53 protein-coding genes, 1 tRNA gene and 1 pseudogene (2 of these 55 cut by a window edge) are annotated in these 55,984 nt (G+C 64.4%); 28 read left to right on the top strand and 27 right to left on the bottom strand.

Translation table 11 applies throughout. From position 1 onward, the window contains the following. Positions 1-555: the 5' portion of a histidinol-phosphatase gene (hisN, locus tag AB7G19_RS37545; RefSeq protein WP_014491808.1), read on the bottom strand. The gene continues 228 nt to the left of window position 1, outside the view; only the first 555 of its 783 coding nucleotides appear in the window; its start codon is at positions 553-555; the stop codon falls past the left edge of the window. A 547-nt stretch (positions 556-1,102) separates the two neighbouring features. Beyond that, positions 1,103-1,993: an N-formylglutamate amidohydrolase gene (locus AB7G19_RS37540; protein WP_014491809.1), complete on the bottom strand. Its 891-nt coding sequence runs from the start codon at positions 1,991-1,993 to the stop codon at positions 1,103-1,105. A 329-nt stretch (positions 1,994-2,322) separates the two neighbouring features. Between AB7G19_RS37540 and cpdR the strand changes: the two genes are divergently transcribed. Then, entirely contained in the window at positions 2,323-2,682 is a 360-nt protein-coding gene (gene cpdR, locus AB7G19_RS37535; protein ID WP_007597092.1) for a cell cycle two-component system response regulator CpdR, read from the top strand. A 73-nt stretch (positions 2,683-2,755) separates the two neighbouring features. Continuing rightward, a tRNA-Val gene (locus AB7G19_RS37530) sits at positions 2,756-2,830 on the top strand. Positions 2,831-3,048: 218 nt separating this feature from the next. Here the strand turns inward: AB7G19_RS37530 and AB7G19_RS37525 are convergent. Together AB7G19_RS37525 and AB7G19_RS37520 are read right to left on the bottom strand one after the other, a co-directional pair. Further along, the gene (locus AB7G19_RS37525; protein ID WP_085398768.1) at positions 3,049-3,573 is read right to left on the bottom strand and encodes a DUF4440 domain-containing protein; all 525 of its coding nucleotides are present in this window, start codon (positions 3,571-3,573) and stop codon (positions 3,049-3,051) included. A gap of 159 nt (positions 3,574-3,732) precedes the next feature. Then, positions 3,733-5,031, bottom strand: coding sequence for a heme-binding protein (locus AB7G19_RS37520; RefSeq protein ID WP_085398762.1), 1,299 nt, complete (start codon positions 5,029-5,031; stop codon positions 3,733-3,735). A 472-nt stretch (positions 5,032-5,503) separates the two neighbouring features. Between AB7G19_RS37520 and AB7G19_RS37515 the strand changes: the two genes are divergently transcribed. Both AB7G19_RS37515 and AB7G19_RS37510 read left to right on the top strand, forming a co-directional pair. Beyond that, a complete protein-coding gene (locus tag AB7G19_RS37515) occupies positions 5,504-5,977 on the top strand; it encodes an L-2-amino-thiazoline-4-carboxylic acid hydrolase (RefSeq protein ID WP_085398769.1) in 474 nt (157 codons plus the stop codon). An 11-nt stretch (positions 5,978-5,988) separates the two neighbouring features. Continuing rightward, entirely contained in the window at positions 5,989-6,234 is a 246-nt protein-coding gene (locus AB7G19_RS37510) for a hypothetical protein (RefSeq protein ID WP_085398770.1), read from the top strand. A gap of 126 nt (positions 6,235-6,360) precedes the next feature. On the opposite strand, the gene AB7G19_RS37505 is transcribed toward AB7G19_RS37510, so the two are convergent. Further along, entirely contained in the window at positions 6,361-6,840 is a 480-nt protein-coding gene (locus tag AB7G19_RS37505; protein WP_085398764.1) for a tautomerase family protein, read from the bottom strand. A gap of 344 nt (positions 6,841-7,184) precedes the next feature. Here AB7G19_RS37505 and AB7G19_RS37500 point away from each other — a divergent pair, with 344 nt between their 5' ends. Further along, positions 7,185-7,427 (top strand): hypothetical protein, encoded by a 243-nt coding sequence (locus AB7G19_RS37500; protein ID WP_085398765.1) that lies wholly within the window; start codon positions 7,185-7,187, stop codon positions 7,425-7,427. 11 nt (positions 7,428-7,438) lie between these two features. On the opposite strand, the gene AB7G19_RS37495 is transcribed toward AB7G19_RS37500, so the two are convergent. Next, complete coding sequence (locus tag AB7G19_RS37495) at positions 7,439-7,906, bottom strand: NUDIX hydrolase (protein WP_085398766.1); 468 nt, start codon at positions 7,904-7,906, stop codon at positions 7,439-7,441. 230 nt (positions 7,907-8,136) lie between these two features. Here AB7G19_RS37495 and AB7G19_RS37490 point away from each other — a divergent pair, with 230 nt between their 5' ends. After that, positions 8,137-8,559, top strand: a complete 423-nt coding sequence (locus AB7G19_RS37490) for a RidA family protein (protein ID WP_063985690.1) — start codon at positions 8,137-8,139, stop codon at positions 8,557-8,559. Between the two features lie 12 nt (positions 8,560-8,571). Here AB7G19_RS37490 and AB7G19_RS37485 read toward each other — a convergent pair whose 3' ends face one another. Continuing rightward, the gene (locus AB7G19_RS37485; protein WP_441268773.1) at positions 8,572-9,660 is read right to left on the bottom strand and encodes an enolase C-terminal domain-like protein; all 1,089 of its coding nucleotides are present in this window, start codon (positions 9,658-9,660) and stop codon (positions 8,572-8,574) included. 195 nt (positions 9,661-9,855) lie between these two features. Here AB7G19_RS37485 and AB7G19_RS37480 point away from each other — a divergent pair, with 195 nt between their 5' ends. After that, on the top strand, positions 9,856-11,418 hold the full coding sequence (locus AB7G19_RS37480; protein ID WP_085398767.1) for an adenylate/guanylate cyclase domain-containing protein: 1,563 nt from the start codon (positions 9,856-9,858) through the stop codon (positions 11,416-11,418). A 353-nt stretch (positions 11,419-11,771) separates the two neighbouring features. Here AB7G19_RS37480 and AB7G19_RS37475 read toward each other — a convergent pair whose 3' ends face one another. The 5 genes from AB7G19_RS37475 to AB7G19_RS37455 form a co-directional block, all read right to left on the bottom strand. Next, positions 11,772-12,995, bottom strand: coding sequence for an ABC transporter substrate-binding protein (locus AB7G19_RS37475; RefSeq protein WP_135214796.1), 1,224 nt, complete (start codon positions 12,993-12,995; stop codon positions 11,772-11,774). A 381-nt stretch (positions 12,996-13,376) separates the two neighbouring features. Beyond that, positions 13,377-14,309 (bottom strand): alpha/beta hydrolase, encoded by a 933-nt coding sequence (locus tag AB7G19_RS37470; protein ID WP_441268772.1) that lies wholly within the window; start codon positions 14,307-14,309, stop codon positions 13,377-13,379. Positions 14,310-14,452: 143 nt separating this feature from the next. Beyond that, on the bottom strand, positions 14,453-14,968 hold the full coding sequence (locus tag AB7G19_RS37465) for a hypothetical protein (protein ID WP_094184312.1): 516 nt from the start codon (positions 14,966-14,968) through the stop codon (positions 14,453-14,455). Positions 14,969-14,988: 20 nt separating this feature from the next. Further along, positions 14,989-16,611, bottom strand: coding sequence for a flavin monoamine oxidase family protein (locus AB7G19_RS37460; protein ID WP_135214797.1), 1,623 nt, complete (start codon positions 16,609-16,611; stop codon positions 14,989-14,991). Positions 16,612-16,939: 328 nt separating this feature from the next. After that, positions 16,940-17,509 (bottom strand): alpha-ketoglutarate-dependent dioxygenase AlkB, encoded by a 570-nt coding sequence (locus AB7G19_RS37455; RefSeq protein ID WP_085403428.1) that lies wholly within the window; start codon positions 17,507-17,509, stop codon positions 16,940-16,942. Positions 17,510-17,588: 79 nt separating this feature from the next. On the opposite strand from AB7G19_RS37455, the gene AB7G19_RS37450 reads away from it, so the two are divergent. After that, complete coding sequence (locus AB7G19_RS37450; protein ID WP_007597071.1) at positions 17,589-17,729, top strand: hypothetical protein; 141 nt, start codon at positions 17,589-17,591, stop codon at positions 17,727-17,729. Here the strand turns inward: AB7G19_RS37450 and AB7G19_RS37445 are convergent. From AB7G19_RS37445 to AB7G19_RS37435, 3 genes are read right to left on the bottom strand one after another with little or no spacing between them, the layout of a single operon-like run. Further along, positions 17,726-19,312: an ATP-binding protein gene (locus tag AB7G19_RS37445; protein WP_085403427.1), complete on the bottom strand. Its 1,587-nt coding sequence runs from the start codon at positions 19,310-19,312 to the stop codon at positions 17,726-17,728. The two genes, AB7G19_RS37450 and AB7G19_RS37445, sit on opposite strands and share 4 nt — an antisense overlap. Then, on the bottom strand, positions 19,309-20,013 hold the full coding sequence (locus tag AB7G19_RS37440; protein ID WP_085403426.1) for a response regulator: 705 nt from the start codon (positions 20,011-20,013) through the stop codon (positions 19,309-19,311). Before AB7G19_RS37440 ends, AB7G19_RS37445 begins: the two co-directional genes overlap by 4 nt. A gap of 16 nt (positions 20,014-20,029) precedes the next feature. Beyond that, positions 20,030-21,526, bottom strand: coding sequence for a DUF4153 domain-containing protein (locus AB7G19_RS37435; RefSeq protein ID WP_085403425.1), 1,497 nt, complete (start codon positions 21,524-21,526; stop codon positions 20,030-20,032). Between the two features lie 189 nt (positions 21,527-21,715). Between AB7G19_RS37435 and AB7G19_RS37430 the strand changes: the two genes are divergently transcribed. Beyond that, the gene (locus AB7G19_RS37430) at positions 21,716-23,080 is read left to right on the top strand and encodes a glycoside hydrolase family 3 N-terminal domain-containing protein (RefSeq protein WP_085403424.1); all 1,365 of its coding nucleotides are present in this window, start codon (positions 21,716-21,718) and stop codon (positions 23,078-23,080) included. Here the strand turns inward: AB7G19_RS37430 and AB7G19_RS37425 are convergent. Beyond that, the gene (locus tag AB7G19_RS37425; RefSeq protein WP_085403443.1) at positions 23,056-24,678 is read right to left on the bottom strand and encodes an ABC transporter substrate-binding protein; all 1,623 of its coding nucleotides are present in this window, start codon (positions 24,676-24,678) and stop codon (positions 23,056-23,058) included. The genes AB7G19_RS37430 and AB7G19_RS37425 overlap by 25 nt on opposite strands. A 108-nt stretch (positions 24,679-24,786) precedes the next feature. Further along, entirely contained in the window at positions 24,787-25,677 is an 891-nt protein-coding gene (locus AB7G19_RS37420; RefSeq protein WP_071909447.1) for a LysR family transcriptional regulator, read from the bottom strand. Between the two features lie 97 nt (positions 25,678-25,774). Between AB7G19_RS37420 and AB7G19_RS37415 the strand changes: the two genes are divergently transcribed. Continuing rightward, complete coding sequence (locus tag AB7G19_RS37415) at positions 25,775-26,452, top strand: peroxiredoxin-like family protein (protein WP_085403442.1); 678 nt, start codon at positions 25,775-25,777, stop codon at positions 26,450-26,452. 3 nt (positions 26,453-26,455) lie between these two features. Here the strand turns inward: AB7G19_RS37415 and hydA are convergent, their stop codons facing one another. Together hydA and AB7G19_RS37405 are read right to left on the bottom strand one after the other, a co-directional pair. Continuing rightward, entirely contained in the window at positions 26,456-27,910 is a 1,455-nt protein-coding gene (gene hydA / locus AB7G19_RS37410) for a dihydropyrimidinase (protein WP_085403423.1), read from the bottom strand. A gap of 114 nt (positions 27,911-28,024) precedes the next feature. Continuing rightward, positions 28,025-28,633 (bottom strand): TetR/AcrR family transcriptional regulator, encoded by a 609-nt coding sequence (locus tag AB7G19_RS37405; protein WP_085403422.1) that lies wholly within the window; start codon positions 28,631-28,633, stop codon positions 28,025-28,027. A gap of 103 nt (positions 28,634-28,736) precedes the next feature. Between AB7G19_RS37405 and AB7G19_RS37400 the strand changes: the two genes are divergently transcribed. The 6 genes from AB7G19_RS37400 (at position 28,737) to AB7G19_RS37375 (ending at position 32,970) form a co-directional block, all read left to right on the top strand. Further along, positions 28,737-29,432, top strand: a complete 696-nt coding sequence (locus AB7G19_RS37400; RefSeq protein ID WP_085403421.1) for a PspA/IM30 family protein — start codon at positions 28,737-28,739, stop codon at positions 29,430-29,432. Between the two features lie 40 nt (positions 29,433-29,472). Further along, on the top strand, positions 29,473-29,748 hold the full coding sequence (locus AB7G19_RS37395) for a YiaA/YiaB family inner membrane protein (RefSeq protein WP_014491840.1): 276 nt from the start codon (positions 29,473-29,475) through the stop codon (positions 29,746-29,748). A gap of 261 nt (positions 29,749-30,009) precedes the next feature. After that, on the top strand, positions 30,010-31,071 hold the full coding sequence (locus AB7G19_RS37390) for an amidohydrolase family protein (protein WP_085403420.1): 1,062 nt from the start codon (positions 30,010-30,012) through the stop codon (positions 31,069-31,071). Between the two features lie 71 nt (positions 31,072-31,142). Further along, on the top strand, positions 31,143-32,255 hold the full coding sequence (locus tag AB7G19_RS37385) for an amidohydrolase family protein (RefSeq protein WP_167768044.1): 1,113 nt from the start codon (positions 31,143-31,145) through the stop codon (positions 32,253-32,255). A 21-nt stretch (positions 32,256-32,276) separates the two neighbouring features. Continuing rightward, the gene (locus AB7G19_RS37380; RefSeq protein ID WP_014491843.1) at positions 32,277-32,690 is read left to right on the top strand and encodes a Rieske (2Fe-2S) protein; all 414 of its coding nucleotides are present in this window, start codon (positions 32,277-32,279) and stop codon (positions 32,688-32,690) included. 73 nt (positions 32,691-32,763) lie between these two features. Continuing rightward, a complete protein-coding gene (locus AB7G19_RS37375) occupies positions 32,764-32,970 on the top strand; it encodes a hypothetical protein (protein WP_014491844.1) in 207 nt (68 codons plus the stop codon). A gap of 159 nt (positions 32,971-33,129) precedes the next feature. On the opposite strand, the gene AB7G19_RS37370 is transcribed toward AB7G19_RS37375, so the two are convergent. Further along, positions 33,130-33,975 carry an SDR family NAD(P)-dependent oxidoreductase gene (locus tag AB7G19_RS37370; protein ID WP_085403419.1) on the bottom strand — a complete coding sequence of 282 codons (846 nt, stop codon included), beginning with the start codon at positions 33,973-33,975 and terminating at the stop codon, positions 33,130-33,132. A gap of 183 nt (positions 33,976-34,158) precedes the next feature. Between AB7G19_RS37370 and AB7G19_RS37365 the strand changes: the two genes are divergently transcribed. The 4 genes from AB7G19_RS37365 (at position 34,159) to AB7G19_RS37350 (ending at position 38,744) form a co-directional block, all read left to right on the top strand. After that, positions 34,159-35,655, top strand: a complete 1,497-nt coding sequence (locus AB7G19_RS37365; protein WP_135214800.1) for an aldehyde dehydrogenase family protein — start codon at positions 34,159-34,161, stop codon at positions 35,653-35,655. A 207-nt stretch (positions 35,656-35,862) separates the two neighbouring features. Next, positions 35,863-36,726, top strand: coding sequence for an outer membrane protein (locus AB7G19_RS37360; protein WP_085403417.1), 864 nt, complete (start codon positions 35,863-35,865; stop codon positions 36,724-36,726). Between the two features lie 157 nt (positions 36,727-36,883). Further along, complete coding sequence (locus AB7G19_RS37355; protein WP_085403416.1) at positions 36,884-38,011, top strand: alkene reductase; 1,128 nt, start codon at positions 36,884-36,886, stop codon at positions 38,009-38,011. Between the two features lie 226 nt (positions 38,012-38,237). Then, a complete protein-coding gene (locus AB7G19_RS37350; protein WP_441268771.1) occupies positions 38,238-38,744 on the top strand; it encodes a GFA family protein in 507 nt (168 codons plus the stop codon). On the opposite strand, the gene AB7G19_RS37345 is transcribed toward AB7G19_RS37350, so the two are convergent. After that, positions 38,698-39,129 (bottom strand): TfoX/Sxy family protein, encoded by a 432-nt coding sequence (locus AB7G19_RS37345; protein WP_085403415.1) that lies wholly within the window; start codon positions 39,127-39,129, stop codon positions 38,698-38,700. The two genes, AB7G19_RS37350 and AB7G19_RS37345, sit on opposite strands and share 47 nt — an antisense overlap. A 151-nt stretch (positions 39,130-39,280) precedes the next feature. Here AB7G19_RS37345 and AB7G19_RS37340 point away from each other — a divergent pair, with 151 nt between their 5' ends. Continuing rightward, positions 39,281-40,942 (top strand): thiamine pyrophosphate-binding protein, encoded by a 1,662-nt coding sequence (locus AB7G19_RS37340; protein ID WP_085403414.1) that lies wholly within the window; start codon positions 39,281-39,283, stop codon positions 40,940-40,942. Between the two features lie 229 nt (positions 40,943-41,171). On the opposite strand, the gene AB7G19_RS37335 is transcribed toward AB7G19_RS37340, so the two are convergent. After that, on the bottom strand, positions 41,172-42,551 hold the full coding sequence (locus tag AB7G19_RS37335) for an LLM class flavin-dependent oxidoreductase (RefSeq protein ID WP_085403413.1): 1,380 nt from the start codon (positions 42,549-42,551) through the stop codon (positions 41,172-41,174). A gap of 284 nt (positions 42,552-42,835) precedes the next feature. On the opposite strand from AB7G19_RS37335, the gene AB7G19_RS37330 reads away from it, so the two are divergent. The 6 genes from AB7G19_RS37330 to AB7G19_RS37305 all read left to right on the top strand — a co-directional run bounded on the left by AB7G19_RS37330 (position 42,836) and on the right by AB7G19_RS37305 (position 48,569). Further along, a complete protein-coding gene (locus tag AB7G19_RS37330) occupies positions 42,836-44,221 on the top strand; it encodes a M20 family metallopeptidase (RefSeq protein ID WP_085403412.1) in 1,386 nt (461 codons plus the stop codon). Between the two features lie 100 nt (positions 44,222-44,321). Further along, a complete protein-coding gene (locus AB7G19_RS37325; protein ID WP_063985668.1) occupies positions 44,322-45,233 on the top strand; it encodes an amino acid ABC transporter substrate-binding protein in 912 nt (303 codons plus the stop codon). Positions 45,234-45,349: 116 nt separating this feature from the next. Next, positions 45,350-46,081, top strand: coding sequence for an amino acid ABC transporter permease (locus AB7G19_RS37320; RefSeq protein WP_085403411.1), 732 nt, complete (start codon positions 45,350-45,352; stop codon positions 46,079-46,081). A gap of 4 nt (positions 46,082-46,085) precedes the next feature. Next, the gene (locus AB7G19_RS37315; protein ID WP_063985666.1) at positions 46,086-46,778 is read left to right on the top strand and encodes an amino acid ABC transporter permease; all 693 of its coding nucleotides are present in this window, start codon (positions 46,086-46,088) and stop codon (positions 46,776-46,778) included. 12 nt (positions 46,779-46,790) lie between these two features. After that, entirely contained in the window at positions 46,791-47,522 is a 732-nt protein-coding gene (locus tag AB7G19_RS37310) for an amino acid ABC transporter ATP-binding protein (protein WP_014491857.1), read from the top strand. 186 nt (positions 47,523-47,708) lie between these two features. Beyond that, positions 47,709-48,569 carry a D-amino-acid transaminase gene (locus AB7G19_RS37305; protein ID WP_063985665.1) on the top strand — a complete coding sequence of 287 codons (861 nt, stop codon included), beginning with the start codon at positions 47,709-47,711 and terminating at the stop codon, positions 48,567-48,569. 143 nt (positions 48,570-48,712) lie between these two features. Here AB7G19_RS37305 and AB7G19_RS37300 read toward each other — a convergent pair whose 3' ends face one another. From AB7G19_RS37300 to AB7G19_RS37290, 3 genes are all read right to left on the bottom strand, one after another. Beyond that, positions 48,713-49,174 (bottom strand): carboxymuconolactone decarboxylase family protein, encoded by a 462-nt coding sequence (locus tag AB7G19_RS37300; protein WP_007615070.1) that lies wholly within the window; start codon positions 49,172-49,174, stop codon positions 48,713-48,715. Between the two features lie 40 nt (positions 49,175-49,214). Continuing rightward, positions 49,215-50,831: an MDR family MFS transporter gene (locus AB7G19_RS37295; RefSeq protein WP_085403410.1), complete on the bottom strand. Its 1,617-nt coding sequence runs from the start codon at positions 50,829-50,831 to the stop codon at positions 49,215-49,217. Between the two features lie 115 nt (positions 50,832-50,946). Continuing rightward, a complete protein-coding gene (locus AB7G19_RS37290) occupies positions 50,947-52,098 on the bottom strand; it encodes an HlyD family secretion protein (RefSeq protein ID WP_085403409.1) in 1,152 nt (383 codons plus the stop codon). A 141-nt stretch (positions 52,099-52,239) separates the two neighbouring features. On the opposite strand from AB7G19_RS37290, the gene AB7G19_RS37285 reads away from it, so the two are divergent. Further along, the gene (locus AB7G19_RS37285; RefSeq protein ID WP_085403408.1) at positions 52,240-53,148 is read left to right on the top strand and encodes a LysR family transcriptional regulator; all 909 of its coding nucleotides are present in this window, start codon (positions 52,240-52,242) and stop codon (positions 53,146-53,148) included. 250 nt (positions 53,149-53,398) lie between these two features. Here the strand turns inward: AB7G19_RS37285 and iaaH are convergent. Beyond that, positions 53,399-54,816 (bottom strand): annotated as a pseudogene (gene iaaH, locus AB7G19_RS37280) (indoleacetamide hydrolase). 76 nt (positions 54,817-54,892) lie between these two features. Then, on the bottom strand, positions 54,893-55,984 hold the 3' end of the coding sequence (locus tag AB7G19_RS37275; RefSeq protein WP_441268770.1) for an indolepyruvate ferredoxin oxidoreductase family protein. The gene runs 2,358 nt beyond the window's last position; 1,092 of the gene's 3,450 nt are visible here — the last part of the coding sequence; its start codon lies off the right edge, out of view — the gene reads right to left on this strand; it ends in the stop codon at positions 54,893-54,895.

Genomic DNA, 55,984 nt, shown 5'->3' with positions numbered 1-55,984 from the left:
GCGCGACAGCCGCGCGCCCTGTTCGATGCGGCTGAAGATGGCGCGGTCGCGTTCGTTCATCAGCAGCGGGCTGGTGGTGTAGCTCGTTGCTTCCGACAGCGAGGCGCAGCGACGGACCTGGAGCCGGCGCTCGCCGGACGGGCCTTTATAGGTGGCCGAGCCGTTGTCGCCGGAGAAGCGCTCGCCGATGAAGGGCTGGTGCATCATGCCGTACACCGGCGCGCCCTTGTGCAGCAGCGCGATCAGCGTGCCCCAGATCGGAAAGCCGCCGATGAAGGATTTCGTGCCGTCGATGGGGTCGAGCACCCAGACATAATCGGCGTCCTCGCGCTCGTTGCCGAATTCCTCGCCGACGATGCCGTGCTGGGGGAAGCTCGCCTTGATCAGCCGGCGCATCACCGCCTCCGCGGCGCGGTCGGCCTCCGTAACGGGGTCGAAATCCTTGGTCTTGCTCTTGTCGTCGATCGACAGCGAGGTGCGGAAGAACGGCAGGATGGTTTCGCCGGAGGCGGTGGCGAGCCGTCCGATGAAGGCTGAGAAGTCGATCACCGTCACGGCGCATCCTCAAAACGAAAGTCGGGTGAAGCTCGCTCCTGCCTAGCTCAATTCGCTTCTCGCGTGCAGCGCTGAGTTGGTTTGCTCCCTGGTATTTTGGATGCCGCAACCGGCTGCCCCATCCCAGTCATATGCTGGCCAAATATCGATCATAGAGTTGAAAACTTAGTTCCGAGTATGCCTTGTTCGTATGCAAACGGTTATCAACCCATTGAATTTCCTTATCAAAGAAACTGAATCTGGGTTTCGCTATAAGCAATTGAGCCATGTGCATATTGCATGGGAAACGGCTCAAAAGCCCTTGCACTTTGTGCGTCGCGGCCGCATATTGTTGCGGTGCGGTAGCGCTCTGCGTTACCGCTGCCCTCCTTGGGCGTTTCCTCCCTAGACTTGGGCCGCTTCTTCATCAGAAGCGGCCCTTTTTTCTTTGAGCCTCGATCTTCACTTCGAGCGCGCGAAAACGCGAAGCGAAGATTCGGCGCACGATACGCTGGCAGCTTGATCTGATGTTTGATCGGCGGCGCGATCGCGCGGCGACGGCTCGCTATTATTCCGCCGCGGCCTGGAACGGGCCGAGATCGCCGAACGGGATCGTCGTCGCCAGCACGTCGGCGAGCACGCCGAAGTCGCTTGCCACTTGCGCAAAGCGCGGACTGCGCTCGCGCCGCCGCTCGTCCATGTAGATCGCGCGGTTGAGCTCGAGCTGCACCGCGTGCAGCCCGCTCGCGGGGTTGCCGTAATGCTCGGTAATGAATCCGCCGGCATAGGGCTTGTTGCGGCCGATCGAATAGCCGAGCCCGCCCATGGTCTCCTCGACCCTGTCCGGAAGCAGCGGCGTGCAGCTCGTGCCGTAGCGGTCGCCGATCACGATGTCGGGCCGCCGCGGCTCGTCCCTGCTGACGCCGACCGAGGGCATCGAGTGGCAGTCGACCAGCACCACGGTGCCGAACATCTGGTGCACCTTGTTGATCAGCCGGCGCAGCGCGCGATGATAGGGCTTGTAGAGCGTCTCGATCCGCGCCAGCGCATCGTCGACCAGGATGCGTTCGCGATAGATCTCCTGGCCGTCGCCGACCACGCGCGGGATGGTGCCTAACCCGCCGGCGACCCGCATCGAGCGGGTATTGGCAAAGCTCGGCAGCCGTCCGGTGAACATGCGGGGATCGAGCTCATAAGGCTCGCGATTGACGTCGACATAGGAGCGGGGAAAGTTGACCCGCACGGTCGGAAAGCCGCGCTCGCTCAAATGGCCGATCAGCTCGTCCATGAAGGAATCTTCGGACCGCCGCAGCGTCGTCAGGTCGATCCTGGAGGCGCTGAGGAATTCGTCCGGATAGGTCGAGCCGGAATGGGGCGAGTTGAAGATGACAGGCGCGCGCCATTGCGCGGGCTCCACGATCTCGAAGGCGGGCGACACGTCGCCGTCAAACCGGGTCATCTTCTCAGGCTTCGTCCCTTCGCGCCGCGGGATCCGGGTCTCGGATCGAATTGATTCGGCCGGTGGAGCGGCTCTTATGTGTCGTCATTGTCTGGAATCGCAACCATTCTGCCAAGCGAAAAGATGTGATCGGCGCTGGAACATGTCTTAACCGTGTGGGCAGGGAAGCGGGGATGCGCCAGCGCGGCTCGATTGATTCGTGCCGCATTCGGGTTCACAAGGGACCGGCAGCGCAGCCAGCCCAGGGTAAAGATTTTCACCCCAAATTTACCCTCTGTCGGGCTTAGTAACCTCTGCTGATATCCTCTGGGGATTTGACGTTTCCTGCCATGCCCAAAATCCTGCTCGCCGAAGACGACAACGACATGCGCCGTTTCCTGGTCAAGGCGCTGGAAAACGCTGGTTTTCAGGTCTCGTCCCATGACAACGGCATGGCCGCCTATCAGCGGCTCCGGGAAGAGCCGTTCGAGATGCTGCTGACCGACATCGTGATGCCGGAGATGGACGGCATCGAGCTCGCCCGCCGGGCCTCGGAACTCGACCCCGACATCAAGATCATGTTCATCACCGGCTTCGCCGCGGTCGCCCTGAACTCGGATTCGGACGCCCCCAAGAACGCCAAGGTGCTGTCCAAGCCCGTGCATCTGCGCGAATTGGTCAGCGAAGTGAACAAGATGCTGGCGGCCTAAATCGGCCCCCTTCGGTCCTTGCACCGGCTCCCCTGAGCCGTTATAGGGACCCGACCCGATCTAGAGACATCTAGGGCGCGTAGCTCAGCGGGAGAGCACTACCTTGACATGGTAGGGGTCACAGGTTCGATCCCTGTCGCGCCCACCATCCTTCGCTCGCGATAGCGAGAGAAGGATGCCACGCCGAAGCCCAAAGGGCGCAGGCGGGCTGCCCGCGGCGAGCTTCGGCCAGGCAAGCCCAAACAATCCGCGATTGCGAAGCCTGCGTGTAGCCCGGATGGAGCGAAGCGCAGTCCGGGGTGTATCCTCTCCGACGCTGTCCCGGATTACGGTGCGCTCCATCCGGGCTACGATTCTGGATCGCGGCTATTTCAGTTCCGTGTTCGCGACCGGCAGGACCGAGGCGACGGACCAGCCGTTCGCATCCCGCACGTAGGTCTGGCTGATCAGAAACGTATTCTGTTGGGCCGGCTTGCCGGGAAGGCCGCGCGTGAAGACGATGGGAACGAGGACCTGCATCACCTCGTTCGATATCACGGCGACGTGGAATTTCGACATATCGGGTTCGAGGTGCCAGGTGCCCTCGTAGTAGCCCTTGAAGCGGTCCGCGACCGCATCACGGCCTCTGGTTTCGATGCCTCTCGCAAACAACAGCGTGCCGGGCGAATTCCACAGCATGGCCTTCACATCGTCCGCGTTGTGCGCATTCTGCGCGGCAATGAATTTTTCGAAGATGGTTCGCGCCTCGGCATCATCTGCCGCGGCCAGCGCCGGCCCGGCTGACCAGGCGGTCGCCGCGAGAAACAGCGCTGCAGCAATTGCCGCAACATGACCGCGCCGTGCAAATCGTCGTAGCCTGATGGAGCCGCGAGACATCTTGGAAGGGGGCATGATCATCTCTCTTTTGGATGACAATGATCATACCATTGATCGTGCCGCCGGCTTTTCAGGATCGCGCGAGCGGCGGTCACCGTCGCATCACGGATGCGTTGGTTCAGGCCACGTCCGATACCGCGGACGTGGCGCATCGTCGTCACACCGCCATCCGCCTCACGTCAGCGGCAACAGATGATCCGGGATCGGCACGGGTGCGGCCGGCACCAGCGATGCGACCGAGACGTGCGGCCAGGTCAGCCCGGCGAAATCCAGCATGACCTTCTGTGAATACTGGATCTGCGTCGTCGCCACCCTGACGTGGCCGCCCTTGAATCCCTTGTTGGGCACGAACGGGATCGCGGCGACGAAGCTCGGAACCAGCGGCACGTTGCTCCTCTGGCGCGGTTGCAGGATCACCGGCGGCGTTCCGGGCGGCAGGGCCGGCACGTCGATGTCGTAAACCACCGTCTCGATCCAGAACACTGCGTCCATCTGGAAGGCGTTGGCGTTCGAGCCATTGCCGCCCGGTGTCGGAACGGGCAAGCCCTGAAGGAACGCGATGTTCGCGGCGCCGCCGGCAAAGCTCGGCGCCTGCGGATGCGGGCCGGGCGAGGGGATGGCCGGCAAGGGGCCGCCGGACAGCGGTGTGCCGGGCTTCGTCGAGGTCTCGATGACGATGGTCTGCGTGATGGTCTGATGCGCGATCTGATCGCGCAGCACCGTGTTCGGGTCGGTGATCATCGCCTGGGTGAGCTTGCCGGAAGCCATCAGTGCGGTCAGATCCTGAGGTAGCCTGCGAGTCGTCTTGTTGGTCGCGGTCTGGTTCTGGAATGTGATCTTGTTGCCCGGATTGCCGCCGATGAACGGTGTGATGTCGATGGCCGCGATGGTTGGCTTACCGGCGACCGGAGGCAGCGCGGTGCCTTGCGCAGTGATCGTCGTGCCGTGCGGGATCGACGCCATGCGCGCGACGGTGAACGGCTCGTGCGGATTGGTGGTGGCGGGCACCGCCAGCCAGATGCCGGGTTCGAAGTGAATGCCCACGGGCGTTCCCGTGGTGATGTCGTTGATGGTCTGGAGATACGGCACGCCGTTGAGGAATGCATCTGCCTGCTGCAGCGAGCCGCGATTGGGGATCGAGCCAAGATTGTTCGAGAACGACATCGTCTCGTCGGTGAGATTCAGCTCCAGCACGTTGTCGTCGGGGTCGGTGGTGCTGATCGGCCCCGGCATCGGCGTCGGCGTGATCTTGCTGTCGGGCCGGAAGATCGTATTGAATCCCTGTCCTGTGAAGGTGCCCGTGAAGGCCGACAGCGGACCGAGGATGGGCGGCAAGGTGACCGGCGGACGCGCAGCTCGCGCGGCGGCCCCCGCGGCGGGCTGCGCGGCGTCCCTGAACACCTCGTCGACCTCGTGGATGGAGAAATTCGCGGTCTTGGTGAATGCACTGGTGAGTGGTTTGGGCTCGTCCATGGTGATCCCTCGCGGTGCTGCAACTGTCGATGCCGGCATTTCCCCGGGCCGGCTGTCCGGGCAGGTGAGTCCTGCGCTATTGCGCCTCGTGATCCCGATCGCGTCTCGTGATCCGCCCGATGCCGGGCATGACAACATCGTTCACGCGCGCTCATGCGCGCGTGCCGACTACGAACATTGATCGGCCCTACGTTGTTGGCCGGGCCGGATACTGAACGGATCTGCGTGAATCGATCGTGATTTTCAACTTGTGGTTCGGGCAAATATGCGGTCGGGAAATAGCCGAGCCCTGCGAACTGAGTGAAGCATTGCTTCCTTCTCCGTGCTCGAAAATGAGATCATCAAAATGGAGGTCGGGCGCCTGGCCGGCTTCGGTTATGCTGGGCTATCATACAACCTTAAGATGGTCGCAAATGTGTGCCAGGTCACAGGGCCAAAGAGTCGCAGCAACGAGAGACGAGCGAGGCTGCCCATGAGCGTTTCCGTCATCGAGCAAGCAAAGATCCAGGCGCAGGTGCTGGTGCCGCTGGTCAAGGCATTGCAGGCCGAGCTCGGCGAGGCGCGCGCCAACGCGCTGGTGCGCAAGGCGCTCGGCGATCTCTATCGCGGCTTCGGTGAGGAGTTCTGGAAAACGAAGAACGAGACCGATCTCGGCAACGCTGTATCGTCGGCGTTCAAGACCTATGCCCGCGACGACGCGCTCGCCTATGACGTCGTCGAGCAGACGGCGGACACCTTCGCGTTCGACGTGACGCGATGCGCCTATGCCGAGTTCTACAAGGCGCTGGGCGAACCGGAGCTCGGCTTCCTCCTGGTCTGCACCGCCGATTTCGCGACCGCGGAAGGGTTTGGTCCCGACGTCAGGCTCACGCGCACGCAGACGATCATGCAGGGCGCCAGCCATTGCGATTTTCGCTACCGGCGCGATGCGGGGGGATCACGGTGAAGGGAATGCAAATGATGCGGGCAAGCTGCCTTGCCATGGCTGCGCTGGCGCTGATGGCATCACGCGCCGATGCGGCGATCATCGATTGGCAGGCCGAGCTCCAGCGCTGCCGCGTGCTGCGGCAGAACGTGGCGCCGCTGCTTCAGGCCGGCGAGGGAATATCCGCCGTCGGCCGCTCCAACAGATCCGTCCGTCGCTGCATCTGGATCCAGCGCATGGCGGTGCGCAAGAAAATCCCCGGCGCGGAGGCGTGGTAGCAGGCGCCCGTCAGGTGGACTGGCTCTTCTGCCGGAGCAGCAGGTCCTTCAGTCCTGTCGGATAGAGGCTCGGTCCGCCCTGCGGAGCGGCGTCTTGCGTCGATCGACAGTCCTGCGGGCGTCGCCTCAGCCGGCGGACACGCCCGGCTTGAACAGGGCTCCGACCGGCAGCTTTTCCTGGAGGTCATACGAACTCGGCCGGTTCTCCTTGACCCATCTTGTTTCGGCGTGGGATTCGAATGGCGGCGGAATTTGCCCCTGAATCGACCAAAGGTCGGCCGGTAGCTCGTCGATGGTGACCTCCCAGTCGTATCCCCGGTCCTTGACGTAGGGCGCGATCAACTTGTCGACTGCTTTCACCCACCATTCCCTGATGACGGGGCCGGGCATCGTCCTCGCCATGTGGTCGATCTTGAAGCGGACGAATTTCTCGTGCGAAGCTCCGCCGACATAGACCGAACCTGCGGCGACTTCCTCGAAGATCATCACGGCGTAGAATTTCGGGATGGGAATCCTCGCATACATTGCGGTGACCTTCTCTGCGAATTCCTTCTTGTCATGAGCCGAGTAGGCCCCGACGGGGTGATAGACTTTCCACAACGGCACTCGAGTTCTCCTTGACGTTGGCTGGTTCTTAGGGAAGCCCGCGCAGCATTTGGTATGATGGGGATAATATCACTGACTGCGCCGTCGGCTCTTCAGGATCTGGCGACCCGCGGTAACCGCTGAATCACGTCTGCGTTGGCTCAGCCTTGTTGGGGCCGCCACAGCTGGGCGAGCCGGAGCTCGGCTTTTCTCCTTTGTCTGCACTTCCGACTTCGCGACTGCGGAAGGGTCCGGCCCCGACGTCAAGCTGACGCGGGCGCAGACCATCATGCAAGGCGCGCGAGCCATTGCGACTTCCGCTACCGGCGCGACGCGGGGGGATCACAGTGAAAGGAATGCGAACGATGCGGGCGACCTGTCTTGCAATGGCTGTGCTGGCGCTGATGGCGTCATGCGCGGATGCGGCGGTGATCGACTTGCAGGCCGAGCTCCAGCGCTGCCGGGCGCTGCGCGCGAACATCGCGCCGCTGCTTCAGGCCGGCGAGGGGATATCCGCCGTCGGCCGCTCCAACAGATCCGTCCGTCGCTGCATCTGGATCCAGCGCATGGTGGTGCGCAAGAAAATCCCCGGCGCGGAGGTTTGGTAGCCAGGCGCCCGTCAGGCGGACTGGCGCTTCCGTCGGAGCAGTACATCCTTCAACCCGTTCGGATAAAGGCTCGGCCCGCCCTCGACGTCGAGCTCCGCAAGATCGAACCAGCGTGCGACGATCTCTTCGCCGTTATCCTCGCGGAAGTCGATGCGGTCCTGGCCGCTGAACGCGCCGTCTGGAAGCGCGACCTCGGCGATGAACATCACCTCATGCCCGGTCGATCCCTCGTGCAAAAAAATGTTCTCCATCACCAGCGGCTCGCCCGTGATGGTGATGTCCACGCCGAGCTCTTCGTTGAATTCGCGCACCAGCGCAGTCCGCCAGCTCTCGCCGAACTCGATCTCGCCGCCGAGCGGGCGAACGCCCTTGATCCGCGCCGCATCGTCGCGCACCTCGGCCGCCAGCAGCCGCCCGCCCCGCCAGTGCAGGCCGAGCGCGACGACGCGGATGTGAGGGTGGGGCCGCCACGTGGACATGGGGGCATCGTTATCGTGCCCGCCGGCGCTGCGCAATGCGCGGTGGCGAGGCCTTGTCGGGCTTGATCCGCACTGCCTTCGGCATGCAAATGCTTCGCAGCCTTGATCCGTGAACCTCCGCCTGCCATTGTCCGGTCATCCATGACGGCGACGAGCCTGGTGAGATACAATTTGCGGGGTTCGGCGAAACGTGTCGCTTCGCCGGACGTGACGAGAAGGCAGTTTTCGAGATGAACAGCGTGAACAAGCCCGGCGGCAACTATTTGCCGGTGATCATCCATGGTGGAATTGCGTATGTCAGTGGTCAGCTGCCGCGTCGCGGTGAGGACCTGCTGTATGCGGGCAAGGTCGGCGCAAATGTCGATATCGCGGCCGCGCAGGAGGCCGCTGCTCTTTGCGCCGATCTCTGCATTTCGGCCATCAACCACGCAACAGGCGGAGAGGACAGGATCGTCCAGGTCCTGCAGCTCGTTGGATACATTGCTTCAGCGCCCGGATTTACCCAGCAGTCGCAAGTCATGAATGGGGCCTCCGACCGGCTGATCGAGCGCTTGGGCGATCGCGGTCGTCACACGCGCACGTCTGTCGGCGTCGCCGAGTTGCCGCGGGGCGCTCCCGTCGAGCTGAGTATGATTGCCGCTGTTCGGTCGTAAGAGGCGGTCTTATCAGACGAGATACTTCTTCACCGCTGCCTCGTCCCACGCGATCCCGTTGCCGGGCTCCTCGCCCGGCAGGGCAAAGCCGTCCTTGATCGTCAGCCGTGTCGCCAGCACCGCGTCGGCCCAGTCGACATATTCCAGCCAGTGCGCGGTCGGCGTCACGCAGAGCAGGTGCGCGCTGACCTCCGAGAACAGGTGCGTCGACATCTCGATGCCGGCGGCATGTGCGAGCGAGGCGGCGCGGAGCCACCCGGTGACGCCGCCGATGCGCTGCACGTCGGGCATCACGTAGTCGCAGGCCTCAGCGGACAGCGCCGCCTGCATCGAGAAGGCGCTGTCAAAATTCTCGCCGATCTGGACCGGCGTGCGGAGCGCATCCGCAATGCGCGCGTTACCAGCGTAATCGTCGTGGCGGATCGGCTCCTCGATCCAGGTCAGCCCCTCGTCGTCGAGCATCTCGCCGCGGCGGATGGCCTCGGTCACCGTCAGGGCCTGGTTGTAGTCGCACATCAGCGTGACCTGATCGCCGACGGCCTTGCGCACCGCGCGCACCACGGCGAGATCCTCCCGCGCATCGGGCCGGCCGACGCGGATCTTTGCCGCGTGAAAACCTTCGGCCAGCAGCTTGTGGGCTTCGTCCACCGCGGCGCCCGCCGGCATGATGCCGAGTCCCTTCGAATTGTAGGCCCTGACCGGCTTCGGCGCGCCGCCGAGCAGGCGCGCCAGCGGCAAGCCTTTGCTGCGCGCCAGCGCATCCCATGCCGCCATGTCGATGCCGGATTGCGCCAGCCGCTGCAGGCCGGCGAGGCCGAGCAGGGTGAAGCGCTGGGTCAGCTTGCGCTCGATCTCGAACGGCAGCAGCTCGTCGCCGGCGACGAGCTCCGACATTTCCGTGACCATCGCCGTCAGCGGCTTCAAGGCCGACGGCGTGATCGAGAACAGATAGGCATGCCCCACCGCGCCCTGCTCGGTCTCGCAGTCAATCAGCACCAGCGGCGCCTTTGCGACCGCGCCGGTCGAGGTCTTGAGCGGCAAATTCATCGGCACGATCACGGGGCGCGCATTGAAGCGCCTGATGCGGATGGTCTCGGTCATATGGAGGATCTCCCGGCGGAGTGAATGCAGGTTCATGCCGATCTTAAACATTCGCCATGAAACGAAAAGCCATTTGCTGCGACCCACCATGAAATGGGGTTGCGCGGCCTCGCATTTGCGGGCTCTGTGCCGCCGCAAGCTCTTGCCGCGAATTCCCGGGATTTGCGTCAAGATCGCACACGACGGAGCCACAGGGTGAAACAAGAGATCTCCGAAGAACAGCGCAAGAGCGGCATCCTCACGGGGGCCGTGATCGCCTTGCTCCTGCTCGCTTTGCCGGTCGCGGTGTGGCTGGACCTGACCGACCTCAGCAAGACCGCGCTGCGCCGGCAGGCCGCCGACCTCAACTCGGTGATCACGAGCGTGCGCAGCTACTATGCGTCCAACGTGGTCGGCCGCATCCTGGCTAACCCAAACGGCACCACCAGGGTCGTGCACAATTACGAATCCGTCCCCGGTGCGATCCCGATCCCGGCGACGCTGTCGCTGGAGCTCGGACGGGTGATCGGCGCGCAGCAGGAGAACATCGCCTACCGCTTCGTCTCGGATTTCCCGTTCCAGAACCGCGCCGCGCACCAGCTCGACAAGTTCGAGAAGGACGCGCTCGACGCGCTTCGCAAGGACCCCGAGCAGAAGATCGTCGAGACCGAGACCTCGCTGTTCTCCGACAAGGTCCGCCTGGTCGCGCCCGTCACGATGGGCCCGGCCTGCGTCAGCTGCCACAACAGCCACCCCGAGAGCCCGAAGAAGGACTGGAAGGTCGGTGACATCAGAGGCATCCAGGAGGTGATCATCGCGCAGCCGATCGCCGCCAACATCTTCTCGTTCAAGTTCCTGCTGGCCTATTTCCTGATCGCCGCCGGCTGCGGCCTGTCGTTCCTCTCGCTCCAGCGCCGCCAGGCCGGCCGTATCAAGGGCATGAACAAGGAGCTCGAATCCGCCAACGACTTTCTGGCTTCGTTGTCGATGAAGATCTCGCGCTACATCCCGCCGCAAGTCTACAAGAGCATCTTCAGCGGCCAGAAGGACGTCACCATCCACACCGAGCGCAAGAAGCTCACGATCTTCTTCTCCGATATCCAGAATTTCACGGCGACCGCCGAGCGGCTGCAGCCGGAATTGTTGACCCAGCTCCTCAACGAATACTTCACCGAGATGTCGGCGATCGCCCATGAATATGGCGGCACCATCGACAAATTCATCGGCGATGCCATGCTGATCTTCTTCGGCGACCCCGAGACCAGGGGCGACCGTGCGGACGCTGAGGCCTGCCTCCAGATGGCCTGGCGCATGCAGCAGCGTCTTGCCGAACTCAATGCGAAGTGGCGCGCCTCCGGCATCGAGCAGCCGTTCCGCTCGCGCATGGGTATCAATTCCGGCTATTGCAATGTCGGCAATTTCGGCAGCAGCGACCGCATGGACTACACCATCATCGGTGCCGAAGCGAACCTCGCCGCGCGTCTGCAATCGATCGCCGAGCCCGGCGGAATCGTGCTGAGCTACGAGACCTTCGCGCTGGTCAGCGACATCGTCCGCGCGCACGCGCTGCCCGCGATCACGATGAAGGGCATCAGCCGCGAAATCATTCCCTATTCGGTCGACGCGCTCAACGACGCTGCGGCGGAGAAGAGCGGTGTCATCACCGAGCGCGCGCCCGGCCTCGAGCTGTATCTCGACCCCGCCATGGTGAAGTCAGGCGATGCAGCACGCGTCCGCTCGCTGCTGGAAAACGCGCTGGCTTCGCTGAAGCCGGCGTGAAGGTGCTCTTACCCTCCCCTGGAGGGGGAGGGTCGATCGCGCGCAGCGCGAGCGGGGTGGGGTGATCTCTCAACACGGGCAGTGTTCGATGCGGAGAGACCGTCACCCCACCCCGCCTCATGTCTCGCTTCGCTCAACATGAGCCGACCCACGGGCGAGCTACGCTCGTCCCGGACCCCTCCAGGGGAGGGTAAGGGCCGACCTCTCACAACGCGACAGGTGCTCTCCCTCCCCCCTCTTGTCCGCCGCAGCCTTGGCGAAGGCGGATGCGGGGGAGGGCGGGGGAGAGGGGTGGCCCAGCAAAAGGTGCGTGCCTGAACGCCGCGCTGCACCAACCAGCGTCGACGCGAGACTCACCGCGCCGCGCCCTCCGTGAACGCGGTCTCGATCACATCGCCAAAAGGCTGCCAGGAACGGCCGTCGAACTGGACAAGCCGCATCTGCTTGATCGGCAGATAGCTGTTGGGCGAGGTGCTCATCCTGATGTTGGGCAACGCAACGGAGGGCTGCTGATCCCTCAGCGAAGCCGCCTGACGCATGATGTTCTCGCGCGACAGGTCGTCGCCGCATTGCTTCAGCACCTGTGTCAGCGCCTCGGCTGCGCCGTAGCCGTAGACCGCGGCGCTGTTGTTGGTGCTTTCGACGTGATGGTACTTGTCCATGAAGGCGAACCAGTCCTTCATGGCGGGGTCGTTCTTCCATGCGGGGTCGCTCGGATCCTTCAGGAAGGCCGCCGAGATCACGCCGGACGAATTCTCCAGGCCCGCGGGCGCCATCGCGTTGGCGATCGAGGCGGAGGCGTCGTTGACGATGATGACCGGGCGCCATTTGAGTGACGCCGCCAGCTTGATCACCTTGGACGCCGTCGACGGCACGCCGAGAAAGACGAAGATGTCCGCGCCCGCGCGCTTGAGGATCGAGACATGCCCTTCGAGATGCTCATCGGCAATGTCGAAGGCGATGTCGACGAGGACAAGGCGGTTCAGGTCGCCAAGACCTTCCTGGATGCCCCTGTAGAGCATGCGTCCGAACTGGTCGTTCTGCCAGAGCACCACGATCTTCTTCTTGGGGTAATAGGCCTGGATGTAGTTGGCATAGATGCGCCCCTCCGACCGGAACGACGGCTGCCAGCCCATGGTCCAGGGAAACGCCTTGGCCTGGCTCAGCTCCTCGTCGCCGGATGCGACGAACAGCTGCGGGATTCTCTTCTCGTTCAGGTACCAGCGCGTGGCGATATTGCCGGGCGTGCCGAACGAGCCGAACATCAGGTGTACGTCGTCCTTCTCGACCAGATTGCGCGTCAGCTCCAGCGCGGTGGCCGGATCGGAATTGTCGTCGCGCGTGATGAAGCGGATCTTGCGGCCGTTGATGCCGCCGCGCGCGTTGACCATGTCGAAATAGGCGGCCTCCGCCTGGCCGATGGCGCCGAATTCCGAGAGCGGTCCCGAATACGGCATCACGTTGCCGATGCGGATTTCATCGCCGCTCGCGGGTTGTTCGGCGTGTTGCTGGGACATCGCGCCAAGCGACGCGATAGCGATCATCGAAACGAACAGCATCCTGCCGATGACGCGCATGCTCGATACCTTGATATTGGCCCCTCCAAGAGGTCGGCTCAATCCGCACCAAGTCCGCTTGATCTACGTCAAGCGTTTGTCAAAGCTGTGGCTTGATCGCCCGCTTCAAGGCGACGCATCGCGAACGAAACGACAGCCGTGTTGACGGGCCATCAATCGACAGAGCGTGCCGTGTGGCACCCCTCTCCCTAACCCTCCCCCGCAAGGGGGGGAGGGAACGCATCTTTCGTTTGGCGAGTGACTCCATTCATTAGCGCGTCGGCGATGAGGGCACAGCGTGGCCACGTGCTCCGCTGCGCTCCCTCCCCCTTGCGGGGGAGGGCGGGGGAGAGGGGTGGCCCAGCAAAAGGTGAAAGTCGTCGCGCCGCCCGCAACGCGCCGCTACGGCAGCTCCCGCGCCTCGAGCTGATGCACCAGCAGCAGCGTCGGTTCGGCGAGGCTGTCGCCGGAGCCGTCGAGGCCGAAGGCGGCGGCGATGCCGTCGCGGCTGCGCAGCAGCGTGCTGCGCGGGCAGTGGCCGGCGCCGCACAGCGTCTTCTTCAAGGTCTCGCCCTGCGCCACGAGGCTCGCGGGATCGTTCGCGGCCCAGGCCAGCACGATCGGCGCATCGACGTTGAGGATGCCGGGGAAGACCGACCGCTTGTCATATTGGGTGGGGTCAGTGCCGAGATAGGCCTTCTCGCTGTCGCTCGCGTCCTTGCCCGCGCGGTAGATCCCGGACACCAGCACGACGGCGGCGACATCGGCGCGGTCGGTCTGGAACTCGGGATGCGCCAGCAAGGTGGCGACATGGAAGGCGCCGGCGCCGTAGCCGACCGCGACGATCTCGCGGGCATCGCCATTGAACAGGTCGATATTGCCGTGGACCCAGGATAGCGCCGCCGCGACGTCGGTTGCACCCATCGGCCAGGTCGCCGCAGGCGCAAAGCGATAGTTGACGCGCACGCCGATCATGCCGTTGCGCGCGGCAAAGCACATCGCCTGGTCCTGGACCTCGCGGGACAGGTCCGGCGCGCCGCGATCGCCGGCAAAGGTGTCGCCCCCCACGAACAGCAGCACGGGCCGGGGCGTATCCGCCTTGGTCTCGCTGCTGGTGGCGACGTCGAGCACATTGGCCTCGCTGTCGCCGTAGCGCAGCCCGCGCGAGAAGGAGATCTGCTCGCACAGCCGCGCGGTGCCACCGGCGGTCGTGTCGTTGTCGGTGAGGCCCACCCGGACGAGATTGGACGGCCCCGTGAGCCGCGCCGGCAATGGGCCGTGTGCCGAGGCTGCCGTCATGCCCAGGATGAGAAAGAAAGCGAGATAATTCTTCATGTTGGTATGTTGGTGCCGGCCCTGCGTGCCCGATATGGGTTCGCGCGTTTGGCCCGTCTTTTCAATTCGCCTTATTAGTTAGTTGGTCTTGAGGCGATTTCACGGCACCCGGTTTCTTGCCCATGTTCTTGCCCATGCGCGGTTCAATTCCCCGGCTGGAAGGTGCAGTCGGCTCCGCTCCCGTCCTTGCGGCGGATGGCATTGGGGTCGATCGTGCAGCTCAGCTTGCTCAGGCTCTCGAAGTTCGATCCCGCCGCACCATCGGGCGGAATGCCGGCGAGCGCTTCTGTCGCGAAAATTTCATTGGCCGTCGAGCCGTTCACGGTCCTGCTCTTCTTGCCGAAGGTCAGCTCGCAATTGCGTAACGTGATGTCGACATTGCCGGTGCGGCAGACGATTCTGTCCACAGTCACCACGATCGGCTTCTTGTAGGGAATCTCGGCATTGGCGGCGAACAGCATCGCCACCGCCTTCCTCTCGGCGCCGGTCAGGTCCGGCGACAGCGGCGCGATCACGCCCGCGAGCGCCAGCGCCGTCGAGCCCGAGACTTTCGCAGGCGTTGCCCCCGAGGCTCCGGTGGCGTTGAGCGCGCCGGCAAAAGCGAGCGCGGCGACGATGCGGGCCCAAATCCTGGATCGGGCCCTTGTCGTGAATGTCATTCGCGTCGCTTCCTCTCCGGTCACGGCTTCGCCGCCGCAAGGCGCCCCGAACCTATGACAGAATTGCTAGTCCGGGCAGAGCCATGCGCTTCAGGCTGCTTGTCGATGGCCTTGATGATCGCAGCCGCCGCCGTCTGGCCGGACTGGAGAGCCCCTTCCATGTAACCGAAATACGCAAAGCAGGTGTGCTCACCGGCAAAGAACAGGCGGTCCTCGAAGCCCTTGGCCAGCAACGGCCCGGCGAGGCAGACCTCGCCGGGGGCGGGACAGGAGTAGCCGGCGGCGGTCCATTCGTCGCGCGGCCAAGCCATGAACTCCGGCTGATCGGCCAGATGCGCGACATAGCCCTTGTAGACGCTGCCGATCTGCTGCGCGTAGAACAAGTCGACCTGCGTCTGGTCACCGGGCCGGTAGTGCTTGAGAGCTTCCGCCGCGACGTCGGCGCCGGCAAACAGGCTGAGCTCGACCGGTTGCTCCGGCGGGGCGATCTGGTTGTCCGTCCCTTCCCAGGTGACACCGAACTGGTTCGAGATGGCGGTCGGGGCGAGGCCCTCGCCGATCCAGAAGCGCTTCTTGAGCGGGCTGAGATATTTCACCGCCGTCCCCATCGTGACGTAGTAGTCGTGCGGCAGGTGGGGCGTGATCGTGATCTTGGCGTTGGGTGAGTCCGGCCACAGGCTCGGGGGTATCGCGAGCACGGCATAGTCGGCGGCGAAGGGCGCGCGTGCCGTTCCGTTGCCGGAGGGGCTGAATTCCAGGGTCACGCCTTCACTGTCGATGCGGATGGCGCGCACCGGCGTCGACAGGTGGGTGCTGGCGCCGTTGTCCTTGATGTCCTGCGCGAGACGAATGGCGAGCTCCTGATTGCCTTCCGAGCAGCGCAAAGTCTCGGTCTGGGTGAAGAAGGCGTCGATCTGGTCCTTCATCCGTCCGCCCGCGACGACGGCCAGATTAGCAAGAAGGCTCTGCTTGGTGGTCGGCTGGCCGGCGTCGTTGGAGAACTGCTCCTCCATGGCGTGCTTGGTGAGCTTCGAGCAGTCGAGGCTGGCGATCCACTCCGCAATCGTCCTGGCGTCGAGTTTCCTTGCGCCCTTGGCGCGCCAGGGCTTGTCAGGCTTGACCCTGCCGGCCCACCGACTGAGCTTGCCGAAAGCATCGTCCATCTCGTGATAGACCAGCTTCATCTGGCCGTCGGAGAGCTTGTGGCCGTCGAGAAACACCGGCATGTCGAGCTCGAGCGCGTCGAAATTGGTGTCCGAGGTGATGACGGACAGGCCGAGCTCGAACCGCTTGGCATATTTCAGCCAGAGCGGATGGTTGTAGCCGATCAGCTCGCCGCCGGCCTCGACGATCCCGCTCGGCTTCTTCTTGCTGAGAACCCGGCCGCCGAAGCGGTCGCGGGCCTCGAACAGCGTCACCTCGCAATGCGCGACGAGCTCGGAGGCCGCCATCAGGCCGGCGAAGCCGCCGCCGATGATCGCGACTTTCGGGCGTCGCACCGCCAGCGCGCGGAGCGCGGTGGGTGAGCGGATCGTGGGTGGGGTGGGTTGAAGGGCGAGCTTGTCCTTGACCCGCCGCTGGCGCTCCGCCCCCGAAATCCTGGGCCCGTAACGCCGGTGCAGCCGCGCAAACAGCGAACGCATCGCGAGCTTCCCTTGAAAATGTCTTCGGCCGGGACGGCGCCGTGCCGCGCCCTGAAATGCTGCAACATCGGCTAAAAATGGACCGGCCGATAGAATCGAGACTAACTTACAATCTTGCGGAGAGTCGAGTGGCGGCTTCTCTTCCGCCCGAAATCTTGCCCCTGCCCGGCAATTGAAGGGAAAATCCGCGAACCGCGCGGCGATTGCGCGGTGCGGCTGTTTTGGTCCGACGTGTCAAACATTTGGGGCGCGCGACCGCGGCCGCATGCCGGCCGCGCGTTCTACTGTGCATGGGGTTGTTTTCGCAGTTTTAGTTTTGGACCGGCCGTTACACCCGCTTCATCGTCCGGAAGGTGATGGAATAGCGGCGTGCCTCGACCGGCGGGATGCTGTGCTCCCATTGCGACCGCGCCTCGCCGTCCATCATGTAGAGCGAGCGCGGCAGGGCTTCGAGCGCGTGGCGCTTCCATTTGTCGCCGCTGCGGCGGCGGAAGCGGAATTTGCACGGCGAGCCCAGCGACAGGCCGAGGATCTCCTTGAAATGCGGCTTGTCGCGGTGCCAGCCGATGCCGACGCCGGTGTCATATTCGGTGCAGAGCACCTGCCGGACGCTGCCGCCAGCGAGGCCCGCCCAGGCCTCGACCTGCCGCACCACGGGCAGGACCCAGTCCGGGATCGGCTCGGCCTCGGCCAGCCGTTGCAGCGAATAATCATAACGATAGCCGAACGACGCCACCCGGCGGTTGCCCTCGAAGGCGCCGAACTGGAAGCGCTGCAGCGGCAATGCTGCGATGCGGCCGATCAAGTCCTGCTCGACGGCGGCCTCGACGAAGTCATCGGTATAGCGAAGCCCGCCAGGACCGGCTTGCGGTTCGGCGAACAGACCAAGTTGCATCATTCCTCGCATTTCCGTGATGGAACCTATTGGCGGCTGAAGCGACTTACATAGGACACGGAAAAAAACGTGCGAGGCTGTCATGGCAGAGAAGCATACCGCCGATCCGGCAGAGATCATGCGGGCGACCGGTCATCCCGAGCTGGAATATGCCGCCGGCTGGACCATCGCCGGTCTGGTCACCATCGGCACCATCGTCGCCGCCTGGGTGTTCGCGATCTAGGCTATCGGAAACTGGAGCTCGAAGGCCGCGCCCTCGTCGGTCGGCTTCAGCTTGATCGAGCCGCCATGGCTCGCCATCACCGCGCGCGCGATCGCCAGCCCCATCCCGGTGCCGCCCTGGTCGCGGCGGGTGGTGAAGAACGCATCAAAGATCCTGTCGCGGTTCGGCGCCGAAATCGGCTCGCCGTCATTGCAGACCGTCACAAGCAGGGTCGTCCGCTCGTCCACCGCCTCCAGCCTGATGGTCCTCGCCCGGTGCCGCATCGCGTTGTCGGCGAGATGCGACAGCACGATCAGCGCCTTCTCGCCGGACATACCGATCGTCCGATCGAGGCGGCCGCTGGCCTCGATTGAGCTTGCCGGAAACCGGCTCCTGAGGTCGGCGATCACGGGCGCAAGCTCGGTGCGTTCGTTCTGCGGCAGGCTTTCGGCGCGGGCGAGCTCGCGCAGCCGCTGCGCCATCGCCTCCAGCCGCTGCGTGTCCGACAGGATGTTGGCGATGAACGTCTTCTGCTCGGCCGGCGTCAGGCCTTCCGGCTTTCCTTGAAACGAATCCTGCAACAGCTCGGCCGCGCCCTTGATCGAGGTCAGCGGCGATTTCAGCTCGTGGGTGAGGTGGGCCGAGAACGTCGCGATATAGTCCGAGCGCCGCGCCAGCTGCTCGGCCATGCCGAGAAAACTGTGCGACAGCTGGGCGAATTCGCGGGTGCCGTAATGCCGGAGCGGCCGAAACGCCTCGCGATCGCCGCGGCCGATGCGCGCGGCGCGGTCGATCAGCTCGCGCATCGGCAGCGTGATGGTGCGCGAGAATACGAGGCCGATCGCGATCGTGCCGAGGATGACGGCGAGCCCCGCCAGCACGAACTTGGCCCGCTCCTGGTAGAGATGGTCAAAGATGTTGCTCGGCGTCCGCGTGGTGTAGATCACCCCGGCGACGCGGTTGTTGACGATGACGGGCATTGCCGAGAACACGTGCACGCCGAGGCCGCGGCTGAACGAATAGATTGGCGGCGGCGGCCGATCCGGGACGCGGTTGCGCAGCGTGGCGCGGTACTGCCCGTGCAGCGCGTCCGCGACCTCCTCGATATGGGCGAGCGATTGCCCGACCTCGTAGCGCCCGGCGATCACCACGCCCTGCGGATCGAGGATGCGAAAGCCCGCCAGCGTCACCTTCTGGGTCTCGCGGATGATCGGCGTCAGTCTTGCGCCGATCTCGACATAGGCTGGCTGCGCCGGCTGGGGCGCTGCTTGCGCATCCGGCCGCCGCCGCAAGAGATCGTTAGCGGTGAGGTCGAGCGCGGGACGGATCGGGGTGACCTGGTCGCCGGGGTCGGGCAGCACGTTGGGCGGCACCTCGGCGCCGAGTGTCAGGCCGCTGTCGAGCCGCGCTGTGACCTCCTGCGCATAGATCGTCGCGAGCACGCGGCTCTGCGCAATCAGCTCGGCCTGGGTCTGGCGGATGAGCTGGTTGTCGTAGAGGCGGAAGAAGAACAGGCCGACCAGCGGCAGCACGCCGACGGTCGCCAGCACCGTGAAGATCACGAGGGTGAGCGACGGCCGCCATTTGTCGGGCGCTGCGCTCATGCCTCTTTCTCGCAGCGGCCGAGCTTGAAGCCGACGCCGTGGATGGTCTCGATCACGTTGTCGCAGGCCAGCGCCGCGAGCTTGGCGCGGATGTTGCGGATGTGGCTGTCGATGGTGCGGTCGGAGACCTGGATGTTGAGCTGATAGGCCGCCCGCATCAGCTGCTCGCGGTTGAACACCGAGGTCGGCCGGGTCAGGAACGCGCGTAAAATGCCGAACTCGATCGCGGTCAGCTTTAGCGGCGTGCCGGCGAAGGTCGCGACATGCTGTTCGGGATCGATCAGCAGGCCGCCTTGCGACAGCGCGCCCGGCCCGGCCTTGGCCTCGCCATTGCGCGGGCTGAGGCGGCGCAGGATGACGTTGACCCGCGCCACCAACTCGCGCGGGCTGAACGGCTTCGTCACGTAATCGTCGCCGCCAATCTCGAGGCCGAGGATGCGGTCGATCTCCTCGTCGCGTGCCGACAGGAACAGGATCGGCACGTCGGAGGTCTTGCGGATCTCGCGGCAGACGTCGAGACCGTCGAACTCAGGCATGCCGATGTCGAGCACGATCAGATCGGGCCTGCCGGCGGCAAAGCGGGCGAGTGCCTCCTTGCCGTCGCGCGCCTCGATCACGTCCATGCCGGCCTTCTTCAAGGCGACGCGGATGACCTCGCGGATGTGGCCCTCGTCGTCGACGATGAGAATGCGATGCGCCAAGAACCTCTCCGCTTCCTCAGCCTGCCTGCTGATCCTTCGCCCGCGCGTCCAGCCTGCGCTGGAGCCGCCAGCTCCGAAAGCCCCAGCTCCGCCAGGCCAGATCCTGGCGCTGCTGTTCTACAAGGCGGTCGCGGCGCGACACAAGGCAGCTCTCGGGGGCGCCGGGCCGGAGCAAGATGGCCTTGTCGATGGCAGGCAGCGCCTGCGGCCCGAGCGTCAGGAGATAGTTGATGTCGATCTGCACGCCTTTGCCCGATGCTTCCCGGCTGTGGGTGACATTGTAGTCGGCAATGAACGCATCGAAGTTCACAAGCGAGCAGCCATAGAGCACGATCGCCAGCGCGATCAGATTGGCACCGACCAGCCATTGGTTGGACCGGTTGAGCGCGATGCGCGCCAAGATCAGGACCAGCCCGAGCGCCACCAGCCCCATCCAGATGAAGGCCGCGATCCGCCAATAGGTCAGCATGTAGATGTCGACATAGAGATCGAGGCGGAGGATGGAGGAGGCGACGAGCAGCACGTTCTGCCCGACCCAGAGATAGACCAGCGGCCGGATCACCTTCGATTTCTCGGCCGCCCCGCCCGGGCGCATCGCGACCAGCACGAAGGCAGCGGCGAGCAACGCCGTCGCTATCAGCGGATAGGCGCCGCGATGGGCGTAGGCCGCATAGGTCAAATTGTCGGGCAGCGCCACATGGCCCCAGAGATAGATGCCGTCGAGGATGGACTGCGCCGCGAACAGCAGGTTGAACAGGATCAACGAGCGCAGAATGGTGGAGGGGTTCAGAAATTCGGCCGAGACCAAGGGCGGGAGCGGGGGCGGCACGGGGCCGTCGGCAACGGCGGTGGTGACAATCGTCCTGCGCCGCCAGCGCACATGGATGAACGGCCAAACCAGCGCCAGCATCATGGCCCAGAACAGCAGGCGCGGGATGCTGATATATTCGAGGATGAGCTTTGGATTGAGCAGGGACACCCACTGCTCGATCACCGGATTGGCCGCAGCGAACAGCGCGACGAAGACGGTGCTGAGCGTTGCCGGGAGCAGCCAGAGTGCAAGGCCGCGGGTGAACGCCGACATGTTGAAGACCTGGAGCGCCTCGAGGAAGAACCTGAAGGGACCGAACAGGACAAAGTTGCGCAGCGCGCGGGCACGCTCCGTGAGCTCGGTCGTTTCCGGATTGGTCGCGATCAAATGCGCAATGGCCAGCGCCATGGTGAGGATCAGGAAGGACAGCATGTTGAGCTCCTCGATGGCCGGAACGAGGCCGGCGACGAGAATGGCCGTGCCGATCATGGCGCGCCGCAGATCCAGGGCCGCATGATTGAAGAGCACCGACACGCAGGCCATCGCGATCGCAAAGAGCGTCAGCGACAGCCCGATCCGCTGGCCGTAGAACAGCCAGTCGGCGAGCGTGGCCAGCACCAGCGCGAGGCCGACCTTGGCCGGGATCGAGGAATGCCTGATCGGCTGGATTTCCGCTGCTATCGTCGAAGCCAGGCTCGTCATGTCCAAATGACCTTTCGTGATGGGTGGCATCACGAAGTCTGAACGGCGCTTGTGCAGAAGGCGGGACCATCGTCTGCACGGTTTCAGGAGTCTTTTGCAGTTTTCGTGCAGGCGCGCGTTTGCCTCTCGCACAGCGTGATTCGCTTTGATAGGTGCGAAGCATTCGCCACTCATAGCGTGTGACGCATCATGCAATTCCTCGGTCGTATCGGTCTCGTCCTGCTCTGGCTGGCCGCGCCTCTCGTCGCATTCGCGGCCGCCAACAAGAACGATCCCTATCTGGTCCCGCTGCGCGGCGCGGGAAACCTCGCGCTTGTCGTCGCAAGCCTCGCGATCGTCATCCTGCTGCTACGCAAAGGGCGTTGGCGTACCATCGCGGGCAAGCTGCTCGTCGTGCTCTGGTGCCTGCCGCCGGTCCTGATGTCGGCGGCGCATCTGAAGTTCGAGCTGCGCAAGCACGACGTGCTCGCCGCGAGCGCCACCGAGGCGCGTCAGCTCGGACCTCACTTCATGGTGGGCTATTCCTCCTTTCCCGAGGTTGCGCGCCTTGCCGAGCAGGGCTTGATCGGCGGCGTCTACGTGACCCGGCGCAACATCCACGGCCGGACCGTCGAGACGTTGCGCGCCGAGATCGCGGCGCTCCAGGACAAGCGGCGCGCCGCCGGCCTGCCGCCGCTGGTCGTTGCGGCAGACCAAGAGGGCGGCATCGTCGGACATCTCGCGCCGCCGCTGACGAAGGTGCCGGCGCTGGCGACGCTCAGCGGGCTCGCCCCCGACGAACAGCAGGCCAGGGCCCAAGAGTTCGGCCGTATCCACGGCCGCGAGCTCGCCGGGCTCGGCGTCAACCTCAACCTCGCGCCGGTGCTCGACCTCAAGCCGCCGGTTCGGCGCAATCGTCTCGATTTTCACACGCTGATCGGTCAGCGCGCGATCGCGACCGACCCTGCCGTCGTCAGCACGATCGCGAGCGCCTATGTGCGCGGGCTGGAAGAGTCAGGCGTCGGTGCTACGCTGAAGCATTTTCCCGGCATCGGCCGCGTCCGCACGGACACGCATCATTTCAGCGCCAAGCTCGATACGCCGGTAAAAGAGCTCGAAGCCACCGACTGGCTGCCGTTCCGCGAGGTGTTGTCGCATTCGCGCAGCGCGCTCATGGTTGGGCACGTGACGCTCACGACCGTCGATCCCGATCGCGCCGCCTCGCATTCGAAACGCGTTATTGATGGCATCATCCGCGACAAGTGGGGTTACCAGGGCATGGTGATGACCGACGACCTCGTGATGGGTGCGATCTACCAGCACGACGTCTGCAAAGCCGTGGTCGAGGCGATCAACGCCGGCGTCGATTTGCTGCTGGTTGCCTATGACGGCGCGCAATTCTACCGGGTCTTCGCCTGTGCGCTGGATGGGGCGCGGCAGGGCAAGCTCGACGCCGCGATGCTGCGCACCAGCGCGGCACGGTTGGCGCTGGGCTTTCCGACCGAGCAGGCGCGGGCCGCCTCGGACGTCGTCCGCGTTGTCGAGCGGCATCAGCCCTTCGCGAACTGGCGGTAGTCGGGTTCGCGGTGAAACCAGAACTCGTAGCCGGTGATGGCCTTCTGCATGGCGACGTCGTGGATCGGCTGGTTGAGCGGAACGACGGGAACGTCGCGCATGCAGAGCGCGATGAAATCCTTCACGCACCGGTCGTATTCCGCCGCATCCGCCGTGAAGCGCGCCTTGTCGATCAGCGCGTCCATCGCCTTGTTCTGGTATGACGAGATGTTGAAGATCGAATTGTTGCCGTGGAAATTCCAGTAGAAATAGTACTCGGGATAATCGAGCCAACCGCTGAAGCGGTTGAGCGCGAGCGGCAGCTCCTTCTTGTTCAGCGTCGTGCGCCAGTTCGCGCCGGGGATTTTTTCGATGGACGCCTTGATGCCGATCTTGGCGAGGTTCTCCTGGATCAGAATGGCGGTCGGCTCGCCGACGGTCGCAGTGCCCGTGTCGAGCGACAAGGTCGTCTCCAGGCCAGACTCAAAGCCTGCTTCCTTCATCAACGCCTTGGCCTTGTCGAGATCGGTGACATAGGGAAACGGCTGCGGCCAGACCGGCTTTGAGACTTCGGCGGCTCCGCCATACATAGGAACGGCGCGGCCGAAGAACGCGCTGCTCTGGATCTGCTCATAAGGCATCGCCCAGGCGATGGCCTGCCGTAGCTTCACATTGTCGAACGGCGGCTTCGCCGTGTTGAGTGCGATGTACCAGAGCGCATTCGGGATCGGCACCCCCGATACCTTGACCTTGCCCTCCCGAATGATCTGCTCGAAATCGCGCGGCGCAAAGCCGCTGGAAATATCCGCATCGCCCCGCTCCAGCATCGCGCGGCGCGTGCCGGCCGAGGGGACGTCGCGCGCGATCACGCGCCTGATCTTCGGCAGCGGTCCGCTCTTCCAGTCGTCGAAGCGCGCCAGCACGGTCTCGCTTCCTGGCTTCCAGCTTTCGATCCTGTAGGCGCCGCCACCGGCCTCGTTGGTCCTCAGCCAAGCCAGCGCCCAGGGATCTTCCGCCGTCGCGTTCTTCTTGGCGAGTTCGGAATTGATGATAAAGGGCACGACGACGGCGACGTTGAACAGCAGCATCTTGTCCTTGCGGATATAATCGATACGGAAGGTGTGATCGTCGACCACCACGAACTGCTCGGGCTTCTCCAGCGAACCCGCCGACATCTGGAAGGTCGGAAAGCCGCCGACCTTCACGGCGCGGTCGAACGACCATTTGACGTCCTTGGCGGTAACAGGCGTGCCGTCGTGGAATTTCGCGTCCTTGCGAAGCTTGAAGGTGCAGGACATGTCGTCGGCTGCGACCTCCCAGCTCTCGGCGAGTTCAGGCGCGAGCTTCTCGCGATCATAGGACGCGGTCCCGTCGGGCAACGTCTTGGAGGCGTAGGTCAGCAGGCGGTCGTAGCAGTTCCAGGACAGGCCGTTCACGGTCTGGTTGGAGCCGACGCCCTGCATGTCGAGCGAGTTCGGCCCGAGCTCCTGCACCACCAGCAGTGTCTCGCTACGCCCTTGGGCAGTGGCGAAGCGAGGTGCGATGGCGGTCAATCCAGCTGCGCCAAGGCCTCCCAGCAACACATTGCGGCGGCTGATGTCGAAAGACGATGCATTCATCGATGCCTCCTTGAGCCAATTGCGACCAAAGGAGGCAAGCGCCATGCCAGTAAATGCGACGCATGGTGTCGCAGCCCGCTGTGCCCGCGGAACGGTCCGGCGCGTCGCTCATGGCGTCTGCTTCATGTCGGTCGCGAGATAGTCCACCAGAGCGCGCACCTTGGTCGAGGGGCGGCGGCCACCCGGGAAGACGGCGTAGACGTCGATGGGCGAAAGCTTGTAGCTCTTCAACAGGGGGACCAGCGTGCCGGCGGCGATCTCGGGTCCGGCCATGATTGGCGATGTGATCGCGATGCCGAGCCCCGCCTGCACACAGGCGAATACGCCGGGGCCGGAATCGGTGGTGATGCGGCCGCGGACATCGACCGATGTCTCCGTTCCGTTCCGCGTGAACGACCAACTGGTGCGGCCGGACTGGCCTGGTCCGAAAATGCAATCGTGGGACGCGAGGTCCGCCGGCGTTTTCGGTGTGCCACAGATGGCAAGATAAGACGGCGATGCCACCACGAGGCGCGGCAATATCCCGAGACTTCGCGCGCCAAAGCCGGAGTCGTTGAGCAGGCCGAGCCGAATGGCGACATCGGTCCCCTCGGCGACGAGGTCCTGGCGTTCGTCGACCACGGATAGCTCGACGCGCAGCAGCGGATGCGCAGCCAGGAATTTCGGCAGGCGCGGGATGATGTTCCGGGCGCCGTACATGACGGGCATCGTGATGCGGATCGTGCCACGCAGCGAGTCGATGCCGCGCGCGGCGTCCTCGGCGTCCTCGATATCGGCCAGCACTTCGCGTGCGCGGGTGAGGAACAGCGCGCCGGCGTCGGTGACGGTGATGCGGCGCGTGGTTCGCAGCAGCAGCTTGACGCCCAGCCGGGCCTCCAGCTCGCCGATGATGCGGGACACCGAGGGCTGCGACAGGCCGAGCTCGCGTGCGGCCTTCGAAAAGCTGCCGCTCTCCGCCGCGCGGACGAACACGGCCAATTCTTGCAGTCGATCACTCATTTGAAATCCAGATAAATGTTGTCCGTATCGACCGTATACCCCTTCATTTTCAAATGATCCAGATAGGACGGGCCAACAGCAAAAGATGGAGCTACCCATGGCCCTGCAAGACAAACTCGATGCCTTCAAAGCCGACTTCGAAGCCGGCCGCTTCCCGCTCAAGCCCAGCAAGGAGGCGCTCGACACCATGCACCGCGCCACCGCCGAACTGATCGCGAGCGGCCAGGCGCAGCGCGCCAAGAAGGCCGGCGACGCCGCGCCGGAATTCATCCTCAGGGATCCCGACGGCAAGCAGGTCGCGTCGCGCGACCTGCTCGCGAAGGGACCGCTGGTCGTGTCGTTCTATCGCGGCGTCTGGTGCCCGTATTGCAACCTCGAGCTCCAGGCGCTGCAGGAGACGCTGCCGGAGATCGCCGCGCGTGGTGCGAGCCTCGTTGCGATCTCGCCGCAGACAGCGCCGAACAGCCGCAAGTCGGAGCGCGAGAACAAGCTGTCGTTCCCGATCCTGAGCGACGTCGCGAGCGGCCTCGCCGACGCCTTCGGCATCCGCTTCGCGCTGCCGGCCGATCTCGTCTCGCTCTACAAGTCCTTCAAGAACGACCTGCCGACGTTCAACGACAATCCGGCCTGGGTGCTGCCGATGCCCGCGCGCTACGTCATCGGCCGCGACGGCATCATCGCCTATGCGGAGGTGAACCCGGACTATACGCAACGCCCCGATCCGTCCGAACTGTTGCCGGTGCTCGACCGGTTGCGGGCCGGCAAGGCGGCCTGATCGTTACGGCGTCACCGCTCCGCGTGTGACCGCACGCGGGGCGGTCAGTTGCTTCCACGTCGAGTTGGCGACATGCACCGGCGAGAACGCCGGACGCTCGACATAGTGCCCGTCGCCGGCCTCGGCGCGCAGATCGCCAGCCTTCCAGACGATGCGGCCACGCGACAGCGTCGCGGCCGGTCCGCCGGTGCAGGCAAAGCCTTCGAACACGTTGTAGTCGATCCGGCTCATCTGCCGCTTCGCGCTGATGGTCTTGCTCGCCCTGGGGTCCCACACCACGACATCGGCGTCCGAACCGACGGCGACGGCGCCCTTGCGCGGGTAGATATTGAGGATGCGCGCGATGTTCGCCGAGGTCACCGCGACGAATTCTTCCTTCGTGAGCCGCCCCGTCGCGACGCCCGCGGTCCACAACAATGCGAGCCGATCTTCGAGGCCGCCGGTGCCGTTCGGGATCTTCCTGAAATCGCCGAGCCCGAACCGCTTCTGCTCGGTGGTGAAGGCGCAATGGTCGGTGGCGACCACCTGGAGCGAGCCTGATTGCAGGCCGGCCCAAAGACTGTCCTGATGCGATCTGTCGCGGAACGGCGGCGACATCACGCGCTGCGCGGAATGATCCCAGTCCCTGTTCTGGTACTCGCCGGCATCCAGCAGCAGATGCTGGATCAACGGCTCGCCGTAGACGCGTTTCCCAGCAGCCCGTGCGCGGGCAATCGCCTCATGCGCTTCGCGGCAGCTCGTGTGCACGATATAGACCGGCGTGCCCGTCATGTCGGCGATCATGATGGCGCGGTTGGTGGCCTCGCCCTCGACCTCCGGCGGCCGCGAGTAGGCGTGGCCCTCGGGGCCGGTGACGCCGCGCGCGATCAGCGCTTCCTGCATCAAGGCGACGACGTCGCCGTTTTCCGCATGCACCACCGGCATGGCGCCGAGATGGGCGCAGCGCGCGAACGAGTTGTAGAGCTCGTCATCGTTCACCATTAGCGCGCCCTTGTAGGCCATGAAATGCTTGAAGGTGTTGATGCCGTAGGTTTTGACCACGGTCTCCATCTCGTCATAGATCTGCTTCGACCACGACGTCACCGCCATGTGGAAGCCGTAGTCGATCGCCGCCTTCTCGGATTTGTGCCGCCACTCCTGATAGGCCGCGAGCATCGACTGGCCGGGATCGGGCAGGCAGAAATCCACCACCATGGTGGTGCCGCCGGTCAGCGCCGCCTTCGTCCCGGATTCGAAATCGTCGGCGGTCACCGTGCCCATGAACGGCATTTCGAGATGGGTGTGCGGATCGATCCCGCCCGGGATGACATAGGCGCCGCCGGCATCGACGATCTCCGCGCCCGTCGGTGCATCGAGCGATGTTCCCATCGCGACGATGGTCTCGCCGTCGATCAGCACGTCCGCACGGCGCGAATGATCATGATTGACGACGGTGCCGCCGCGGATGAGGAGGGGCATGGGAGACTCCGGAGAGAGGACGAGATGCGGCGAAAGCTAAGCGTGCTGCCAGCGATGCGACAGGCGAAATTTTAGTCAGGCGTCGCCGCCGGTTTCGCTGCGCTCTCTCGGCTTCTACGCCGCCCGCGCGATCAAGCCGTCGATCATCGCCCGCACCAGGCCCGCGATTTCCTTCCGCAGCGCCGGCAGCGGCACGGCGACCAGCCTCTGCTCGAGCCCCAGCGCCACCATGCCATGCACGGCCGAGAACAGGCTGCGTGCGGTGATGCCGAGCTCTTCGGTCCCTCTGTCCGGAAACAACGCTGCCAGCGGCGCGTAGATGTGGCGGAACAGCTGCAACTGGTCGTCGACGGACCAGTCGGGGACTTCCTTGCCGGGCGCCATGCGATGCTCGAACATTGCGCGCCAGAGCTCGAGATTTTCTGCGGCGAAATCGCAATAGGCGATCGCGATGCGGACCAGCGTCTCCTGCGGCGACGGATTGCCCGCGCTCACCGCCGCGCTGAGCACCTTGTCGAGCCGGAGTAACGTGCGCGAGCCGACGCGCAGGACCAACTCGTCCACGTCGGCGACGAGATTGTAGACCGCGCCATTGGCGCAGCCGATCTCGCGGGCGAGATCGCGGGTTTTGAGACCCGCCAACCCGCGCTCAGCGATCATCCGCTCGGCCGCCTGGATCAGGTCGGCCCGCAATTTCTCTCGACGTTCCAAGGCTTTAGTCATTTATTAATCAAATTCTTGAGCGACGCTCAAATATTTATTGAACGATGTTCAAGGTTTCTGCTACAAACCATCTGTGAGCAACGCTCATAACAGGGAGCAGCAAATGTTCAAGACCGTAGTGACACTTTTCCGCGGCAGCGTGGCCGCCGCAGGCGAGGAACTGGAAGACCGTACGACCCTTCTGATCCTCGACCAGCAGATGCGCGACGCGGCCGCCGCCGTCGAGCGCAGCAAGCGGACCCTGGCGCTGGCAATCGCCCAGGACCAGCAGGAAGGCCGCAAGCTCGAGGCGACCGTGGCCCGCATCGCCGACCTCGAGACCCGCGCGGTTGCGGCGCTCGACGGTGGCCGCGAGGACCTCGCCAAGGATGCTGCCGAAGCCATCGCAGGCTTGGAGGCCGATCGCGATGCGGCGATGACCGCACGCGCATTGTTCGCGACCGAGATCATCAGGCTGAAGCGCCACGTCGCAAGCGCGCAGGCCCGCATCACCGAGCTCGATCGCGGCCGTCGTGTCGCCCGTGCCTCGGAAGCGGTGCGCTCGCTTCGTCGCAGCGGCATTGAGGCGGCACGCCCTTACGAATCCACGCTGCCGGAGGCGGAGAGCACCTTGAGGCGCCTGCGCGACCGGCAGATGGAAGCCCAGGCCGCTGACGACGCGCTGGTCGAGCTCGATGCGGCCAGCGGTCCGCTCGCCACCGCCGAACGGCTCGCCGAGCAGGGCTTTGGCCCCCGGCTCAAGACGACCGCGGACGACGTGCTGGCGCGGTTGAAGTCCAAGCGCATGCCGACCGCCTGATCCCAAACCCAATCATCATTCGAACCAACAGGAGACCATCATGAACCAGAACGGCCAGCCCCACAGCAGCGCCTGGGTGACCTTCACTTACGCGTCCTTCGCAGCCTCCGCGTTCCTCGTCGCCATCGGCATCTTCTTCCTGCCGATCGATCTCTGGATGAAGGGATATCTCACCATGGGCATCGTGATGCTGATCCAGACCTGCATCACCTTGACCAAGACGGTGCGCGACAATCACGAGAGCAGCCGGCTGGTGAACCGGATCGAGGATGCCAAGGCCGAGCGACTGCTGATGGAAGTGTCCAAGGCGGCTTGAGGCGAGAGCGCATAAAAGCGCGAAATAGCTGCAGTATGGAGCGGCGGATGCCGTAGCATCCACCGCTCGCGCCGTGAGACCATCCACCATCGAGCGGTCGCCGCGTGCGACGAATCGCGGATCTTCATATCGCGCCTGCGAAATGCAACCGAGCCATGACGGATCGCGCGGGCGGGCGACCTTGCGCGCCGGCACGGGCAGGGGCACTCTGCGCAAGCGGCGCACAAGAACGCCGCCAATAAGATTGCACGAGGAAGCTCCATGGCGGTGACGCGGATCGACTGCGACATCCACCCGGCGGTTGGTGGCACGCGCACGACGCTGCTTCCTTATCTCAGCGATCACTGGAAAGAGCAGGTCGTGAGCCGCGCCATCGACGGGCTTGATCTCACCTCCTATCCGCCGAGCATGCCGCTGACCGGCCGTGCCGACTGGCGGCCGGCCAATGGCGTCAAGCCCGGCTCCGACCTCGCCATGGTGCAGAAGGGCGCCTTTGATCAATTGGGCGCCAGCCACGCGATCCTCAACGTGCTCTATGGCGCGCAGGCCGTGTTCGACGCCTACATGGCGGCAGACTTCTGCAAGGCTATCAACGACTGGATCGCCGCCGAATGGCTGTCGCGCGATCCGCGCCTTCGGGCCTCCATCGTGGTGCCGATGCAGGATCCGGATCTCGCGATCGAGGAGATCGAGCGCCGCGCCGGCGACAATCGTTTCGTCTCCATCCTGGTATTGGCGCAGGGCGAGACGCTGTTGGGTCGGCCGCATTTCTGGCCGGTGTACCGGCTCGCCGAGAAGTACCAGCTACCGCTGGCGATCCATGCCGGTACGCAATATCGTCAGGCGCCGAGCTCGGCCGGCTGGCCGTCGCACCGCTACGAATATTACTTCGTCGAGGCGCAGGCGTTTCAGGCGCAGATCCTGAGCCTCATTTATGAAGGCGTTTTCGGCAAGTTTCCCAACCTGAAGGTCGTGCTGATGGAATCCGGCGTGAGCTGGCTGCCGGCCTTCATGTGGCGCGCCAACAAGACCTGGCGCGGCGTCCGCGTCGAGGTTCCCTGGGTCGAACGCGAGCCGGCTGCAATCATCCGCGACAATTTCCGCGTCACCATGCAGCCCTTCGATGCGCCGGGCGACGCCAAAAGCGTCGAGGAGATCATCGACCAGATCGGCTCGGAAAAGATGTTCCTGTTCGCGTCCGACTATCCACACTGGCAGTTCGACGGCGACGATCCGATTCCGCCGAACCTGCCGAAGAGCATCATCGCGAAGATGTGCGTCGACAATCCGCTGGAGACGTTTCCGCGGTTGTCGCTGAATTGACGCATGATCCGGAAAAGTGGGTACCGGTTTTCCGATAAGATCATGCGCAAACAAAAAGTTTGGAGGATCGCATGAGTGACGTCATCGACCGCCCGCTGCTCGACGAAGAAAAGCCCGCCGCCTCGCGGTTGCGCATCGTCGATTGCGACGTGCATCCGAGCTTGCGCTCGACCGATGATCTCAACGAGTTCCTGCCGAAACGCTGGCAGCAGCATCTGAAGGAGTATGGCAGCCATCTGCGCACGCCTTATCTCTTCACCACGCCCTATCCGCGGTCATCGCCCTTGATCGCACGGCGTGATGCGTGGCCGCCGACCGGCGGGCCGCCCGGCTCTGATCTCGCCTTCATGCAGAAGCAGCATCTCGATCCGCTCGATGTCGAGTTCGGCATTTTGCAGGTGCTCGATCTCTTCATCTTCTCGCAGCAGAACCTGGAATTCGGCGCCGCGATCCAGCGCGCCATCAACGATTGGCAACTGGCGTTCTGGTCGCATCGCGATCCGCGCCTGAAGGCGTCGATCCTGGTCGGGCAGGACGGCGTGGATCTCGCCATCGCCGAGATCGAGCGCTGCGCCAAAATCGGCGAATACATCCAGATCAACGTCTCGCCGCGCGCCAACGAGCCGCTCGGCCGCCGTCGCTACTGGCCGATCTACGAGCGCGCCGAGGCGCTGGACCTGCCACTCGGCATCCATGTCGGCGGCTATGGCGGGCATGCGCCGACCGGCGGCGGCTGGCCGTCCTATTATGTCGAGGAGCACCAGTCCAACGCACACACCATCGCGGCGCAGCTTGCGAGCCTCGTCATCGAAGGCGTGCCGGAGCGGTTTCCGAAGCTGAAGATCGTCTTCATCGAGGGCGGCTTCGGCTGGATCCCCTCGGCGGTGTGGCGGATGGACCAGCATTTCGAGCGCTTCCGCAGTGAGGTGCCGCATCTCAGGCGCAAGCCGTCGGAATATGTGCGCGAGCATTTCTGGTTCACGACGCAGCCGATCGACGAGCCCGACGAGGCGCGGCATCTGCGTTCGCTGATCGAATGGGTCGGCATCGACAGGCTGTTGTTCTCGTCGGACTATCCGCACTGGGATTTCGACGATCCGCGCTTCGCCTTCAAGACGCCGCTCTCTGAAGCCGAGCGGAAGAAGATCTTCAGCACCAATGCCCGCGCGGTCTACAAGTTCTGAGCAAAGAGGTTCTGAACGGATATGGCCCGTCACATCGTCGCGCGCACCTCGGAGATCCCGCCCGGCGGCAACAAGGTCGTCGATATCGCGGGCCGCGACATCGTCGTGTTCCACGTCAATGGCGAGTTCTTCGCACTGTTGAACCGCTGCCCGCACGAGGGCGCGCCGCTGGAGAAGGCCGCTTGCGTGGCGCGGCTGACCTCGCCCGAGCCCGGAATCTATGAGCGCTCGCGCGTCGGCGAGATGCTGCGCTGTCCCTGGCACGGCTGGGAATTCGACATGCGCAACGGCCAGTCCTGGTTCGATCCGAAACGGGTCAAGATCCGGTCCTATCCGGTCGCGGTGGAACGTGGCGAAGAGTTGCAGAAGGGCCCATATGTCGCCGAGACGTTTCCGGTGCATGTCGAAGACAGCTATGTGATTGTCGAGGTCTGAGCCGGCATTGCCGATTGAGATTCCAACGCAGGTGCGTTATGGCTCTCGCGCTTTCCAGAGGCGGAGATGAGCTTTGTCGAAACAATCCCTGCGTGAGGAGGCCGAGCGCCTGATCCGCGAATCGATGGAAAAGAAGACCATCGTCGTCAAGCAGGGCTCGACCCGCATCGAGGCCGTCTGCGGCAAGTGCGGCGCCCCGAACCGGGTGCAGGCGGAAAAGGGCCAGAGCCGGGTCAAATTCGCGTGCAAGAATTGCGGGCATCAGCAGGAAACGCTGTAGGGCGCTTGCGCGGTATTGCTGCGCCGCGAGGCTCTAGCTCCTCATCCTGAGGAGCCCGCTGAAAGCGGGCGTCTCGAAGGATAGAGGCCGAGCTGTCGCAGCGGGGCCTTCATGGTTCGAGACGCGCGTTCCGCGCTCCTCACCATGAGGGTCTGATAGTCAGTCCCCCTTCACGAACTTCGCGAACGCGTCGGCATAGTCCGGGTGCCAGCGCGACAGCGGCGGGCGGTTCTCGACGATGTCTCCCGCCGCCCACAGCATCCGCTTCTCGTCGAGCTCGCGCGGCACGTCGTTGTCCGGGCAGAGGATGTAGAAGTCGCCGGCTTCCAGCCGTGCCAGCATGAAATCCACGGTCTGCTCAGCCGTCCAGGCCCCGGCCGGCTTCTCGGTGCGGCCCTTCGCGGTCAGGCCGGTGAAGACGAAGCCGGGGATCAGCAGATGCGCGGTGATGCGGCAGTCCTTCGTGTTGCGCAGCTCGTGTTGGAGCGCTTCCGTAAAAGCCTTCACGCCGGCCTTGGAGACGTTGTAGGCGGGATCGCCGGGCGGCGTGGTGATGCCCTGCTTCGAGCCGGTGTTGATGATCAGCCCAGCCTTGCCGCGCGCGATCATGCCGGGTGCGAAGATGCGCGAGCCGTTGATGATGCCCCACATGTTGACGCCGATGATCCGCTGCCAGTTGTCGGGCTCGCCGAACAGCGTGCTGCCCGGCTGGATGCCGGCATTGTTCATGAGGATGTCGGTGCCGCCGAAGCGCTCGCGCACGCCGCGTTCCAGTTCCGTCACGCTCTCGGCCTTGCTGACATCGACCGCGAACGTCATCACATGTGTGGCAGGCGTGACGGATGACAGTTTTGTTGCAGCTTCCGCCAGCCGCGCCTGATCCACATCTGCGATGCACACCTTCATGCCGGCGCGCGCGAAGGCCAGCGCGGCAGCCAATCCGATACCGGATGCGCCGCCCGTGATCACGGCGACATTGTCTTTGACGATGGCGGAATGTGGCATGGTTGGTCTCCGGGGAAGGGCTCGGTCGAGCTATAACATGGCACTCGCGCGACCCTGCACAAGTCGGCATGGGAGGTCTTCGTTCCACGCCGCCTTTACGCCTTTCCGGCGGCGCTGTATTCTATTTGACCTAACGATCCCGCCCAGATCGAACCAATCAATCATTTGACAGGGAGTGCAGCCATGGCTGTGTCGCAGGCTATTCCGATCACGCGCCATCCGTTCGCCAACGGGTCCTACAAGCAGATGCTGATCGACGGGAAGTGGGTCGATGCTGCCTCAGGCAAGCGCTTCGAGACCCACAACCCCGCCACCGGCGAATTGCTGGCGACGGTCGCCGAGGGCGACAAGGAAGACATCGACCGTGCGGTCGCCGCCGCTCGCCGTGCCTTCGAAGGCCCCTGGAGCAAAGTCAAACCGTTCGAGCGGCAGAACCTGCTGCTCAAGCTCGCCGACCTCGTCGAGAAGAATTTCGACGAATTGTCGCAGCTCGACACGCTCGACATGGGCGCGCCCCTCAGCCGCACCCGCGCCTATCGTCTGCGCGCCGTCGGCATGCTGCGCTATTACGCCGGCCAGACCACCGCGATCCATGGCGAGACCATCGAGAACTCGCTGCCCGGCGAAATCTTCTCCTACACGCTGAAGGAGCCGATCGGCGTCGTCGGCGCCATCATTCCCTGGAACGGCCCGCTTACCGCGACGATCTGGAAGATCGGCCCGGCCATCGCGACCGGCTGCACCGTGGTGCTGAAGCCTGCCGAAGAGGCGCCGCTCACCTCGCTGCGCATCGCCGAACTGGCGATGGAAGCCGGCATTCCGCCCGGCGTCATCAACGTCGTGCCCGGCTATGGCGAGACCGCGGGCGCCGCGCTTGCTTCGCATCACGACGTCGACAAGGTCGCCTTCACCGGCTCGCATGTCACGGGACAATCGATCATCCGCGCCTCGGCCGGCAACCTCAAGCGCGTCTCGCTCGAGCTCGGCGGAAAGTCGCCGGACATCGTGTTTGCCGATGCTGATCTCGATGCCGCCGTCCCCGGCGCCGCGATGGCGGTGTTCGCCAATTCCGGCCAGATCTGCAGCGCCGGCACGCGCCTGTTCGTCGAGCAGTCGGTCTACGAAGAGTTCGTCGGCCGCGTCGCCGAGTTCGGCAAGAAGCTGCAGGTCGGCAACGGCCTCGATCCCAATGTGCAGATCGGCCCGCTCGTGTCCGAGGAGCAACTCAAGCGCGTCACCGGCTATCTCGACATCGGCCAGAAGGAAGGCGCGCGTGCGCTCGCCGGCGGCGGCCGCGTCACCGAAGGCGCGCTGTCGAAGGGCTTCTTCGTCTCGCCGACGGTGTTCGCGGGCGTGCAGGACAACATGCGCATCGCGCAGGAGGAGATTTTTGGTCCCGTCATCTCCGCGATCGCGTTCAAGGACATGGACGAGCTGGTCAAGCGCGCCAACAACACCACCTTCGGCCTCGGCTCGGGCCTGTGGACGCGCGACGTCAGCAAGGCCCATGCGGTGGCGAAGAGCTTGCGCGCCGGCTCGGTGTGGGTGAACTGCTACCAGGCGATGGACCCGGCCGTACCCTTCGGCGGCTACAAGATGAGCGGCTACGGCCGCGAATCCGGCAAGCAGCATGTCGAGGAATATCTCAACGTGAAGGCCGTCTGGATCAAGACGGCGTAGGGCGTTTCTGCTGCCGCGTCCGGGTTTCAGCGGCTGATCTTGCTTGCGGCGACGAGAGGCTGCTTGCGACGACCAGAAGTTGTTGCCCGGGCGCTACAAGCGTTTTGAAACGGCTGTTGTCCGCGATCTCGCAAGGATTGTTATCCCATTTCGAACGTCGGCCCGTTACTGCTGGTCAACGTCAATGTTCGGGTTGGGATATCGAGAATGCTTCGCTTCACTTCGATCATGCTTGTGGCTTTGGGCGTCGCCTCGACGCAGCCCGCGGTCGCAGCCGATATCGCCGCGCGTGCGCCGCTCTACAAGGCGCCGCAATTGCCCGTCGCCTACAACTGGTCGGGCTTCTACGCCGGCGTGAATGTCGGATATGGCTGGAGCGATGATGCGATCAAGCTCGTGCCGCACGACCCGGTTTTCACCGCGGGTGTGCTCGACGTGGCCCTCGCGGGTGGCCTTGTCCCGCCGTCATTGGCAACAAACCCGCGTGGTGTGCTGGGCGGCGTGCAGGCCGGCTACAATGTGCAGACGGGCTCCCTGGTATGGGGCGTCGAAGCCGATATCGCGGCCGCCGGCATCAAGGGCAGTTCGACGGTCTCCCGAACCCTGCCGGTCTTTCCGGACATCATGACCAGGCAAGAGCAGAAGGTCGACTGGTTGGGGACCGTGCGCGGCCGGATCGGTGCCACCGTTACACCCGACCTGATGCTCTACGCGACCGGCGGTCTTGCCTATGGACATGTCAAGGCGTCGACGTCGATCGTGGATCCCACGCTTGCGGCCGGCACGCCCTGCCTCAACGTGATCTGTGGGGCGGGGACGTCGGAAAGCTGGCGCGCGGGCTGGGCCGTCGGCGGTGGCGGCGAGTACCGCTTTGCGTCGAACTGGAGCGTCAAGCTCGAATATCTCTATTATGATCTCGGCAGCGAGAAATACACTTTCTTCAATCCGCTGTTCCCGTTCACTCCGGGCCCCGCGCGTGGCTTTGACGCAACCGCGGATTTCACCGGCCACATCGCGCGGGTCGGCCTGAACTACAAGTTCGGCTCGGGCCCGGTCGTCGCGAAATACTGATCCGCCGTTCTGGACGGACAGCAAGCCCCGGGCCCGGCCCGGGGCTTTTTGCTTCTGCCGCTTCTTTCGGCTGGCCAGCCATCCACCCAAGCGACTTCCGGGCTGCCACTCTTTCTCATATGATCCCCGTCCTCTCATCGATCATTCCGGGGATCACATGAAATTCGAGGCGTTGTTCAAACCGTTGCAGGTCGGTCCGTACAAGCTGGCGCATCGCGTCGCGTTGGCGCCGCTGACGCGCATGCGCGCCGAGCGCGCGAGTTTTTCGCCGCGGCCGCTCAACGCCGAATATTACGGTCAGCGCGCCACGCAAGGCGGCTTGATCATCGCTGAAGCGTCCCCCGTGCTCTCGCATGGCCGCGGCAACCCCGCGACGCCCGGCATCTATTCGGAGGCGCAGATCGCCGGCTGGCGCAAGGTGACGGATGCCGTGCACGCCAAGGGCGGCATCATCTTCCTTCAGCTCTGGCATGTCGGCCGCGTTTCGCATTCGTCCTTCCACGGCGGTGAGCCGCCGGTCTCGGCTTCGGCGATTGCGATCAAGGCCGAAGGCATGAAGGCGATGACCGCCGACGGCAAGATTTCTGATTACGAGACCCCGCGCGCGCTGGAGACCGACGAGGTCAAGGGCGTCGTTGAGGCGTTCCGGCAGGGCGCGAAGAACGCGCTTGCCGCCGGCTTCGACGGCGTCGAGATCCACGGCGCCAACGGCTATCTGCTCGAGCAATTCCTGCAATCACGCAGCAACCAGCGCACCGATCAATATGGCGGTTCGATCGAGAACCGCGCGCGGCTGCTCCTGGAAGTCACGCAGGCGGCCATCGACGTCTGGGGCGCGAACCGCGTCGGCGTGCGGCTGTCGCCCCACGGCATCGCCAACGATTCCGGCGAGCCCGATCCGATGCCCCTCTACACCCACGTCGTGAAGACGCTCGACAAGCTCGGCCTTGCCTATCTTCACTTCATCGAGCCGCGCTCCAGCGGCGCTGGCCGTGCCGACGTCCACTGGGAGAACGTGCCGTCGGCGATGGTGCTGTTTCGTCCGCTCTACAGCGGCGTGCTGATGACCGCCGGCGGCTTCACCGGCGAGACCGCGAATGCGGCGATCGCCGACGGCCATGCCGACATCATCGCCTTCGGCCGCATCTTCATCTCCAACCCAGATCTGCCGCGCCGCCTTCGGCACGACTATCCGATCACGCCGTATAACCGCGCGACGTTCTACGGCGGCGAGGAGAAGGGGTATACGGATTACCCGGTGTATGACGAGCTCGCGACGGCGTAGAGACCTTCGTAGCCCGGATGGAGCGCAGCGAAATCCGGGTTTCTCACCTCGCCGATAGACTTCCCCGGATTGCGCTTCGCTCCATCCGGGCTACAGGTCTATATTCGTAGCTCCGACGAGCCCACAAACTCCGTCATTGCGAGCGTAGCGAAGCCATCCAGAGTCTTTCCGCAGAGGCAGTCTGGATTGCTTCGCTGCGCTCGCAATGACGACGGAAGGACCTACCATGGCCAAAGCCGCAGTCGCCGCAGGAACCGCCACCGGCCAATGCCTCTGCGGCAAGGTCACCTTCGAGATCGACGTCCCCGCGCGTTGGGCCTGGCATGATCATTCGGCCAGTAGCCGCCGTGCCCACGGCGCGGCCTATGCGACCTATGTCGGAAGCTGGAAGAAGCGCTTTCGCATCACCTCGGGGAAAACCGCGCTCGCCCGCTACGAGGACAAGGCCACCAGGACCGCGCGCAGCTTCTGCGCCCATTGCGGCACGCCGATCGCGTACGAGCGGCCGCGCGGACCGCACATGGTCAACATCCCCCGCGCACTATTCAACGAGCGCACCGGCCGCCAGCCGCTCTATCACATCGCGATCGAAGAGCTTCAGGAATGGGCCTATACCAGCGAGCCGCTGGTGCCGCTGAAGGGCTTTCCGGGCGTGGTCTGGCAGCGCTCGAAAAAGAAGAAGCGCGCTAGCGGCGAAGACCCTTTCGAGCTCGGCCGCGAGGAGGTGCTTTAGCCTTGGCGGCGACCTTGGTCTTCGCCGCAACAGCCTTCCGCGGCGCCGCTTTGCGTCCCGCCGCATTCGCCGCCACGAAGTCGAGCCCGCGCTTGACCCATTTTTTCAGATCGGCATCGCTCTGATAGCCGTCCGGCGCGACGCGCACAAAGCCGGTCATGATGCGCCCGCGCATTTCCATCGGGCTGGCGTGCGGCTCCTGCAGCATGCGTGCATGCGCGTCCGGGCCGACACGGATCAGCATGCCGCCGCGCCCGCTTACGGTGCAGCACATGGTGTTGTTCACCATGAAGCAGAGGCCGCCCATCATCTTCTTTTCCGCGACGTCTCGCTGACCCGCCAGCAATTTGCGCACCCGCGCCGCGGTGTTCTCGTCATAGGCCATCGCGTCTCCCCGTGCAGGTTTACGCCCGAGCATGTTCCCAGCTTGCCCGCGCCGACGCAAGTCTGCCATGACGGCGCTTCCTTGCGTGCCTCGGCCAAGTTCGGCCATCATGCCTCACCTTGCGGCAGCGCCCGCGGGGCCTGGAGGAAACATGAAGAACAAGATTACCGGCCGCTCCGCTTTTCTCGCGCTGCTCAAGGACGAGGGCATCACCCATCTGTTCGGCAATCCCGGCACCACTGAGCTGCCGATCATGCACGCGCTGAAGGACCATCCTGATCTCACCTATGTGATGGCAATGCAGGAGAGCCTGGTGGTGGCGATCGCGGATGGCTACAGCCGCGCCTCCGGCAAGCTCGTCGCCTGCAACGTCCATGTCGCGCCGGGGCTCGGCAACGCGATGGGCTCGCTCTACAACGCCCAGTTCACGGGCACGCCGATGATCCTGACCGCCGGCCAGCAGGAGCAGGGCCACGGCCTGATGGAGCCGGTGCTTTATGGCCCGCTGGTGCGTATGGCCGAGCCGCTGGTGAAATGGGCGGTCGAGGTGACGCGGCTGGAAGATCTGCCGCGCATCGTCCGCCGCGCCGCCAAGGTCGCGATGACGCCGCCGACCGGGCCGGTGTTCATCTCGCTGCCGGGCGACATCCTCAACAGCGAGGCCGGCATCGATCTCGGTCGCTCCACCCGGATCGATGCTCGCGTAAAGCCGTCGGACGAGGCGCTGAAGGCGTTTGCCGCGCGGCTGCTCAAGGCTGAACGTCCCGTCATCGTCACCATGGACGAGGTGGTCAAGAGCGATGCACTGAAGGAGGCCGCCGAACTCGCCGAGCTGCTTGGTGCGGCCGCCTATCAATCCTCGACGCCCTACGGCTCGCATTTCCTCTCGGAAAGCCCGAGCTTCCTCGGTACGCTGGCCCGCGTGCAGAAGGTCGCGCGCGACACACTCGCACCTTACGATCTTCTGATCGCGCTTGGCGGCGATCCCTTGCGCATGTCCGTCTACAGCGAAGTCGATGCGCTGCCGGATGGCCTGGGCATCGTGCAGATCGGCCTCGTCGATTGGGAGATCGCCAAGAACTACGGGGCTGAAATCGCGCTGAAGGCGGATCTGAAGGAAACGCTGCGGGCGCTGATCCCGATGCTGAAGGAGATGGGCGGCGCCGCGCTGGCAAGCCGTGCAAAGCAGCGCCTCGTCGAACTCGCGCCGAAGAACTGGACCGCGCGGCGTGCCGCGCTGGTCGAGCAGATCGGCAAGAGCGCCGGCCGCAGCCCCATCGATCCCGACTTCCTGGTGCTGCAAATGGTCGAGGCCATGCCCGATCATGCGATCCTCGTCGACGAAGGGCTCACCTCGAGCCGCCAGATCACGGCGCTGCGTCCGCACCGCGACCGCTTCGGCTATCATGGGCTTGCCTCCGGCGGCATCGGCTGGGGCCTGCCGGCCTCCGTCGGCGCCAGCATCGCCAATCCGGATCGCCCGGTGGTTTGCTTCTCCGGCGACGGCAGCGCGATGTATTCGATCCAGTCGCTGTGGACGGCGGCGCATCACAAGCTGCCGCTCAACGTCGTCATCGCCAACAATGGCGGCTACCGCATCATCAAGCAGCGCCTGCTCGCCTTCCATGGTGACGACAATTACGTCGGCATGGATTTCGTCGATCCGCCGGTGGATTTCGCAGGGATTGCGAAGGCGCTCGGCTGCGAGGCGATCAAGGTGAGTGATCCCCGCGAGTTGAAGGCGACGCTGGCGTCGGCGTTCGGTCGGCCGGGGACGAAGCTGATCGAGGTAATGGTGGACGGGAAGGTGTAGGGCAGCGCGCCATCGCGTCGGTGCTCGCCACGTTCTCAGCTGTCATCGCCCGACTTGATCGGGCGATCCAGTATTCCAGAGACGGCTGTGATTCCTCGATAGGCCGCGGCGTACTGGATGCCCCGGTCCCGGCTCCGCCAAGGCTACGCCGGGACCACAAGGGTACTCGGCCGCCGAAGCCTTTTGGCGAAGGCGGCAAGCCGGGGCATGACAGCGTACCTAGCGGCTTCTACCCCTTCTTCCCCACCCGATACCCCGCCGCCGGATGCGGTGCGTCGAGCCGCGCACGGCCGTCGCCGAACAGCTTCTCCCGCAGCGTGCCCTTTGCATATTCCGGCTTGTAGCGGCCGCGCTTGGTCAGCTCCGGCACCAGCATGTCGGCGATATCCTCGAAATCGCCGGGCGAGATCGCAAAGGCGACGTTGAGGCCGTCGACGTCAGTCTTCTCGAACCAATCCTCGATCTTGTCGGCGACGCTCTCGGGCGTGCCGACCACGACCGGGCCGGCGCCACCGATGCCGACATGCTCGATGACGTCGCGGACGGTCCAGACGCGGTCGGGGTCGCCGCGGGTGACGTTATCGAGTGCGCTGCGGCCGGCGTCGTTCTGGACGTGACGCACCTGCTGGTCGAGCTCGTAGCCGGAGAAGTCGATGCCGGTCCATCCCGACATCAGGGCCAGCGCGCCTTCCGGACTGATATGCGACCGGTAGTCGGCATACTTGGCCGCCGCTTCGGCTTCCGTGTTGCCGAGGATGATCGTCATCATGTTGAACATCAGGATCTCCGCCGGATTGCGGCCGAGCGCGGCGGCTTCCTGGCGGATCGCGGAGACGCGCGGCGCAATGATCTTGGCCGACGGTCCTGACATGAACACGCATTCGGCATGCTTCGCCGCGAATTGCCGGCCGCGCGGCGAGGTGCCGGCCTGGTACAGCACGGGCGTCCGCTGCGGCGATGGCTCGCTGAGATGGATGGTGTTGTTGATGCGGTAATTCGCGCTCTCATGATTGATGCGATGAACCTTGCTCGGATCGGTGAAGATGCCGCGCTTGCGGTCGCGCAGCACCGCGTCGTCCTCCCAGCTCCCTTCCCAGAGCTTGTAGACCACCTCCATATATTCGTCGGCGATGTCGTAGCGATCGTCGTGTCCGGTCTGCTTGTCCTTGCCGGCGCCGCGCGCGGCGCTGTCGAGATAGCCGGTGACGACATTCCAGCCGATCCGTCCCTCGGTGAGATGGTCGAGCGTCGACATCCGCCGCGCGAACGGGTAGGGCGGCTCGAAGGACAGGTTGCTGGTGACGCCGAAGCCGAGATTTTTCGTCACCGCCGCCATCGCCGAGAGCAGCAGCAGCGGCTCGTTCGACGGCGTCTGCGCTGCATTGCGCAAGGCCGCGTCAGGGCTGTTGCCATAGACGTCATAGACCCCGAGCACGTCGGCCAGGAACAAACCGTCGAAACGGCCGCGTTCCAGTGTCCTGGCGAGATCGATCCAGTAGGGCAGGCGGTTATATTCGGCGGTGCGATCGCGCGGGTGGGTCCACAGCCCGGGTGATTGATGCGCGACGCAATTCATCGCAAAGGCGTTGAGCCTGATCTGCTTGGCCATGATGATCCCCCGGCGCCCTATACCGAGCGCTCTTCGAATGATAAACGTGCGCCTCAACTTGGCGAAGTTCTTGCATATTCTTGGCCCTTGGCAAGGGCCAAGAATAGAAAGGCTTGCGCTTGGCAAGGCCAAAATCAGCGGCGCTCCCGCTCTTGGCAAGCCAATCTCAAGAGAGCAAGAACGAAATCGCAAGAGAACTACAAGAACTGTCCAAGTCCCCGCCACTTTCGAAGGCCACCCTGTCTCGGGTAGGGTCCTTCGCCTCGAAGTCCGAAAAGCAAATCATGACCAGAGCCGACGCCATCTCCCGCGCCCGTGAGGATTTCAAATCCGGCGCGTTCCTCGCTGAACTCGACCGCCGCGTCGCCTTCAAGACCGAGAGCCAGAATCCGTCGCGCGGCGCCGAACTGCGTTCCTATCTGGAACAGGAGATGATGCCCTCCTTTGCTGCGCTCGACTTTACCAGCCGCATCGTCGAATCCCCGAGCGGCAAGGCGCCGTTCCTGTTCGCCGAGCATCACGAGAGCGCGTCAGCGCCAACCGTGCTGATCTACGGCCATGGTGACGTCGTCGACGGCATGGAGGGGGAGTGGCGCGACGGCCGCGATCCCTGGCGCACGACGGTTGCGGGCACGCGGCTCTATGGCCGTGGCACCGCCGACAACAAGGGCCAGCACAGCATCAACATGGCAGCACTCCGCGCAGTGCGCGAGGCCCGCGGCGGCAAGCTCGGCTTCAACGCAAAATTCATCGTCGAAATGGGCGAGGAAATCGGCTCGCCCGACCTCGGCAAGGTCTGCGACCTCAATCGCGATGCGCTCAAGGCCGATTTGTTCATGGCCTCCGACGGACCGCGCCTGTCGGCCGACCGGCCGACCTTGTTCCTGGGCTGCCGCGGCGGCATCCGCATTCATCTCGACGTCAATCTGCGCGATGGCGGCCATCATTCCGGCAATTGGGGCGGCGTGCTCGCCAACCCCGCGACCATTCTCGTCAACGCGATCTCGACGCTGGTCGACGGCCATGGCCGGCTTCAACTCGACGCGCTGAAGCCGCCGCGGCTCACCAACCAGATCCGCAGCTATCTCGCCGACGTGCAGGTGGTGCCGACCGAGGACGAGCCGGCGCTCGCGGAGAACTGGGGCGAGGAAGGGCTGTCGGCCGCCGAGCGGCTCTATGCCTGGAACACGCTCGAAGTGCTGGCGATGTCGTCCGGAAATATCGAGAAGCCCGCGAATGCCATCCCCGGCCACGCCAATGCCGTGCTGCAACTGCGTTTCGTGGTCGGCACCAAGGTCGACGGCCTGATCGATGCGGTCCGCGCGCATCTGGTGCAAAAGGGCTTTCCGATGGTCGAGGTGCGGGCCGCCCAGAGCTTTGCGGCGTCGCGCACCGATTTCGACAGCCCCTGGATCACGTGGGCGGCGGATTCGGTGAAGGAGACCACCGGCAAGGCGCCGGCCGTTTTGCCGAATTTCGGCGGCTCGCTGCCCAACGACGTGTTTTCCGAGATCCTGGGCCTGCCGACGATCTGGGTCCCGCACTCCTATCCCGGCTGCTCCCAGCATGCGCCCAATGAGCACATCCTGCTGCCATTGACCGAAGAGGCCTTGACGGTGATGGCCGGGCTGTTCTGGGATCTCGGGGAATTGCCCAAGCCACTCGGCTGAGCCATTAACCTGAGCCGCAATCCAGCCGAAAGTCACATTCTAATCCGGCCCAATCTGTGCTTGCATCCGGGCCGCATCATCCTGAAAGGGGAATAAAAAAGTGAGACATTTCCGTAGCATCGGCCTCGCGCTCGCCGCGACCTTCGCCGTCAGCCAGGCCGGGGCCCAGGAGCTGACCGGCACGCTGAAGAACATCAAGGACACCGGCGCCATCACGCTCGGCTTCCGCGATTCCTCGATCCCGTTCTCCTATCTCGACGACAACCAGAAGCCCGTCGGGTTCGCGATGGACATCTGCTACAAGATCGTCGACGCCGTGAAGAAGGAGCTCAAGCTCGACAAGCTCGAGGTCAAGCTCAATCCGGTGACCTCGGCGACCCGTATTCCGCTGATGGCCAACGGCACGATCGACCTCGAATGCGGCTCGACCACCAACAATGCCGACCGCCAGAAGCAGGTGGCCTTCACCAACACGCACTATCTGACTGCCAGCCGCTACGTCTTCAAGAAGTCGAGCGGCCTGAAGTCGATCGACGATCTCAAGGGCAAGACGGTGGTCTCCACCGCCGGCACCACCAACATCAAGCAGCTCACCGAGGCCAATGTCGCGAAGAGCCTGGGTGCCAATATCATCCCGGCCAAAGACCATGCCGAGGCCTTCCTGATGGTCGAGACCGACCGCGCGGTCGCCTTCGTGATGGACGACGTTCTGCTCGCGAGCCTCGTTGCCGGCTCGAAGACGCCGGACGACTATGTCATCTCCAAGGACGCGTTCTCCAAGCCTGAGCCCTACGGCATCATGCTGCGCAAGGACGACGCGCCGTTCAAGAAGGTGGTCGATGCAGCAACCGCTGCGCTCTACACCTCCGGCGAGGGCCTGAAAATCTACGATAAGTGGTTCACGGCCAAGATCCCGCCGAAGGGCCTCAACCTCAACACCCCGATCTCGGCCGAGCTGAAGAACGAGTTCGCGAAACCTTCGGACTCGCCGAACCCGGACGACTATAAGTAAGATATAACCTCGGTCTCCGGATCGGGATCATGTCCGGCCACTCTTGACACCAGAGTGGCCGGACATTTGCATAGGCGCCGGGACATCCATAGCTGGCGCGTTCGCGCGGGGGACACGTGAACTACCACTGGAACTGGGGAATCTTCTTCGAGCCGAACCCGATGGGGACCGGCACCTATCTCGATATGCTGCTGTCGGGACTGGTGTTGACCCTCAAGACGGCGGCGCTCGCCTGGATCATCGCGCTGATCTTCGGCTCGCTCGTCGGCGTCATGCGCACGCTGCCGTCCAAGGGCGCCTACTGGTTCGGCTTCTGCTGGGTCGAGTTCTTCCGCAACATGCCGCTGCTGGTGCAGCTGTTCCTGTGGTTCTTCGTGCTGCCGGAATTGCTGCCGAAGGCCGCCGGCCTCTGGCTGAAGCAGCTGCCGAACGCGCCGTTCTGGACGGCCGCGATCGGCATCGGCTTCTTCATGTCGGCCCGCGTCGCGATACAATTGCAGGCCGGTATCGGCTCGCTGCCGCGCGGCCAAAAAATGGCGGCGACCGCGCTCGGGCTGACCACCATGCAAGGCTATCGCTACGTGCTGCTGCCGATGGCGTTCCGCATCATCCTGCCGCCGCTGACCTCCGAGTTCCTCAACACCATCAAGAACACGGCTGTCGCCATCACGATCGGCCTGATCGAATTGACTGGTCAGGCGCGCTCGATGCAGGAATTCTCGTTCCAGGTGTTCGAGGCTTTCACGGCAGCGACCCTGCTCTATCTCCTTGTCAACGCCATTGTCGTGACGGCGATGCGCTTCCTCGAGCGCTGGGTCGCGATCCCCGGCTACATCACGGGGAAATAGCACCATGTTCAGCAATCTCGATTTCGAGGTCATCCGCCGCTCGCTGCCCTATCTGTTCTACGAGGGCATGACCTTCACGGTGACGCTGACGGCGCTCGCCGCCTTCGGCGGCCTGATCTTCGGCACGGCGATCGCCCTGATGCGGCTGTCCGGCTACAAGACACTCGGGCGCATCGCGGGTGTCTATGTCGACTTCATGCGCTCGCTGCCGCTGGTGCTGGTGATCTTCTGGTTCTATTTCCTGGTGCCCTATATCGGGCAGTGGGTGACCGGCGCCTCGCGTCCGATCAGCGTCGGCGCGTTCGCATCCTCGCTCATCACCTTCATCATGTTCGAGGCGGCGTACTTCTCCGAGATCATGCGCGCCGGGATCCAGTCGATCTCGCGCGGCCAGCCGGCCGCCGCCAACGCGCTCGGCCTGACTTACGCGCAGACCATGCGCTACGTCGTGCTGCCGCAGGCGTTCCGCAACATGCTGCCGGTGTTGCTGACGCAGACCATCGTGCTGTTCCAGGACACCTCGCTGGTCTATGTGCTGTCGATCCCGGACTTCCTCGGCGCGGCCAGCAAGGTCGCGCAGCGCGATGGCCGTCTGGTCGAGATGTATCTGTTTGCCGCCGTCGTCTACTTCACCATTTCCTGCATCGCGTCTTTCGGCGTTCGCCGCCTCCAGTCGCGCATCGCCATCATTCGATAGAGCGCATCGGTCATGATCGAAATCAGCCACGTCAACAAATGGTACACCCCGACCTTCCAGGTGCTGACCGACTGCACCACCAGCGTGACCAAGGGCGAGGTCGTCGTGGTCTGCGGCCCCTCGGGCTCGGGCAAGTCGACGCTGATCAAATGCGTCAATGCGCTGGAGCCGTTCCAGGAGGGCGACATCAGCGTCGACGGCACCAAGGTCAATGACCCCAAGACCAATCTGCCGAAACTGCGTTCGCGCGTCGGCATGGTGTTCCAGCATTTCGAGCTGTTCCCGCATCTGAAGATCATCGACAACCTCTGCCTCGCGCAGCAGAAGGTGCTAGGACGGTCGTCCGACACGGCTGTGGCAAAGGGTATGCAGCTCCTGGACCGCGTCGGCTTGAAGGAGCAGGCGCAGAAATTTCCGGCGCAGCTCTCCGGCGGCCAGCAGCAGCGCGTCGCGATCGCCCGTGCGCTCGCCATGGACCCGATCGTCATGCTGTTCGATGAGCCGACCTCGGCGCTCGACCCCGAGATGGTGAGCGAGGTGCTCGACGTCATGGTCGATCTCGCCCGCGAAGGCATGACCATGATGGTCGTCACCCACGAGATGGGCTTTGCCCGCAAGGTCGCCAACCGCGTCATCTTCATGGACCGCGGCGAGATCGTCGAGGACGCGGCGAAGGAGGACTTCTTCGGCAAGCCGCGCAGCGACCGCGCGCAGAAGTTCCTGTCGAAGATTTTGTCGCATTAACCTCTGCTGTCGTTCCGGGACGCGCCTCTTGGCGCGGGCCCGGAATCCATAACCACCGGCCGGGGTTATGGATTCCGGGCTCGTCGCTTCGCGCCGCCCCGTAATGACGGGTTGAGGGTTTCGTGGCCCCAACAAATCCCGTATACGGGCAGGCAAATCCCCCTTTCCCTCCCCAGGAGACCTGCCTTGGACTCGATCGCCTACGTCAACGGCTCATTCGTCCCGCTCTCGGACGCCAAAATCTCGGTCCTCGATCGCGGCTTCCTGTTCGCCGACGGCATCTACGAGGTCTCGGCGGTGCTCGACGGCAAGCTGGTCGACAACGCTTCGCACCTGACGCGCCTGGAGCGCTCGGTGGGCGAGATCAAGCTGAAGTTGCCGGAGACGGTCGAGCGCATCACCGAGCTCCAGAAGGAGCTGATCGCGCGCAACAAGGTGGAGAACGGCCTCGTCTATCTGCAGGTCACGCGCGGCGCCGACAAGGGCCGCGACTTCGCCTTCCCCAAGGGCGACGTCAAGTCGAGCCTGGTGATGTTCACCTCCGAGAAGGACATCATCAACGCCGCCTCGGCCAAGACCGGCATCAACGTGATCACCGTGCCCGACATCCGGTGGGAGCGGCGCGACATCAAGAGCGTGGCACTGCTCGCGCAGGTTCTGGCGAAGCAGGCTGCGGCCGAAGCCGGTGCCGGCGAGGCCTGGATGCTGGAAGACGGCTACGTCACCGAGGGCGGTTCGTCCTCGGCGTTCATCCTGACCAAGGACGACGTCATCGTGACCCGCAAGAACTCCAACGCGATCCTGCCGGGCTGCACCCGCAAGGCCGTTGTGGCGCTCGCCGAAGAGCGTCAGCTTCGCGTCGAGGAACGTTCCTTCACGGTCGCCGAGGCGCTCGCCGCCAAGGAAGCCTTCGCCACCTCGGCGTCGCTGTTCGTCCAGCCGGTGGTTGCGATCGACGGCAAGAAGGTCGCCGATGGCAAGCCCGGCCCGATGGCCACGCGGCTGCGGGAGATTTATATCGAGTTCGCCAAGGCGACGGCGGTCTGAGCCGCACGCTCAGCTGTCATCGCCCGGCTTGACCGGGCGATCCAGTACGCTGCGGCCTCGCGGTTGAATCAGTACGGCCTCTGGAATACTGGATGCCCCGCCTTCGCGGGGCATGACAGTTGTGCGTGGGGAAACACCACCCCTCACGCCACGGACGCCTTCACCTTCACCGGATGCACCGCGCGGAACGCGATCGCGATTCGGTTCCAGGCATTGATCGCCCCGATCAGCATCGTCAGGTTCACCGTCTCCGCATCGGAGAATTGCGCGCGGACCTGCTCGTAGACGTCGTCCGGCGCGTGGGTCTCGGAGATCAGCGTCACTGATTCCGTCCAGGCGAGCGCGGCCCGCTCGCGATCGGTATAGAGCGGGGATTCGCGCCAGGCGTTGAGCAGATAGATGCGCTGTTCGGTCTCGCCGCGCTTGCGGGCGTCCTCGGTGTGCATGTTGATGCAGAAGGCGCAGCCGTTGATCTGCGACGCCCGGATCTTGACGAGCTCGATCAGCGATTTCTCGAGTCCCGTGGATTGGATCTGCTCCTCCAGCGCCATCAGCGCCTTCATCGTGTCGGGGGCGGCCTGGTAGAAGTTCATGCGGGGCTTCATGGTCGTTCTCCTTTGCTTGAGTTAGTCTCTTGGGTTGATCTCAGTGAGCTCCACCGGTCGAGGTCTGGCCGGGTTTCTTCAGGAAGAATACGGCGATCAGGGCCACGATCAGTGCCATGCCGAGCAGGTAGAAGGTGTCGCTGAAGGCGAAGATGTAAGCCTGCTTCTGCACGGTGTGGCCGATCGCGACATAGGCGCGATGCGCGGCGTCGGCGCGGTCGAGCACGCCGTGATTGATGAAATATTGGGTAAGCTGCTCCAGCCGCGTCCGCGTCGCCTGCTCGAACACCGAGACCGACTGCATCAGCACGTTGGAGTGATATTGCTCGCGCTTGGTCAGCACGGTCTGGAGCAGGGCGATGCCGACGGCGCCGCCGAGATTACGCATCATGTTGAACAGGCCCGAGGCCGAGCCAGCATTCTCCGCTTCGATGCCGGCGGTCGCCACAGCCGACAACGGCGCCATCACGAGCGCTTGGCCGATCGCACGGACGACATTGGGCCACAACAGCTGGTCGGCAGCGTAATCGTTGGTCATATAAATGTTCAGGAAGTTCGAGGCCGCGAACAGGACGAAGCCGACGCCGATGATGATCCGCGCGTCGAACTTCTGCATCAGGCGCGGCACCAGCGGGATCAGCACGAGTTGCGGCAGTCCGGTCCAGGCCAGCACCATGCCGATCTGCTCGGCATTGTAGCCCTGAATGCGCGCCAGATATTGCGGCAGGATGAACACCGAACCGTAGAGCGCGACACCGAGCAGGAAGTTCGCGAGCATGCCGAAGCCGAAATTGCGACGCACCAGCAGGCGCAAGTTGAGCAGCGGCTTCTTCGCCGTGAGCTCGATGATCAGGAAGGCGGTCAGCGCGGTGGCCGCGATGACCGACAGCTTGACGATGAAAGGCGAGCCGAACCAGTCGTCCTTGTTGCCCTCTTCCAGCACGGTCTGAAGCGCCGACAGGCCGATCGCCATGGTGATGATGCCGGCCCAATCGCCCTCGCGCAGCAGCGCAAGCTTCATGGGCTTGGCGTCGAGCGCGTACCAGAGCATGCCGACCATGATCGCGCCGGGCACGAGGTTGACGTAGAAGATGTACTGCCAGCCGAAATTCTCGGTGAGATAGCCGCCGATGGTCGGGCCGATCGCCGGTGCGAACGTCGCCGACAGCGCGAACAGCGCAAGGCCGACGGGCTGCTTGGTGCGCGGCAGCAGCGTGATGATGAGCGTGAAGGCCATCGGGATCAGCACGCCGCCGGTGAAACCTTGCACCGCGCGCAGCACGATCATTTGCGGCAGGTCCTGCGCCAGCGCGCAGGCCGCGGACAGAACCAGGAACAGGACCGCATTGGTGAGCAAATAGATGCGGATCGAGAACACCTGCGCGAGCCAGCCGGAGAGCGGGATCACGACGATCTCGGCGATCAGGTAGGAGGTCGAGATCCAGCCACCGTCGTCGATGCCGGCGCCGATCGCGCCCTGGATGTCGGCGAGCGAAGCGTTGACGATCTGGATATTCAGCACTGCCATGAAGGCGCCGAGAGTCGCGCCGATCACCGCGATCCAGGTTTTTGCGGAAACGGCCGGCGTGGCGGGCGCAGCAGGGGCGGGAATGCTGGCAGTGGAGGCGGCGTCGACGGTCGGTTGGAGCGTGCTCATGGAAGCCTCGTCTCGGTCACGGAGACAGGATGCATTAGGCGGTTGGTTTCGATAATCGAGGAAGTGTGGGAAGGATCGTCCGGCAGGACTTGATAATCTGCCGGTCTTCCCCGCCTCAGCCGCCGTTCGGGCGGGGTGTGTTGTCGGCGAGTCGCTTGGCCGTCTCGCGCTCGGCCAGCACCGTCGCCTTGGTGTCGATGGTCGGCACCGCCGACATGCCGGGCCTGAGCAGGCCGGTCAGGCTGTGGTCATCGAGCACGATCTTCACCGGCACGCGTTGCACGATCTTGGTGAAATTTCCGGTGGCGTTATCGGGCGGCAGCAGCGCGAATTCAAGTCCGCTGGCCGGCGAAAGGCTGTCGACGTGACCGCGAAGCGTGCGATTGCGAAAACTGTCGACCTGCAGCTCGACCGGCTGGCCCGCACGCACATGCGTGAGCTGCGTCTCCTTGAAGTTCGCGACGACATAGACCGCATCGAGCGGCACCACCGCCATCAATTGCGTGCCGGCCTGCACATACTGGCCGACGCGTAATGAGCGTGCGCCGACCGTGCCGTCCACCGGTGCGGTGATCTCGGTGTAGGACAGGTTCAGCTCTGCCTGCAGTGCGACCGCGCGGGCGCGGTCGAGCTGCGCCGTGGCCTGGGCGCGCTGGGTGGTGAGCACATCGACCTTGCGCTGTGCGGCCACCAGGCCCGACTTGGCGTGCTGCAATTGCGCGTTGCTGGCGCGCAGTGCCGCATCGGTCTGCTGCGCACGCTGGATCGTGCCGGAGCCCGACTTCATCAGGTCGTCGTAGCGGGCGCGTTCTTCCTGGGCGAATTTCAGATTGGCGTCGGCCGCGGCCACGTCGGCCGTGCTCTGCTCGATGATCGGCTGCTGCAGCTCGAGCTGGGCGTCGATGTTGCGCACCGAGGCTTCGCCGGCGGCGACGTCGGCGCGGGCCTGGTCGAGCGCGGCTTTGAAGTCGCGGTCGTCGATCTTGGCGAGGAGCTGGCCGGCCCGGACCTTCTCGTTGTCGCCAACCAGCACCTTCGCGATGTAGCCGGAAACCTTGGGTGCGATGATGGTGGAATCCGCCTTCACATAGGCGTCGTCGGTGGATTCGAGGTAGCGGCCGGTGCTCAGGTAGTTGTAGCCGAAGTCGCCGGCCGCGGCGATTCCGAGGGCCAGTGCCAAGCCGATGGCCGCCCGCTTGACCGCCTGCCGGGACGGGCGAAAGCTGAGTTTCTGATTGGTTTCAGTGACATAAGAAGCGCTCGACATGGCATCCTCGGAATTCCCAACCGCCCCGATCCGAACGGTGCGCCGTTGATGCCGGCAAGATGCGCTGTCTTCCCGCTTGTGATAATCCCGGAAGAAATGGAAGCATTATCCACCCATAGCGGATAATCCGGAGCCAGACCGATGGACCGCTTCACCAGTCTCACCGCCTTCGTCCGGGTGGTCGAAAATGGCGGATTTTCCGCCGCCGCCCGCCGGCTCAACATGTCCACGACCATGGTGAGCAACCACGTCCAGGCGCTGGAGGACCGGCTCGGGGTTCGTCTGCTGAACCGCACCACGCGAAAAGTGAGCCTCACCGAAATCGGCAAGGCCTATTACGACCGCTCGACCCAGATCCTCGCCGATCTCGAACAAGCCGATGACATCGCCGGCGCGCTGCAATCGACGCCGCGCGGCACGCTGCGCATTCACACCGCCACCCACATGGTGCCGTTCGTCGCGCCCGTGATGGCCGAATTCCTCGCGACCTATCCGGAGGTCAAGGTCGATCTGCGCATGGGCGAGACCAATGTCGACCTGATCGAGGAGGGCTTTGATCTCGCGCTGCGCATGGTCGCGCCGCCGGACTCCAGCCTGATCGTGCGGAGCCTGGCGACCTGGCGGCACGTGCTGTGCTGCTCGCACGGCTATATCGAGGCGCATGGGCGCGTGCAGACGCTCGAAGAACTCGCCGGGCACAATTGCGTACGCCACATCAACTATCCCTTCGACGAGTGGCGCTTCTTCGATCGCAAGGGCACGCCGGCCTCGGTGCGCGTCTCAGGCAATCTGATCACCAATAGCGGCGAAGCGCTGCGCGAGGCCGCGTTGCAGGGCGCCGGCATCAGTCTTGCGGCCGGCTTTCTGGTGGGTGATGACCTCGATGCGGGCCGGCTGGTGCGCCTCCTGCCGGAGTACCGGCCGGTCGAGATGTCGATGAACGCGGTCTATCCGCATCGGCATCATCTGTCGGCGAAGGTCAGGACCTTCATCGACATGCTCGTCCAGCACAGCGCCGAGCAGCAGAAGCTGATCAATCCGTATGCGTGAGACGTCATCGTTCCTCATCCTGAGGAGCGCGGAACGCGCGTCTCGAAGGATGAGGGCCCCGCTGGTGGCCTCGCCCTTCGAGACGCTTGCTTCGCAAGCTCCTCAGGGTGAGGAGGTGGATATGTGCTTGCCTCAAGTGCGGCGGCGGCAGAACTGTAGGGTGGGCAAAGGCGCGAAGCGCTGTGCCCACCATCTTTTCTAATCGGCACCAATGGTGGGCACGCTTCGCTTTGCCCACCCTACAATAGCGTTAGTGTGGCGCGGGCAGCCGCCCAAACACGCTGTCGAGCGCCATGCCGATCCCAAGCAGGCGGCGATCGCTGCCCGCCGGGCCATCCAGCTCAAGTCCGATCGGCAATTTGCTTGTCGCGCCAAGCGCGATCGGGATCTGGACGCCGGGAATGCCGGCATTGCTGCCGGGATCGGTGTTCTGGATGATCAGGCCGAAATTCTCGAGACTGCTGGCGTCCGGGTTGGAGGCAATTGCAACGCGCGGCGTGGTCGGGAAGGCGACGGCGTCGAGCTTGTTGCTGGCAAACGTATTGCCGTAGAGCGCCTGGAGCGCGGGGCGTGCGGTCTTGATCGCGGCGTCATAGATCGGCCTCGCGTCGAACAGCGCGTTGTCGGGTCCGGGCAGTTTTCGCGGGATCACCATGCCATCATAGATGCCTTTCACGTCGGCGCTGGAGATATTCTCTGCCAGCGCCTCGACGCTGAGGCCGGTCCCGGTGTGCTTGAGATAGGCGACCATGTCGTCATAGGCCTCATACAACGCGACGGGAAGCTGACCTGGCCGTTGAGCTCGGCGAGCTCAGGCATCTCGATCTCGACGACCGTGACGCCCTGCGCCTTCACTTTTGCGATCGCCGCGTGGAACGCGGCTTCCGTATCGGCGTCGAGATTGGTCAGCATCGATCTTGCGATGCCGATCCGCACCTGCTTCAGATCAGCCGGCGTAACCTCGTCGCCGCCGGCGATCACGCGATCGAGCAGCGCGACATCTGCCATCGTCGCGGCCATAGGCCCCGCGGTGTCGCGGGTGTGCGAGATCGGCGCGATGCCAGCTTGCGGATAGCGCCCGACCGTCGGGCGCAACGCGGCGCATCCGTTCAGCGCGGCGGGGACCCGGACCGATCCGCCGGTGTCGGTGCCGAGCCCGCCCGCGACGATCCGCGCGCCGAGCGCGGCGCCCGTGCCGGACGAGGAGCCGCCGGCGATCAGCGTGCGGTCATAAGCGTTGCGCACGCCGAACTCCGCGCCGGTCTTGAACGCGGTGTTGTAGCCGGAGATGCCGAAGGCGAGCTCGTGCATGCTGGTCTTGCCGATGATGACGGCGCCTGCAGCCCGCAGCTTCGCGACTACGGGCGCATCGGCCTTCGGAACGTAGTCCTTCAGTGCCCGTGTGCCGGCGCTGCAGGGCAGTCCCGCGACCTCGATATTGTCCTTGATCACGATGGGCACGCCGCCGAGCGGTTTTGTCTTGTCGCCCGATGCGTCGAACGCAGCCGCGGCCTTCAGGGCGCCCGCCTCGTCCAGCGTGACGAAGGCATTGAGCTCGGCATGGGCTTTGGCGCGGCTCAGTGCTTCCGTCGTGAGTGCGGTGCTCGTGACTTTCCCGGCGCGCAGGTCGACGACGGCCTGACTCAGGGTCAACTGGTCGAAATCCATGATGCGTCATCCGATTGCAGGGGCGCCAACAGGGTGCCGCCTAAAGTCCGGAGGCTGAGGCCTCACTGGTGCCGCGTCAACCGTGGGCGTGCATCTTTTGCGTTACCGACGTCGTCAAATTCGTGAGCAGCCGCGCGACCTCGGGCTTCACCTTGGCGATCGCGGTGTCCTTCACTGGTCCGTAGCCGCGGATCTCCATCGGCGCCTTTGCGACGGCAACGAGGTCGGGTAGATGCGCTGCGTCGAGCTGCCCGAGCATGCGTTCGATCAGGCCTTCATACCAGGCGATCAATTCCCGTTCAGTGCGCCGCTCATCCGTGTAGCCGAACGGATCGAACGGTGTCCCGCGCAATCCCTTCAACCGCGCCAGCATCGCGAGCGGCATCTGGATCCACTGGCCGAAAGCGCGCTTGCGCGGACGGCCGCGTGCGTCAGGTTTTGACGGCAGGAACGGTGGCGCGAGGTGATATTGGACGCGAAAACCGTCCTCGAACTCGCGCTTCAGCTCGCCGAGGAAACCGCTCTGCATGTGCAGACGCGCCACCTCGTATTCGTCCTTGTAGGCCATCAGCTTGAACAGGGCGCGCGCGACCGCCTCGGTCAGCACCTCACTGCTCAGAGCGGCTTCGGCCCGGCGGACCCTCGCGACGGTCGCCCGATAGCGCATCGCATAGGCGGCGTCTTGATAGGCGGCGAGGAAATCGGCGCGGCGATCGATGATCTGATCGAGCGTCTCGGCTTCGGGCGCCTCGTCGCCCCCCGGCAAAAATTCCGGATCGGCTACGGCGATCCGGCCCCAGGCAAGGGCCTGCTTGTTGCGCTCGACCGCGACGCCGTTGAGCTCGATCGCGCGCAGCAGCGCCGGCAGCGCGACCGGAATCAGCCCGCGCTGCCAGGCGAAACCGAGCATGATGATGTTGGCATAGACGGCATCGCCGAGCAGCCGCTCGGCGAGCGCGTTGGCGTTGATGGTGTCGAGATTGTCGTTGCCAATGACTTGCCGGATCGCGCGCAGGCGGGCAGGCGAGGCGAGATCGGCGTCGCGGAAGCGGACGACGTCGCCGGTCGGCATCTCCGCGGTGTTGACCGCGGCGCGCATGCCGCGGCGATAGGTGCCGGACGCCTTAGGTGAGGAACTGACGACGAGGTCGCAGCCGATCAGCGCGTC

Origin of the sequence: Bradyrhizobium sp. 215_C5_N1_1, assembly GCF_052075935.1 — a bacterium.
GTDB classification, from domain to species: Bacteria; Pseudomonadota; Alphaproteobacteria; order Rhizobiales; family Xanthobacteraceae; genus Bradyrhizobium; species Bradyrhizobium barranii.
The sequence above is the reverse complement of the archived record's forward strand: the minus strand, read 5'-3'. Positions and strand labels throughout refer to the sequence as shown.

Bases quoted from the DNA above. Each gene is read 5' to 3' on its own strand.
- AB7G19_RS37445 (WP_085403427.1), bottom strand. From the start codon at position 19,312: ATGAGCGCAGCGCCCGACAAATGGCGGCCGTCGCTCACCCTCGTGATC.
- AB7G19_RS37475 (WP_135214796.1), bottom strand. From the start codon at position 12,995: ATGCGCGTCATCGGCAGGATGCTGTTCGTTTCGATGATCGCTATCGCG.
- AB7G19_RS37295 (WP_085403410.1), bottom strand. From the start codon at position 50,831: ATGAGCACGCTCCAACCGACCGTCGACGCCGCCTCCACTGCCAGCATT.
- AB7G19_RS37520 (WP_085398762.1), bottom strand. From the start codon at position 5,031: ATGGACGAGCCCAAACCACTCACCAGTGCATTCACCAAGACCGCGAAT.
- AB7G19_RS37490 (WP_063985690.1), top strand. From the start codon at position 8,137: ATGAACAGCGTGAACAAGCCCGGCGGCAACTATTTGCCGGTGATCATC.
- AB7G19_RS37435 (WP_085403425.1), bottom strand. From the start codon at position 21,526: ATGACGAGCCTGGCTTCGACGATAGCAGCGGAAATCCAGCCGATCAGG.
- AB7G19_RS37420 (WP_071909447.1), bottom strand. From the start codon at position 25,677: ATGAGTGATCGACTGCAAGAATTGGCCGTGTTCGTCCGCGCGGCGGAG.
- AB7G19_RS37300 (WP_007615070.1), bottom strand. From the start codon at position 49,174: ATGAAGCCCCGCATGAACTTCTACCAGGCCGCCCCCGACACGATGAAG.
- AB7G19_RS37380 (WP_014491843.1), top strand. From the start codon at position 32,277: ATGGCCCGTCACATCGTCGCGCGCACCTCGGAGATCCCGCCCGGCGGC.
- AB7G19_RS37400 (WP_085403421.1), top strand. From the start codon at position 28,737: ATGTTCAAGACCGTAGTGACACTTTTCCGCGGCAGCGTGGCCGCCGCA.
- AB7G19_RS37290 (WP_085403409.1), bottom strand. From the start codon at position 52,098: ATGTCGAGCGCTTCTTATGTCACTGAAACCAATCAGAAACTCAGCTTT.
- AB7G19_RS37415 (WP_085403442.1), top strand. From the start codon at position 25,775: ATGGCCCTGCAAGACAAACTCGATGCCTTCAAAGCCGACTTCGAAGCC.
- AB7G19_RS37515 (WP_085398769.1), top strand. From the start codon at position 5,504: ATGAGCGTTTCCGTCATCGAGCAAGCAAAGATCCAGGCGCAGGTGCTG.
- AB7G19_RS37285 (WP_085403408.1), top strand. From the start codon at position 52,240: ATGGACCGCTTCACCAGTCTCACCGCCTTCGTCCGGGTGGTCGAAAAT.
- AB7G19_RS37430 (WP_085403424.1), top strand. From the start codon at position 21,716: ATGCAATTCCTCGGTCGTATCGGTCTCGTCCTGCTCTGGCTGGCCGCG.
- AB7G19_RS37340 (WP_085403414.1), top strand. From the start codon at position 39,281: ATGAAGAACAAGATTACCGGCCGCTCCGCTTTTCTCGCGCTGCTCAAG.
- AB7G19_RS37395 (WP_014491840.1), top strand. From the start codon at position 29,473: ATGAACCAGAACGGCCAGCCCCACAGCAGCGCCTGGGTGACCTTCACT.
- AB7G19_RS37455 (WP_085403428.1), bottom strand. From the start codon at position 17,509: ATGATGCAACTTGGTCTGTTCGCCGAACCGCAAGCCGGTCCTGGCGGG.
- AB7G19_RS37500 (WP_085398765.1), top strand. From the start codon at position 7,185: ATGCGGGCGACCTGTCTTGCAATGGCTGTGCTGGCGCTGATGGCGTCA.
- AB7G19_RS37540 (WP_014491809.1), bottom strand. From the start codon at position 1,993: ATGACCCGGTTTGACGGCGACGTGTCGCCCGCCTTCGAGATCGTGGAG.
- AB7G19_RS37510 (WP_085398770.1), top strand. From the start codon at position 5,989: ATGATGCGGGCAAGCTGCCTTGCCATGGCTGCGCTGGCGCTGATGGCA.
- AB7G19_RS37470 (WP_441268772.1), bottom strand. From the start codon at position 14,309: ATGAAGAATTATCTCGCTTTCTTTCTCATCCTGGGCATGACGGCAGCC.
- AB7G19_RS37385 (WP_167768044.1), top strand. From the start codon at position 31,143: ATGAGTGACGTCATCGACCGCCCGCTGCTCGACGAAGAAAAGCCCGCC.
- AB7G19_RS37405 (WP_085403422.1), bottom strand. From the start codon at position 28,633: ATGACTAAAGCCTTGGAACGTCGAGAGAAATTGCGGGCCGACCTGATC.
- AB7G19_RS37390 (WP_085403420.1), top strand. From the start codon at position 30,010: ATGGCGGTGACGCGGATCGACTGCGACATCCACCCGGCGGTTGGTGGC.
- AB7G19_RS37465 (WP_094184312.1), bottom strand. From the start codon at position 14,968: ATGACATTCACGACAAGGGCCCGATCCAGGATTTGGGCCCGCATCGTC.
- AB7G19_RS37360 (WP_085403417.1), top strand. From the start codon at position 35,863: ATGCTTCGCTTCACTTCGATCATGCTTGTGGCTTTGGGCGTCGCCTCG.
- AB7G19_RS37310 (WP_014491857.1), top strand. From the start codon at position 46,791: ATGATCGAAATCAGCCACGTCAACAAATGGTACACCCCGACCTTCCAG.
- AB7G19_RS37495 (WP_085398766.1), bottom strand. From the start codon at position 7,906: ATGTCCACGTGGCGGCCCCACCCTCACATCCGCGTCGTCGCGCTCGGC.
- AB7G19_RS37350 (WP_441268771.1), top strand. From the start codon at position 38,238: ATGGCCAAAGCCGCAGTCGCCGCAGGAACCGCCACCGGCCAATGCCTC.
- AB7G19_RS37460 (WP_135214797.1), bottom strand. From the start codon at position 16,611: ATGCGTTCGCTGTTTGCGCGGCTGCACCGGCGTTACGGGCCCAGGATT.
- AB7G19_RS37450 (WP_007597071.1), top strand. From the start codon at position 17,589: ATGGCAGAGAAGCATACCGCCGATCCGGCAGAGATCATGCGGGCGACC.
- AB7G19_RS37345 (WP_085403415.1), bottom strand. From the start codon at position 39,129: ATGGCCTATGACGAGAACACCGCGGCGCGGGTGCGCAAATTGCTGGCG.
- AB7G19_RS37330 (WP_085403412.1), top strand. From the start codon at position 42,836: ATGACCAGAGCCGACGCCATCTCCCGCGCCCGTGAGGATTTCAAATCC.
- AB7G19_RS37315 (WP_063985666.1), top strand. From the start codon at position 46,086: ATGTTCAGCAATCTCGATTTCGAGGTCATCCGCCGCTCGCTGCCCTAT.
- cpdR (WP_007597092.1), top strand. From the start codon at position 2,323: ATGCCCAAAATCCTGCTCGCCGAAGACGACAACGACATGCGCCGTTTC.
- hydA (WP_085403423.1), bottom strand. From the start codon at position 27,910: ATGCCCCTCCTCATCCGCGGCGGCACCGTCGTCAATCATGATCATTCG.
- AB7G19_RS37335 (WP_085403413.1), bottom strand. From the start codon at position 42,551: ATGGCCAAGCAGATCAGGCTCAACGCCTTTGCGATGAATTGCGTCGCG.
- AB7G19_RS37425 (WP_085403443.1), bottom strand. From the start codon at position 24,678: ATGAATGCATCGTCTTTCGACATCAGCCGCCGCAATGTGTTGCTGGGA.
- AB7G19_RS37365 (WP_135214800.1), top strand. From the start codon at position 34,159: ATGGCTGTGTCGCAGGCTATTCCGATCACGCGCCATCCGTTCGCCAAC.
- AB7G19_RS37370 (WP_085403419.1), bottom strand. From the start codon at position 33,975: ATGCCACATTCCGCCATCGTCAAAGACAATGTCGCCGTGATCACGGGC.
- AB7G19_RS37485 (WP_441268773.1), bottom strand. From the start codon at position 9,660: ATGACCGAGACCATCCGCATCAGGCGCTTCAATGCGCGCCCCGTGATC.
- AB7G19_RS37525 (WP_085398768.1), bottom strand. From the start codon at position 3,573: ATGCCCCCTTCCAAGATGTCTCGCGGCTCCATCAGGCTACGACGATTT.
- AB7G19_RS37355 (WP_085403416.1), top strand. From the start codon at position 36,884: ATGAAATTCGAGGCGTTGTTCAAACCGTTGCAGGTCGGTCCGTACAAG.